We start from the raw sequence: 56559 nt of genomic DNA on the forward strand, positions 1-56559 counted from the left end.
CCATTAGACGACCCCCGAATATTAAATTGTTAGCTTCTCCGCCAAAGGCGGATGCGCCCGCTGGCGCAAAAGGCTGGAGTCCTACCATTAGACGACCCCCGAATATTAAATTGTTAGCTTCTCCGCCAAAGGCGGATGCGCCCGCTGGCGCAAAAGGCTGGAGTCCTACCATTAGACGACCCCCGAATATTATAAATTCCAAATTCCAAGCATCAAATTCCAGACAAATCTCAAATTCCATTTTTAAAACTACGCGCCTGAACTCTTGATTATTGATGAAAAAATCTTTAATAATTCCGTGGATTCGCCAATCAATATATCCTTTATCCTGTTTAAATTCTGGTCTTCAATTCCCAGGAGACTTAACCAAAGACGGCTTTCCTTAACTTCTTTTCTGCAAATCTTCATTCTTAAAAAGAAATCTTTTTTGCTCAATGATTCATTGGCCTCAATATAATTCGCCGCCACCGAACCCGATGATCTTGCCAGCTGTTTCGCGTATTCAATATTGGTTATTGTCCTCGGCAAGGTTTTAATAAGATCCCGACACTGCAGTGCAAATTTGAAAGTGCGTTCTTCCAGACTATACGCTTTGGAATTTGGAGCTTGATCCATTGGAATTTGTTTGGAATTTGGTATTTGGTGCTTGGAATTTATCAAAGATATTCTATCCGGTCAAATATTCTATTTAATGACTATTTCCACCGTCCGATCCGTTACCACATACCCCAATAATCGGCTGATTTCCTGCGTCGCACTTTCATTGGCGCGCGCGAGCATTTCGTCGGTCAGCGCCGCCGCCTCGGCCTGGGCCGTTATCTCGGAGAGGGCCTGATTGTAGCCGTCGTCATTGTCAAAAAGCCGTTTTAAAATCCCTTGGCTGTTTTCCACCTCAATCTGTCCGACCAGCCGCGAATTAAAAAGCTGGGCCTTGGGGACTCTGACCGTCACCTTGTCGGCCGCGACCGCGACATCACCCTCCCCCACCTTGGATAAATCAATGCCCAGATTCACCTCAACCACGCCGTGCGCCTTGATGACCTGGCCCCACAGAATATTTTTCCAAAAATTCTGCTCCGATGCGTCAATGGTCAGCGGTTCGTCAAACACGTAAGTCTGCGTAACTAAAAATCCGCGGTCATGGAGCGCGGTCAATATCAGCTGGCTGGAAACTTTTTTAGCGTCGCCGGAATCGTGCGTCACCCACCATCCGATAACAACGCCAACTATCAGGACAAACGCAATACCGAACAAGTACCATCCCAATTTTTTCATATTATTAAATTTTAAACTTTAAGATATTTGCCGAGCGCCATGCTGGTGCTCAGGATGCAAATTATGGACATGCCGATAAACTGCCCCACGAAAATCAGAACAAAATTCGCGTTGAAATAGTTCAACAGCCCGATTGGACCTTCAAAAAAGCTGCTGAGATACGGTTCCGTGAACAAAACCGAAAGATAAACGATGCCGACGATAATGCCGGTCGCGAAAAGCGAATACATAACGCTCTCCACTAAGAACGGCAAACGCACAAACCAGTTGGACGCGCCCACGAGTTTCATGATGCCAATTTCCTCGCGGTGGGTGTAGATTGCCACGCGGATCGTGTTCATCACGATAAGAATGGCAATCAGCATAAATAAGCCACTCAGGACAAGGGCCGACTTTTGCAATTTGCCGGTGATGGAATCAATGCGGTCGATTATTGTTTTATGATCGTCAAAATTTTTATCTTGTATATATGAGGTAAATTCCGGATTATTGAGCGTCTCAAGTATAAATGGATAATCGTCCGGATTGTTCGCTTTGATTACGAGCGTCGCGCCGAGCGGATTTTGCTCCAGCTCCTCGAGCGAGGCCATTATTTCCGCGTTATCTTCATGCTCGGCGCGGAACTTGGCGATTGCCTCATCGGCGCTGATATATGTCACGTCCTTGATCTGCGAAAGCCCCAGAAGATATGAACGCACATTCTTGACTGCGTCCTCGGATGCCTCAGGATTAAAGTAAACACTCACATCGATTTTCGACTGCACCGCCGAAACCGCGGTCTGAGTCAAAAAATTCATTGTGACAAAAATATTTATTGTAAAAAGCGTCAGCACGAGAATGCTGATGGTGATTATGGAGAGCCAGAAATTTCTCCAAAAATTCTGGAATGCGAATTTGATGATTCTAAAAAATGAAATCATCATATTATAATGAGTATTTTCCCTCTTCGTGGTCCTGGATGATCTGGCCGTCCTCAAGCGTGATGACGCGCTTGCGCAGGGAGTTCACCACCTCGCGGTTGTGGGTCACGAGCATAACCGTGGTGCCGTATTCGTTAATTTTCTTTAGCAGGTCAATAATTTCGCGGGTATTGATTGAATCAAGGTTCCCGGTCGGCTCGTCGGCCACCAGAATCTTGGGCCGGTGCACGAGCGCGCGCGCGATCACCACCCTCTGCTGCTCCCCGCCCGAAAGCTGACGCGGATACCGCCACATCTTTTCCTCAACGCCCACGATTTTAAGCACGTTGGGCACGATTTTTTTAATGCGGGCGCCCGGCACGCCGCAAACCTGAAGCGCGAAAGCCACGTTTTCAAAAACCGTCTTTTTGGGCAGCAATTTAAAATCCTGAAAAACCACGCCGATCTGGCGCCGGAGCATGGGCACCTCGTCCTGCCGGATGCGCGAAATATCCCAACCGCCGATTTCAATCATGCCCTTGGTCGGCCTCTCCTCAGCGATGATGAGCTTGATCAAGGTCGTCTTACCCGTGCCGCTCTGCCCGACTATGGAAACAAACTCTCCGGGCCGGATATGCAGGCTCACGTTCTGCACGCCCACGGTATTGGGTTTATAAATTTTTGATAAACTCTTAAGTCTGATCATGGCGTTGTTGTTAGATTAACAGCTGACGAAGTTGAACTCGCCGCCTGGGGCAGGGCGTAAAAATCAACATTTACTCTCATGGTACCCCGGAGATAATTGCCGATTTTTTGGAAAGCATCTACATCGAGGTCAATCACCCGATCCGGAAAAACCGAACGGTCCGGACCCCAATCGTTGATGGTCACCACGACCGATTTGGTCGAATCGGCTTGGCTTGTCACCAAAAGCTGCGTTCCCTTTGGATAATCAGGGCTTGCGGCGCAGTCGCAATCCTTGAATTCGTACCAGCTCGCCACCCCGCTCGTCATAATTTCATGCTCCCCAAACACCGCGAGCCGCGCGTACGGCAGATGAATCAGAGCCTTGACCGCCGAGCGCCACTGGATATCCTTGCTCGGCAGAGGCTCCCAGTTATTAGAGATCCCATTATAAAAATACAGCCCCTTTTCATAAAGATAGGCCAGGCCGGAATCATAATTTATCTCAAACCAATAATATTTCGTGTTGTCGTACGCCTCTTTGTTTAGGACATCAAAAAGATAAATCGGCGTGAGCAGGGTCTTGCCCGCGGGCAATGTATCGGCCATAATTTCCGGGTCCAGAATCTTAATATCAATCCCAGTCGGGCCTTTGACCGCTTCCGGTAAAATTCCGAGCTTGAGTTTCTGATCCGTGCTCTTTACGGTATATCCCTTGATGATCGTCGGCTCGTCAAGAAAAATATGGGAGACGAGCTCCTTTTCCGCGACATCGGCAAATGGCAAAACGCTCGCCGCCTGCGCCAAATTCAGGGGTATCGCCAATAAAATTGCCAGAACTAGATATCTTGCCATAATTTATATTATTCGGTATTATATTAACCAACCCGCGGGATTAGTACAGTGGCAGTATGCTTGCTTCCCAAGCAAGAGACGCGGGTCCGATTCCCGTATCCCGCTTTTAAAAACGGATTGTTTCGCGAAGCGATCCCGACTTCCGCGAAGCGGAACGTCGGGACGATTCCCGTATCCCGCTAATATTTTACGCTGATTTTTTAAAAAATTCAATCCCGAGTACGCCACCGTAGCTCAGCTGGTAGAGCAATGCTTTCGTAAAGCAGAGGTCGTGGGTTCGATCCCCACCGGTGGCTTTTTGATTTGAGCGGGGCGATTATTCCTAGACCGTTAGCCAATGATTTGCTCGTTATCGGACATCATGCACGATGAATCAGGAATTATGAATCAGGAATCAGGGTCTTTCTAAGCTAGGCTACCAATATCCGTACGATAAGCTTTTAACGGCCACTAATTCTTAATTTTCAGACCCATTGAGTACCATCCGACAAATTATGATTCATAATTCATAATTCCTTATTCATGATTCCTCGTACTAATGCGGCACTAAATACAAAATTTTGGCAGTTTTAATTTCTTCCTGAAGATATTTTTCAAAATCATCCGCGTTGCTGCCGTATATGGCTTCGGTCAATTTTTGCCCCAAAATAAACGGCTTAACCACGTTTTCTTTGTATTCCTCCGCCGTCCAGCCAAAAAGCTTTTTTAAATTCATTTCAAGCTCGTCCTGATCCGTGTCACCGACCGCCCGCTGAAACTCCTTTTCAATTTCATAATCAAAGGCCTTGATCTTCCGTTCCGCGGCCATCTGCTCCAGCACTTGATTCGCGACCAGCCGCTCGGCCGCGCTTTTGCGTATTTGCCCTTCGGTCATTTCCGAGCCACCCTGTTCCCGGGCAATATTGCGCAGGGTATTCACATTGTCCGCGTACTCGCGATAAAGCACGGGATGGTAATTCACGAACATGGCCGGATACGGCAAGGCACGGGTCATAAAACAATAAAACGCGTTTGTGCTCCTGAACCCATAAATTCCGATCGCGGTGAGAGCCTTTATCAGAATAATCGCCGCGATCGCGATAATAATAATTTTTTTTGTATCTTTTGTCATTTTATGTCCCTAAAAAATATTCGAGCCAGCGCTGAGGGTTGCTTTTTTCTTTTACCGGCGCATCTCCGTTCGCCGAATCCTGCCCAACGGCGACCGGGACCGCGGTTTCTGCCGACGGCTCGGGCATTACAGCCACCGATTCTCCGGGTTTCATTAGTCCGAGTTTAACCCTTGCCTCCTCCTCCAGATAATCGCTTGTCTTTAATTGTTCGGCAAGCTGAAGAATATCCTGATTCCGCACTTCCAAAGCCGTGGCCTTGTCCTCCAGGCTCTTAATTTCTTTATCTATCTCGTAATTGCGCACAAATTCGCGCCCGAAACTAAGCGCCACCAGAAAAAGAATGCAGAGGTTAATCGCAAAAAAAGTTTTTAGTCCCAGAATCTGCCTTAATTTTCCCTGCCGCGGCTCTCTCATATATTTTCCTCGTCGCTAAAAAAATCCTTAACCGCTTTTTCTTTTTCCTCGCTTTTAAGTTTCTGCACCAGCGCCTTGATTTCGCCGATTGTCAGCCGGTCAGTGAACTCTTTGAGCGCGTTTATCTTTTCGTCGCCCGGCGCCTGCGTCCGTGCCTCAAGCTTAAGCTCGTTGATGAGCTCCTGCAGCACGTGCGGATGGCGCACCTTGCGCACTTCCAAATTCGCGGTTGTGCTAGCCGTCTGTATCAGCACGTTGCCGTAACGTAAAACCGTCTGGCAGACGCCGTGGATCCGGTATGAAACATCCTGGATGTTTTGGTACGGCGCCACCGAAACCGTACGGTCAAAAAATCCGCGCTGGTCAATGTCAATTACGCGCTGATCGGTCACTACAAATACATTGTAATACCACTGCACCACCTGCCGCAGGGCGTAAAAGACGCCGAAAACAATCGCCAAGACAAAAATCCCAACGCCCCACCAGCCCAGCTCAAAAAGAGGAAACATAAAAAAGAACGGCGCCACCAAAAGCGCGAACGCTATAACCACGCTCGGCCAGTAGGTCAGCGGAAACTGATGCGCCGCGTAAATTACTTTTTCATCGTCTTTTAAATTTAGTGCTTTTTCCAAACTCATAACGCGTGAATAATGAATTATGAATCAGGAATCAGGAATCGCGACTCAACGAGATCCTGATTCATAATTCCTAATTCTTGATTCCTCGTTTTTTTAAAATCTGCCTCACGACTTCTCTATCGTCCCACTTTATCTTGCGTCCGCCTTGCACCACCATGGCCTGCTCGGCTCCCTTGCCGGTAATCAGCACAAAATCTCCGGGCCCGGCAAGACTGATCGCTTTTTCAATTGCCTCCTGGCGATCCATGCGCTTGAACAAATTTTCATCCAGAACCTTGCCGCCGGCCATTGCCCCCTCAGTCACGCGGTTGATAATTTCCATGGGATCTTCGTCGTAGGGATCTTCGTTCGTGACAATTACATAATCCGCGGTTTCGGCGGCCATGCGCCCGAGAATTGGCCGCCGCGCCTTGTCACGGCCGCCGCCGGCCGAACCAAGAACATGAATCAGTTTATTCTTTGGAATTGATTTTAAAAGATGATACAGTTCGGCGAGCGAATTCGGTTCGGGCGCGTAGTCAATCATTACCTTGAAATCCTGGCCCGCGTCAATGTATTCCAGCCGCCCGGGAATTGTTTTGGCCTGCGCGAGCGCGTCCCGCGCGGCCTCGAGCGGCACTCCGAGCCCGGCGGTCACGGCGATTGCCGCGAGAGCGTTGTAAATATTGAATCTCGCCGGCAGAGGCATTTCAAAATCCATGCCCTTAAGGGTAAAACGCGAACCCGCCGGCTCAAGCACCGCGTCCTCGGCGCGGTAGTCGGAAAAATTTTCCATTGAGTAGGTAATCTTTTTATCCGCCAGAAAATCCAGAAAATAACCCGCGTTTTCGTCATCCGCGTTCACCGCGATAATTTTCGGGATGACCGCGCCGCCGATTTTCTTGTTCTTGAATCTTGAAACATGCGCGAATAATTTGCCTTTGGCTTTTTTGTAATTTTCAAATCCGTGGTGCGCCTCCAGATGCTCGGGCGCGAGATTGGTAAAAACCGCGGCATCGTATTCAACGCCCAGATGCCGGTGCTGGTCCAGCCCCTGGGAGGAGGTTTCAATCACTGCGTAGACGCAGCCGGCCTTCACCATGTCGCGCAGCATCTTCTGGAGCCGGAAGCGGCCCGGCATGGTCATCTTAGTGTCATTCAGCCATTCCTTGTCCCCCACCTTGAAATTAATGGTGGTGGTAAACCCGGTTTTCGCGCCCGCCTGCTCCAGAATCCGGCTAATGAGATTCACGGTTGTTGATTTGCCGTTCGTGCCGGTCACGCCGATGACGATAAGCTCGCGCGAAGGATTGCGGTAAATCAAGGCCGCGATACGCGCCAAAATCAAATGGTAGACCCCCAGAATTGGCCGCGGTATTAATTTTCTTAATGTATTTAACATCTGCTTCATTTTACCATGATTTGGCCAATATAAAAACCCCCTTTTTGAACGGGGGCTTTTAAATATTTCTTACTTTTTGGCGCCCATGATCCGGAACATGGTTGTGCCGCATTTCGGGCACTTTCCCTTCATCGCGCGGCGTGTCTTTCCGCCCTTGCCCTTCATCTCAACTTCCTTCGCTTCCGACATATCCTGCTTGGCTTTGCACTTTACGCAATAGCCCTGGACTTTCTCGACTTTGTCTCCGTTTGCCATAGATTTAGCTAAATTATTAATAATTTCTTAGGGTTAAATTAACTTATACACATTATAGCACAAATAAGCTCAACCGCCTATATTTTACGCACAGCCCGGATAAACTGCTCGCCACGGTCAAATTCATTGCGAAATAAACCAAAGCTCGCGGCCGACGGTGAAAGCAGGATAATCTCACCTTTTTTGGCAAGCTTTTTGGCGAGATTTACGGCCGCGTTCATGGAGTCTACCGTGGACTCAATCTCAACCCGGTTTTTTTTGAGTTCGGCGGACATTTTTGGCGTGGCCGTGCCCTGAAGCAGGACGACTTTTTTACAATATTTTTTAAGCGCCTTTGCCCATTCCCCGAAGATGAGCTCTTTGTCCGCCCCGCCGGCAATCAGGATGATATTCTTCTGCACCCCGAGGGTGCGCAGAGCCGCGATTCCGGCATCCGGCGTGGTGGCGGTAGTATCATTATAATATTTGACTCCCCTGATCTCGCGGATGAGCTCCTGCCGGTCCGCCAGGCCATTGAACGCGCGCAGGGTTTTCCGCACCGCGACGCACGGCACGCCCATTATTTTCGCTACCGCGAGCGCGGCCAGACTGTTATAAAGATTATGTTCTCCGCGCATTGCCGCGTCTTTTACTGACGCGACATTACGGACGCGCCCGTCCTCTCGGAAAATCATGCGTCCGTTTTTAACCATGGCGCCGTTTTCTTCAATGAACGGTTTAAGCGAAAACCAGAAACGCCGGCCAATCACCCGCGCGCCAAACTGCCGCGTATATTTATTATCGCGGTTCAGCACTGCGAAATCGCCGACATTCTGATGCGCGAGAATCATTGCCTTGGCTTCGCCGTACTCTTTCATGCCGTTATATGTATTCAGATGATCGCGCATCACGTTGGTGATGACCGCGCCGTGCGGGCTCATCCGCCCTGCGTTGAGATCTTCAAGCATCCATGAAGAAAGTTCAACCACCGCGACATCCCCGGGCCGGAGTTTGTGCAAAAAATTCAACGGAGAAATCTTGATATTGCCGCCCAAAAAAACGCGCCTGTATTTGCGCTTCAGCATCTCGTAGATGAGCGACGTGGTCGTGCTCTTGCCGCGCGTTCCGGTGACCCCGATAATCCGGCACGGGCAATGGCGGAAAAATATGGTCATGTCGGATTCAATGTGCGCGCCGGCTTTTCTCGCCGCCGCAAGGTATTCGGAACTGCGCCGCATGCCCGGATTCTTAACCACAATGTCGGCTTCGCGGAAATCCGATATCCGGTGCTTTCCCAAAACAAACTTAATCTTGAGTCCCCGGAGCGAGCGCACGCTTTTTGCAAGAAGCGCGGCGGACTTCAAATCCGTCACCGTGACCCGCGCGCCGAGTTTGGCAAAAAACCGGGCCGCCGAAATCCCGCTCCCCTTCTCATACGACCCCAAACCGGCGATCAGGATTTTTTTATTTTTATATTCTGAAAATTGATTATGCATAATTTGTAATATTACCTGCTCATCTGCGCGGACGAACAATATCGTCCTCCCCCTTTGTTCAAAAGGGGGAGACAGGGGGGGGATTTTTTTCTCTAATCCCCTATCGCCTCGGCAATTTTGTTGACAACCTCATCTGGGCTTTTTAATACATCGCCGTTTGAAAAACGCAGCACCCTAAGTTTCCAAACATACTCCAGATATTTATTTCTTTCTTCGTCACGTGTTCTCTGCAATTTGTCATAATTATGATGACCGCCATCAACTTCAACCACCAACTTCTTAGACGGACAATAAAAATCAACTATATAATTGCCAATCCTTGTTTGACGAAAAAATTGCGCGCCATAAACTTGTTTGTGGCGCAATCGAATCCAAAGTGTCATTTCCGCTGGCGTCATCGCCTTACGAAGATTGCGCGCCGTGGTTTTTAGTTTTGAGTTGTAAGTAGGCATAAAATCCCTCCCTGACCCTCCCTTTTGAACAAAGGGAGGGAACGTTATATGAATGTCTTAATCAGCTCACCGTCATTCCCGCGAAAGCGGGAATCCAGCCGCTAAGATTAACCAAGACGCGCCGTATTCAAGCGGATTGATTAACGGATGATTTCAAATAATATTAAATCAGATTAATATCAATAAGCAAATCCCTCACTCTTTGAAAAATCTTCTCATGTCCGCGAGCGTTTGGATGCAAGCCATCCTCAAAATCCTCGTGATTCAATAAGCTCTTAATCTCCGCATATTTTACCCCCTCTACGCTACAGATATCTTTCAAGGCATTATCATACTTAATAACATTATCATCATCATAAAACAATTCCGCATCCCAGGTCGTTGGCATGGTCTTTTTCTCATCAACTCCGGCCAACCCCACAATTATTGCCCTGCCCTCAATTTTCTTTGCCTGTTTTATCAATTTAAAAATATTCTTTTTAAATCTCCGTAGCGGGACTTTTGGATTTTTTTTCGCCACGCGATAATAAGAATCATTGATGCCGACGGCAAAAATAATTATGCCGGGGTCTCGCGTCCTAGCCTCTCCCTTGAATCTTTTTAAAAGTTTGTCCGTATTGTCTCCCGAAATACCAAGATTATAGACCGAAACATCTTCGTAATTTTTAGCACAAAAAATCTTCAGTCTCTCCGCCCAGCCGCCCTGTTCATAGTCGCACGCTCCCCAGACGATACTATCGCCAAAAACGCAAATATTTTTATCCATATTTTTAAAATTTACCAACTAGATGCGCCCACCTCACAATTATCATTGCTTTAAAAATCTCATAATACATTCTAATGTATTCCCTCAGCCCATTCGTAAACCCGACCTTCTGCATCTTGCGCCTGATGGTGAGCCCCGGGCACTCGGCCGAACCGTACTTGAGTTTCCTGGACCGGCAGTAATAATTCATGGCGATCTCGGCCATGAATCCGCGCCGGTACGCGTCCGGAATATCTTCAAAAACCTGGCGCCGCATCGCCCTCTCTCCGCCGATCAGCGGCAGGATTCCGGAAAGCTTCATCAAAAATTTTCCACGGTCGCGCAATCCCACGCACATGGCAAGCCGGCCTTGGATAACGGGTTTTAAAATTGCTTCAATATGCGCGTGGCTGAATCCGTACAAATCCGCATCCGCGAAAAAAATAATCGGCGCATCGGTGTGCGCCACGCCGTGCGCCATTGCCGCGCCTTTTCCGCCCTTGATCGGCAGCTGATGCGAGATCGTAATTCCGGCGCGGTTGCCGATTTCATGCGTACGATCGGATGACGCGTCGGAAATCAAAATCACCTCGTCAACAAGCGGCGAGGTTTTCAATGTCTCCAGAATCGGTCCGATTGTCTCTTCTTCATTAAACGCGGGCACGATTGCCGCGACCCTAGGCTTTTGACCATCCATAAATCCTATTTCTTACCAATAAAATAAAGATTATTGAAATCAAGGTGAACATTGAATATATAATGAAGACTGCATGAAAACCTAAGAATTGCGCCACATATCCGCCGACAAACGCGGTTATACCCATGGCAAGCGAGGTAAGCGATCCGTAAATCGCCCAAGTGCGCCCTTCGCTGTATCCGTCGACAAATCTTGTCCAAATCGTGTACCAGCCCGGATAATACAACGCTGCGCCGATGCCGTCCACAATCTGCAAAAGAAAATAATGCTCTATACGGTGAATAAAAATATATCCGATCGGCACTAGGCTCATGATAAAAAGACCCAGGACCAGTGTGATGAACTCGCGCCGATTGCCGCGTTCGCGGTCATTGAATATGCCGAGCGGAACAATCACCGCGGCCTTCACGAAACAAACAATCATGACGGCGAGTCCGGCCGCGAATATCGAACCTCCAACGATTTTATCGTTAATAAAAATTGCGATAACCGGCGACACCAGTGTAACGCCGGATAAAAATATCACGTCCGCAATGATGAGATATTTTAGAACTTTATTCATATCATTTTCTTAAAGAAACTTCGTACATTATTTCTTCGATCTTGCGAAGATTATTTTTGGCCTGATCATACTTGGTGCGCAGATATCCGGCCAGATCCAACTGTATAAGCTGGCTCATGATTTCCGTAATCGCATCCTTGATCTTCCGGACGTCCTCAAAATTCTTTTCCGTGGCCTCTCTGACCGCGCGCCTCACCAGCTCGCCAGTAAAATCCGAAAGCCCGCCGATATAAATTTCCGTATCAACCTGGCGGTCGCGAATTTCACAGACGCAACCGCTGTGCAAAAATTCGCCAAATAATTTGGCCTCGCAGTATTCCTCAAGCGCGGCGCGCCACGAACCCTCGTGCCGGAGCGCGGGCATACCCTTTGCCTCGCGATCCAGACGCGCGAAAATTTTCTCCGCCTGTGCCAAATTCTCCTGCGCCGATTTTACGTCATCGCGGTGGTAGGAAAAAATCGCGCGCTTTGACAAATTCAGCGCCTCATTTGAATTTCGCACGACAATCCTCCTCTTTGTTTCGTGCATCTCGTGCCCGTGCCTTATTTTAGCGAAAAAAGCTTTATTCATAAGATGATTTAGAATTATAGCATTTAAATTAAATTTGTTAAATCGCGCAAGCCGGTTGTTTTCTCTTCCGGGCGGCAATAAAAAAGAGCTTGGTAATTTCAATGGCCAGGATTTCAATCACGCCGATTGCCAGCACCAACAGCCAGTCCTTGAAATAAAGTACCTGCAAACCAAACAAATTTTGAAAAAACGGAACATAAAGCGCAACAAGCTGCAGGGCCAACCCCCCAACCACCGCCGCCAGCAAAAAACGGTTGCTAAACGGATTAAATGTAAATATGGTGTGGCGCAGGCTTCGGCAGCTAAAAACATAAAAAAGCGAATCAACGCCCAGCGCGGCAAACACAATCGTTCGGGCATAATCCACCTCCTTGCCGATGTTCAGCATATATATAAAAAGCAGAAAAAGACCGATATCAGTAAGAATTCCGACGAGAAAAATTAAAAGCTTCATCTCCCGGTTCATAACCGGCTCGGTTCTTGGCCGCGGCGGAATCCGCATCACGTCTTTTTCTCCAGGCTCAACCGTGAGCGCAAAACTCGGCAGGCCATCGGTAATGAGATTAATCCACAAAATCTGCGCCGGCAAAAGTGGCAGCGGCAGTCGGAAAATCAGGCTACCGACAATCAGAATCATTTCGCCAAAACTGTCCGCTAGATGATAAACAATTATTTTTCGGATATTGTCAAAAATTATCCTGCCGCGGTGAACCGCGTTCACGATTGTCCGGTAATTATCATCCAGGAGTACGAGGTCGGAATTTTCCTTAGCCACGTCCGTGCCGCTCCCGAGCGCCACGCCCACATCCGCGGATTTTAATGCCGGCGCGTCATTCACTCCGTCGCCGGTCATTGCCACCACCGCGCCGGCCGCCTGCCAGGCGTCAACAATGCGAACCTTGTGCTGCGGTTCAACCCGCGCGAAAATATCAACCCGTTTAATTACCTTGGCGAGTTCGCGGTCATTCATTCTGTCAATCTCTGCGCCGTTCATGGCGTTATCGTGTTTTATTTCAATGCCCACCTGCTCGGCCACCGCCGTAGCGGTCAAAATATGATCGCCGGTCACTATCACCGGCCGTATGCCCGCTTCGCGGCAGAGCCGGATTGTTTCGCGCGCCTCCGGACGCACCGGATCCTGCAACCCAACCAGGGCGGTAAAAACCATTTCCTTGAGATCGTTCTCCCCCAAATCCGGATCTTCAGGATCGTGCCGGCGGTATGCCGCGGCCAAAATCCGCAGTCCCTTGCCGGCCAGCCTCAAAACATCCTTATGAATTTTATCGCGTTCATCTTTTCCCAGATGATGTATTTCTCCGTCCGCGAGATAATATGAACAGAATGAAAGAACTTGTTCCGGCGCTCCTTTTACGTAAATCACGTCCGCGTCTTTCTTGAACTCGTGTCGCGTCGCCATGTATCGCTTTCCGGCATCAAACGGCAGTTCAAATTTCCGGACATAACTTCGCGCGAGCTCGTGGATATCCAGCCCGGACTCACGCGCCGCCCGGAAAAGCGCCACCTCGGTCGGATCGCCGATAATCGTCGAAGTAACCGGCTGGTCCGGATTTTCGAAATGAGCGTCATTACACAATAAAACGATTTTTAGCGCGATCGCGTGATCGCTTTTGGCAAACATATTTCCCTCAATTTCGGACGGAAGTTCGAGTGCGCCCTTATATGTTTCAACTGTCGTCACTTGCATTACGCCGAGTGTCAGGGTGCCGGTTTTATCCGAGCAGATTACCGAAACCGACCCCAATGTCTCGGCCGTAATCAGCCGACGCGTCAGCGCCTGTTTTTTTAGTATTGACTGCATGCCGATCGCGAGCACCACGGTCATTGCCACGAGCAGGCCCTCCGGAATCGCGGCCACCGAAAGAGCGACACTCGTGAGCAGCATCCCGAACCACGGTTGTCCCAATATCACGCCAAAAATAAAAATCAGCAAGCTGATTATTGAGACTATCCCGCCAAGTGATTTTCCCAAAAAACTAAGCTGGACTTGAAGCGGCGTGGGTTCTTCCGGGATTTCGGAAATCATTTTCGCGATACGACCGAGTTCGGTTTCACGTCCGGTCGCCACGGCGACCGCAACCGCGCGGCCGCGCACCGCAACGGTTGAAAGATATGCCATATTGCGGCGTTCGGCGAGTAGTGTGCCGGCCGAGAGCGGAGTTATAATCTTGTTAATGGGCAGGGATTCGCCGGTAAGCGCGGCTTCATTGGTCGAAAAATCATAGGCCTCGATCAAACGGCAGTCGGCCGGAATGCGCGCCCCGGCTTCGAGAATCAGGATATCGCCGGCCACGACCTCGCGTGACGGAATTATAATCTCGCGCCCGTCGCGCCGGACCGTTGCCTGCGGTTCAATCATCTCTTTCAGCCTTTTCAGCGATTTATTAGCCTTATACTCCTGCACGAACCCGATAACCGTATTCAAAAAAACCGCGGCAATTATCACGCCAAAATCCACAAACTCCCGTATCACCAGGCTTATTCCCGCGGCAACGAGCAGAATGATAATCAGCGGCCCCTTGAACTGGGCGAGGAAAACCTTAAGGCCGGACAGCCCTTTTTCGCGGGGCAATTCATTAAACCCACACCGCTCCAGCCGATGCGCCGCATCGTCTTTTGCGAGTCCGCTTTTCTGCGTCCGCAGCATATTCAATATTTCCTTGGCCGGACAGGCGTGCCAATTGTTGCGAATTTTAGCCATAAAACATTCTTATCATAGCATGAAATGAGATATTGAAATAATTGTCAAACCTACCGGCGATACAGCCCCTCGATGCTCTCCACGATCTTTTCCCAGTTGAAAAATTCTCCGATAAATTTCTTTGCTCGCGCGCCCTTATGCTTTACCATTGCCGGATTCGCGAGCAAATACTCCATCTTCTGCCGCAGGTCCGTGACATTGCCGGACCTAAAAGAAAATCCCGAGTGATCAATTGTTTCAAGATTTTCCGGGATGTCGGAAATCAAAACGCATTTGCCAAAACTCATGGCCTCCAAAATAGTTATTGAAAGCCCTTCTGATTCGGACGGATGGACATACGTATAGCAATGGGCGAAAAGCTGGCGCAGGGTGTCACCGGTGCGGAAACCGGCAAAGATAATATTGCGGTTGCCCTCGGCCAGGGCTTCAAGAAACTTTAAATACTGCGAAGAAAAACTCGGCGCACCGACAATCACCAGTTTCTTCTGGGTCTTCAGCCCCTGATACGCCTGGATTAAATAGTGAATACCCTTGTGCTGGACGAGGCGCGCGACCACCAGAAAATATCCATCCGGCCGGACCCCGAACTGCTCGAGTTCGTCCGAGCGGCGCACGATGCCCGGCTCAACGCCGTTCGGAATATATACCGCTTCTCTCTTAAATCTCCGTGCGCAATAAATCGCAATATTCTGACTTACCGCGATTGTGTAATGTGGAAAATGGCAGGCCGTCCATTCTCCCCAGGCAAGATAAAACCGCGCCGCGAGCCCCCATTTTTTGTGGAAACGATCCTGACTATGAAATGTCACCAAAACTTTTGCGCTTTTTTTAAACAGTCTTGGGATCCACGCCAGAGTGGACGGTCCGACACCGTGATAATGAATAATATCCACGTCTCGTCCTAAAACATCAAGCGTGCAAATAAACGTATGAATAATCGCTTCAAGATTTTTGCTCTGAAAAGTCCACCGCCGCAAAAGCGTGACACCATTATACTTGCGCGTCCGCTCTTTTTGAAACCACGGCCGCACATACACAAAAACCCGGTGCCCGTGCGCCGCGAGCCGTGTCGCAACTGCCTCCACATGAGTCTCAATGCCTCCGCCGAGTTCCCCTGATTTCGGGATACCCTTCTGGCCAATCATGTAGATTTTTAATTTTTTGTTTTGCGCCTTTGCCATAGACACATATATTTTAGCCTAATTTTAATCAAAAAACAACTGTATACCGGTTGAAACAATTTTATAAATTTGATAGAATAATAATATTATGTTATTCAATCTCTTTGTATTAATCGCCGGGCTCGCGATTCTCATAAAAAGTGCCGACTGGCTCGTGGACGGATCGTCTTCAATTGCCAAAAAACTCGGCGTGCCATGCATCGTTATTGGCCTCACCGTAGTTGCATTCGGCACATCTGTCCCCGAATTGGTCGTTAATATTCTTTCCAGTTTCAAGGGCGCCACGGATCTTGCCATCGGCAACATCATCGGCAGTAATATCGCGAATATAATTTTAATTCTTGGGATTACTGCAATATTTTATCCCCTAGCGATAAATTCCGGCACCACCTGGAAAGAAATTCCGTTGAGCCTGCTCGCCGCTATCCTTGTTTTCATTCTCGCGAACGACACTCTGATCGATGGCACCGGAGAGAGCGTACTTTCCCACATTGACGGCCTGGTCCTTCTGTCTTTTTTCTTAATCTTTCTTTATTATACCTACAGCATCAGCCGAAGCCGCACCGATTCTAAGGACAATATAAAAACCTACAGAGGCTGGCTTTCCTTAATTATGATATGCGGCGGCATTGCCGGCCTTGCCCTTGGCGGAAAACTTGCAGTTGATTCAGCTATTAAGCTTGCGGAAATCGCCGGCCTTAGCCAGGCTTTTATCGGTCTCACAATCGTCGCGGTCGGCACCTCACTTCCCGAGCTCGCCGCTTCGGCGGTCGCGGCGTATAAAAAGAATCCCGACATCGCCGTGGGCAACATCGTCGGCTCCAATATATTTAATATATTTTGGATCCTTGGTGTAAGTTCGATAATCCGGCCGCTACCGCTTACTCCGGGTATGAACTCTTCCATCATCGTCGCCGCTCTCGCCACAATCCTGCTTTTTTCCTTTATGTTTATCGGCAAACGGCACATTCTTGAACGCTGGCAGGGCGTCGGATTCCTAATCTGTTATGCCGGATATTTACTCTTTTTAATATCGCGGGGCTGAACCCTTGATTTTATTAATCGAATTTGATAACATATTTTCATTATTTGGGCCGGTAGTCCCGATGTTCCGCCACGGGCGGAAATCGGGATCCCGACATCCCGACGCAGTCGGGATCGTCGGGGCTCAGTCAGAATATTCTTAAAATAAATATAAAAAAATGATAATTTGGGCCGGTAGCTCAGTCTGGTAGAGCAACTGCCTTTTAAGCAGAAGGTCCTGGGTTCAAATCCCAGCCGGCCTACCAATCGAGTAGTCAGTAATCAGTATTCCGTAGTAGATTATTAAGTAAGTCGAAATATATTTGCTGGGATTTGAATCGGGGATGGTAAGGGGGCGCAGCCCCCTTGCTTACCGAGGAAAGCCCACGAAAACCCGAAGGTTTTCGTGAGAGTCCCGAGCTTGTCGAGGGACGATGTGAGAATCCCAGCCGGCCTACCAAATTAGTTAATGAAAATTAGTTTCTACGCGCTCGGCTGTAAAGCCAACCAGGCCGACAGCGATAAAATCCGCGACGCCGCGGCCGCCAACGGATGGACGATTGTCCCCTACGGCGAATCCTGCGACTATTCAGTAATCAGTGGCTGCGCCGTCACCTCCGGCGCCGAACAGCGCACGCGCCAGATGCTCCGCGCCGCGAAAAAATCCGGCAAGCAAGTAATTGCCGCCGGATGTTTTGTTAAAAAAATTTCAGAGATTGATTTATATTTTTCAAATCCCGACCGGGTTATTGAATATCTTAAATCTCGGCACTCCGCAAGACCGCAGTCCGTGCCGCGCCCGTCAACGCGCGCCTTCATCCGCATCCAAGATGGCTGTAATTTTAACTGTTCATACTGCCTGATCCGCAAAATCCGCGGCAAATCGGTTTCCCGGTCGTCCGCGGAGATAATCGCGGAAATCAATCAGGCCGGAGCCGCTGGTGCCAAAGAAATAATACTGACCGGCATCAATATCTGCCAGTACCGCGAAAACAAACTCCGGCTCGCGAACCTTGTCGGATTAGTGCTTTCTCAGACAACCATTCCGCGGATCCGGTTCGGATCAGTTGATCCCCGCCCCATAACCGCCGAATTTATCGCGCTTTTCCGCGAACCCCGCCTCATGCCGCACCTGCATCTCTCTCTCCAAAGCGGCAGCAACCGCATTTTGAAACTCATGAATCGCGCCTATTCGGCGGAAGATTATACGCGCATCGTCCGGGCCGCGCGCCGCGTCAATCCCCTGTTTTCATTTTCCACGGATATCATCGTCGGATTCCCGGGTGAAACCATGAATGATGTTAATCTGACAATTGAATTAATCCGCCGGATTAAATTTATAAATATTCACCTCTTCCCGTACTCCGAACGGCCGGATACCGCTGCCACCCGGCTGAAAAATAATATATCTCCCGCGGAAATAAAATCGCGCATGAATATCCTTTCCCGCGCATCGGAAAATACGCGCAACGAATGGTTGAAAAATTATTCCGGCCGAACACTAGAAGTGCTGTATGAAAATAATAGTAAAAAAAGTAGTAAAAATATCTGGTACGGATATTCTCCGTATTATTTCCGTATGCGCACACGTTCATCGAAAAATCTTCACAATTTAATTTTATCCACACCGGCAACTCTTGACACCATGCCTTGACAAATGTCCAAATATATGGTATAGTAATTACACTAAATATTAAGAAAAAAACTATGGCAGATTGCACATGCGGCAACGATCCGTGCACTTGCGAAGATGTTGCCGAGGGGACTCCGGTCGAGGAAACTCCCGAGGAGACTCCGGTAGAAGAAGGTTCCGCCGAGGAGCCGGCTTCGACTGAAGAAGAAGAAATAATCTAATTGACTGTAAAACTTGTAACAAAATAAAATATCCTCCGAATATCATCGGAGGATATTTTATTGATTAATTATTTTTTCAAAGCCAACCCAATAATCAAATCCGCCATTTTATCGCGTGCGCCGCGCGGCAGAATAATAGATTTTCGCTTTGCTTTTTCCCGCAGTTCGTCCAGATGTTCAAAACTGTGACGAATCGTCTCTACGAATCTTTCCGGCGTGAGAGTCTCTTGCGGCAGATACTGCGCCGCATTGGCGGATTCAAATATTTCAACGTTTTTTTCCTGATGCGAATCCGGCATTGGAATAATTATTGCCGGTTTAGCGAGAGCCGCAAGCTCGGTAAGCGTTCCCATGCCCGCGCGGCTGACGACCAGATCGGCGGCGTCATACGCGCGCGACATTCCTTCAGTCAAGAGCGGATACACGCGATAACCGGACTTATCTTCACTGATATTGCCTTTGCGCGGACCCGCAATGTGCAGCACCTGACAAAATTTTAAAAGTTCGGAAAGCGTCTCTTTTACCAGCTCATTGATGCGCGCCGCGCCGGTTCCGCCTCCCAGCACCAGAAGAACTGGCTTTTCGTTGGTAAAATTAAAATATTCCAACGATTCCCGACGATTGCCGCGCAAGACATCTTCTCTTACCGGATTGCCAATCCACTTGCTTTTATTGCTCGAAAAATCTTTCAGTGACTTCTCAAACGAAACGGTAATTACTTTCGCGAACGGCGCCATGAGGCGGTTTGCGAGACCGGGACGCACATCCTGCTGATGTATGAGTGACGGGATGCCCAGCGCCCACCCGGCGAACACAACCGGCACGCTCACGAATCCACCGGCCGAAACTATGACATCCGGCCGGTTGCCTAAAAGATAAATAAACGACTGCATTAGGCCGACGAAAAAATAAAAAAAATCAACAAGATTATACAAGCTAAAGTAACGCCTGAATTTGGCGGTCACGATTGCCTTGAACGGAATATTGTATTCGGCAATTAGCTCGCGCTCCGGACCGCTCATTGTTCCAATCCAAAAAACATCGGCCAGCGGGTCGCGCCGCCGTATCTCTTCAGAAACCGCGAGAAGGGGCGTAACCGGCCCCAGGGTGAATCCTCCGGTAAATAATACTTTCATATAATTGCGATCACGCACGCGCGTGACGATCAATATTTAACAATATTCCGACTGCGGCGAGTGAAACCATGAGCGCCGATCCGCCGTAAGAAATAAACGGCAGCGGTACGCCGGTCATGGGCATGAGTCCAATCATCGAACCGATATTAATAAGCGCCTGAACCGCGAACCACGCCGAAATTCCGGTGGCCAAGAATCGGCCAAAAACGTCATCTGAACTCGCGGCAATCCGGAATCCCTTGATGAGGAGCGCCACAAAAGCCACGACCACCAAGAGTGAAAATATTAAACCCAGTTCTTCAGCCATCACTGCAAATATTGAATCACCCGCCACCTCGGGAAGGTATTGAAATTTTTGCCGCGAGTGTCCCAGGCCGAGTCCAAGAATTCCGCCAGAACCGATCGCAAGAAGCGCCTGATTAATATGATAACCGATTCCCTGCGGATCGAGCTCCGGATGTAAGAATGTCATAAAGCGCGCCGAACGATACGGAGCCATTTTTATGAGTATGAATAGAAGCGCCGCTCCGGCTCCGCCCAAAAGTCCGATATGGGCCCACGGCGCTCCGGCGGCAAAATAAACTATAAGAGATGACACAACAATGATTGTCATGGTCCCAAGGTCAGGCTGAAGAACCATCGCCAGCATTACCACACCAAGGCTTATCAAAAAAGGCACCAAACCCGAATTGATATCCTTTAATTTATTTTCTCCGCGCGCCTCAAGCCACGCGGCAAGATAAATTAAAAAAGTTAGTTTCAACAACTCGGAGGGTTGGAAAGAAAATCCCCCAATGCTCAGCCAGCTATGCGCGGTTCCATATTCCGCGCCAATGCCCGGAATAAAAACCGCGAGTAGAAGAATGAACGAAATAATAAACAATATCAACGCTTTTTTCTTCCAGAAAGTAAATGGTATTCTCGCGCAAATCAAGAGCATGGCTATTCCCGGCAAAAAGCCGTAAACAATTTGGTGCTTGAGATAATAATAGCTGTCGCCGAATTTCTGATAACCGAGCGGCCCCGAAGCCGACGAAAGCACAATCAACCCAAAAATCACAATCAATCCGACCAGCGCAAGGAAAGAATAGTCAATATTTTTTAAAAACTTCATCGTCATGATTTATCGTATTACTGTCTTGTCCATGAGATAAATGATTACTCCGACGAATGCCATTACTACAGATATAAGCCAGAAGCGCATTACCACCTTCTGCTCCGGCCAGCCGCGCGCCTCAAAGTGATGGTGAATCGGCGAAGATAAAAATACTTTTTTACCGTGGCGCAATTTCTTGGAAATCATCTGAATGATTACCGAAAGCGATTCCGCAACGAACACCAGCCCGATAACCGGAAGCAGTGCGACGCTGTCGGTCAGCATGGCGACGATACCGAGGGTTACGCCAAGCGACATCGCACCCGTATCCCCCATAAAGAACCTCGCCGGATTAATATTGAACCACAGAAACGCGAGCAGGGCACCGATAATCACGGCGCAAAATGCGGCGAGCTCGTATTTCCCCTGCGTGAACGCGATGATTGAATACGCCCCGAAACAGGTTAGCAGGGTTCCGGCCGCGAGTCCGTCCAGTCCGTCAGTTTCGTTGACCGAAAATGAAGTCGCCACGATTATAAACGCGAAAATTGGCATTATCCACCAACCGACCGAGAAATCGCCAAAGAACGGCACGTGTAGCACATCCCAGTTGAGTTTGAAATAAAACCACCATGCACCAATAAGCGCGATGAGCGTGTATATAGCAAGTCGATGACGCATGCGCAAGCCGCCGCCGTGCGGACCGATGCGCCTCACGTTGTAATAATCGTCAATCAGCCCGACAATTGCCGACGCCACAAGCGCACCGAGCGGCAAAAGCGTCTGATTCCGGCTTAAAAAATCAAGCGCGGCAAGCCAATGGTTGTCAACAAAAAGCGCGATATTCGCAAAAATCAGGGCAAGTACGAGCGTCGTCACCCAGACAAGAATTCCACCCATTGTCGGCGTGCCGGCCTTTTTCTCATGCAGTTTTGACATAATCGGAGCGGAACCGGCATCACGAATTCGCTTGCCCATCTTGTACTTATACAAAAAATGGGTTAACCCCGGAGTCCAGAGCATGGCCAGCGCAAATGATATCGCGGTAAGCGCAAAAATTCTTATCACCTGGAAAGAATCCATCATAATCAAATATTTAACAGAATAATTAGTACCAGCGCCACGGCAAGTCCGATGCTCAAGATAAAATTCGCAGCGGCGGCAAAATAACTAAGTACCTTTTCCTTTTTATAAAAAATCGCGGCTAGAACGCAATTTACGATAAAGAAAACCGTTCCCGCACCCGGAATCGCAAAAATCTTATACCAGGCTCCGATTAAATCAATGCCAAAATATATATTGTAGTGAAGTGGCAAAAATGCGCCCTCTCCGGAGAGTGGCGCGATTTTTACGGTTGCCAGAATCCAAAGCGCGAACAGCAAAACCGCGCTGAAAATAGTCACAATCCGGATAAACTGATCCCGCCAAAATATTAATATAATAAGCGATTTCATGTATTTTTTAGTTACCGGGACTTGACGCCCCCGCCGCATTCGTGTATAATATTCGCAAACTTAAATTATCATCCTATTACTTAAATATGGCACATAAAAAAGCGGGTGGTTCCACTCATTTGGGCCGCGATTCGCAGTCCAAACGCCTCGGAGTTAAACTTTACGACGGAGAGTGGGCTAACGCCGGATCAATTCTTGTCCGCCAGCGCGGCACTACCGTGCACCCCGGTAAAAATGTAAAGCGCACCGGTGATGATACCCTCATCGCCCTTCGCGCCGGAAAAGTGAAATTTTCCGCCCGGAAAAAAAGCCGATTCAACGGCGCGCTCAAACTCACAAGATTCATCAGCGTCATCCCAGAAAAAGCGTAAAATATCAGAAATTTCCGGTATGGCCACGGCCAACCGGAAATTTTTTTATTTCTTACGAATTGCCGCGGCGATAAATTCGCGGAAAAGCGGATGTGGCGTGAGCGGGCGCGATTTGAATTCCGGATGAAACTGGACGGCCACAAAAAACGGATGGTTTGGCACTTCGACAATCTCCACAAGGCGACGGTCTGGCGACCGGCCGGCGAGCATCATTCCCTTCTCGGTCAATATATCGCGGTAGGCATTATTAAATTCGTAGCGGTGGCGGTGCCTTTCGGAGATATTCTTTAAACCATATGCCTTGCGGCTCAATGAATCGGGATGAAGCACGCACGGATACGCGCCGAGCCGCATCGTGCCGCCGTAATCGCCTTTTTCAAGTTTGGTCTTCTGTTCATCCATGATGTGAATTACCGGATGTTCGGTCTTGGGATTTATTTCTGTCGTATTCGCGCCGGCAAGTCCCGCGACATTGCGGGCGTACTCAATAACCGCGCACTGCATGCCGTAGCAAAGCCCAAAGTAAGGAATCTTATTCTCGCGCGCGTATTTGATTGCCGCGATTTTCCCCTCCACGCCGCGCGAACCAAATCCCCCCGGAATGATAATGCCGTCAAGATCGGAAAGGGTTTTGAGTTTAGACGGGTCCTGCTCAAACTCTTCGGAATTCATCCAGACGATTTCCGGCTTGCGCGAATGATACCAGGCCGCATGCTTGATTGCTTCAAGAACCGAAATGTAAGCGTCGGTCAGGACAAAATTGCCGGTGCTGAAATATTTTCCAATCACCCCGACTCGCACCGGATTGTCCGCGGTCTTTATGATCTTCACTAGCTTTGTCCAATTTTTCGCCGGCTTCCTCCGCGCCTTAAGACCGAATTTTGAAAGAATGCGCCGCGCCAGGTTCTGCGACTCAAAAATCATGGGAACTTCGTAAACCGTATCCGCGTCCGGAGCGGAGATAATATCCTCTTTCTGGACATTGCAAAAAATTGATATTTTTCTCTTGCGCGGATCGTCAAGCGGCCGCGAACTGCGCGCGATGATAATATCCGGATTGATGCCCGCGGAATTAAGAGTGCGCGCCGCGTACTGTGTTGGTTTCGTTTTCATTTCCCCGATCTTATCCGGAATCGGCAAATAACTCACGAGCACAAAAAGCACATCCTTGGGATTGGCAAGGTGCATCATGCGGGCCGCTTCCAAGAAGAGTATGTTCTGGTATTCTCCGACGGTTCCGCCGATTTCAATCATCGTTATATCCGCACTGGCGCGCCTGGCGGCGCGTTTTATCCGTTTGATAATCTCCTCTGGCACATGCGGTACAACCTCAACGCACCGCCCGCCGTACTCAAGATTCCGTTCTTTCTCAATCACAGTCTTGTAAACGCGGCCGGTGGTCATATAGTTATCCTTGTAGATATTCGTATCTAAAAATCTTTCGTAAGTCCCGATGTCCTGGTCGGTTTCGTCGCCGTCTTCGGTTACGAAAACTTCTCCATGTTCAACCGGATTCATTGTACCAGCATCAACATTTATATACGGATCGATTTTGATTGCCGTAACATTGAATCCCTTGTCCAGGAGAATTTTGCCGATCGAAGCCGAGGCGGTCCCCTTTCCCACGCCCGACATTACGCCGCCGACCACAAAGATAAATTTTGACATATTCAATCTTTGATAATTTTTAATTTTATAATTTCTTTTATGCCGTGGCCGAAATCAACCGTGGCCGTATAATCGCCGGTTTCTTTAATCGGCGCGTCGGTTTCAACCTGCGCCTCTCCAATTTCTGCGCCCGCCTGCCTCAGCGCCTCTTCAATGTCCTTGGGTTTCACGGCCGCATAAAGCTTACTGCTATCGCCAGCGGTTTTTGCCCGGATAGAAATCGTCATACCCTTGATTTTGCGGCTTGCGGTGCCGGCGCGGTCGGACTCGGATTGTTCGTGCCGCTGAACATGCTTCTTTTTCGCTTCAAGAGATGCGAGCGCCGCCGTGGTCGCCTGTTCGGCCAGACCCTTCACGAAAAGAAAATTTCTGGCGTAACCGTCGGCCACGTTTTTCACATCACCGGCCTGAGCCACGCCGGGCACGTTCTTCAAAAAAATTACGTTCATATATTTTTCTGTTGATAAATTAGCTTCATCGCCCTCCGCATTATGGGTGTAAGATTTTTATATGTTTTTATTCCGGCTAATTTTTCAATATCCACCCACTCGCACCCCTGTATTTCGTACTGCGGCGACGGTTCAGCGGTTTCGTCCAGGGACTGAATCAGAAAAAGATGCAAAGTTTTATGTATTTTTTCGCCGTCCTGCGTGAACCAGAATTTTGTCGTGCCTATTTTTTTAATTAATTTCAATTTTTCAAGATTTACCTCTTCCGCGGTTTCACGCAGAGCCGCCTGCTCCACGGTCTCACCCCGCTCCACATGCCCTTTAGGAAAGGCGTAATTCCCGTACGAATCACTTATCAATAAAACCTGGATCTTCCCGTCTTTATTCCGGAAAACAATCCCGCCGGCTGACACTTCGTTCCTCATATTATTTTACGAGAACCTCTTTAATGATTTCCATGGCCTTATCCATCTGCGGATCCTCATCATTGTTGTAATTCTCATCCGTGAGTTCAACCTCATGGTCCGGGACAATGCCCTGCTCGTCGAATGATTCATGGTTTGGCGTCAACCACTCAGCAACAGTTATTTTTACTGCCGATCCGTCCTTCAGATTTTCCATCTCTTGAACCGAACCCTTGCCGAAACTCTGTTTTCCGACAAGCGTTGCCTTGCCATAATCCTTGAGCGCGCCGGCCAAAATTTCCGAACCCGAGGCGGTTCCTTGATTCATTAAAATCACGGTCGGAATATCCGCGAGTGCTCCCTGATTATTTCCATAGAACGGAGTTTCCACGCCCTTGCTGTCGCGTTCAATCGTAATAATTTGCGTTCCAATCCAATGGCTTGCCACATCAACCGCACTCTCGAGGTAACCACCCGAATTCCCGCGTAAATCAAGGATAACGCCTTTTGCACCGGCTCCGGTTACATCGCCAACCGCCCGGTTGAAAAGATCAACCGTATCTTCGGCAAAACTCATAAGCTCAATGTATGCGATGCCATCAGGAAGCATTTTCCACCGCACGCTCACCATATCAATTGCGCCGCGGGTAATCCGCGTTTCAAACGGTTCTTCTGCGCCCTCTCGCCAGATCAAAAGAACCACATCGGTTCCAGCCGGCCCGCGAATTAAACTCACTGCTTTTTCCACCGACATGCCGGTTGTATCCAGGGCGTCAATCGCCAAAATATTGTCGCCAATTTTGAGACCGGCGCGCTCCGCCGGGCTGTCGGGTAACGGCGATATGACTGTCAGCTGGTCGTGCCTTATGCCAATCTCGGCTCCGATTCCCTCAAACTTGCCCTCCAGGTCTTTTGTGAAATTTTCCGCATTTTCCGGAGTAAAAAATACGGTATACGGATTATCGAGTGCTGCCACCATTCCTTCAAGGGCGCCATAAAAAAGCCGGGTCTCGGAGACCGGCTGTTTATAATATTTATCTTTCACCATATTCCAGACCTGCCAGAACATACGGAAATCCGCATTTTTTTCCAAATAAACCGGCTGTTCAACTTCCTTATTTATCACGTCACCGCTCCTCGATCCACCGGAAAAATGAGAGCCCAAAACAATTCCGCCGCTAAAAACAATGATCAGGGCTAATCCCGAAATAATTAACCTGATTTTTTTATTATCGGGTAACATACACTCCAATATTCTAGCAGTTTCTTTAATAAAAGTCAAAATATCCGCTAAACTAATCGGATGCTCTTTTCAAGCCAATTCTTGGCTCAACCCAGCTAAAATAAAATCTACGACTGAAATCAAAAAGCCACCGTATCCCGCTCGCATCGGTGGCATTTTTTATTTTTGAATCTATTCCCTTCGGATATCGGCGCCCAAACCGCGCAGCCGCTCGTCAATTGTCTCATAACCGCGATCAACTACTTCGGCCTCGTCGATAACTGTCTCGCCCTCGGCAATTAGTCCGGCAATAATAAGCGTCGCGCCGGCGCGTAAATCATAGCTTCGGATTTCGCGGCCATAGAGCGGCGTCGGCCCGGTGACGAGCACACGGTGCGGATCGCAGATCGTGGCGTTCGCGCCCATTTTTATAAGTTCATTGATATATCCCATGCGCCCTTCGTACAGCGGGTCATGAATCAATGTAGTGCCCGGGCACCGGGTTGCGAGTACTCCGAACGGCGCCTCGAGATCGGTCGGAAATCCGGGATATGGCAGACTCTGCAGTTTAAATGCCCGAAAATTTGTCGACGGCCTCACTTCAAGTACGTCCCCCTTAATCTCCGCCAAAACTCCCGCCTCTTTCAGCTTCAACATCACGATATCCAAATGCTCGGGAACAACCGGATGAATATTGATCTCTCCGGCCGTTACCGCGGCGGCAACCGCCCAAGTGCAAATTTCAATCTGATCCGGAATCAGCGCGTGCCGCGCTCCGCCAAGCTTCTTAACTCCTTCAATGACAAGGGTATGCGTTCCCCGTCCGGAAATTTTCGCGCCCATGGCGCAGAGAAAATCGATCAAATCCTGGACATGTGGCTCGGCCGCCGCAAGCTTTATCACGGTTTTTCCGTCGGCGAGCGACGCGGCCATTAGCGCATTCTCGGTCGCAGTAACTGAAAATTCGGGTAAAACAATTTCCGCACCGTGCAAGCCGCTGGCCCGAATCGTGAACTCGTCCCCGGCTGGTTCAACGCTCGCACCCAGCGCCGAGAGCGCATAAAAATGCGTATCCAACGGACGCTTGCCCAAAATACAGCCGCCCGGTTCAGAGATCGTTACTTCATTAAAACGCGCAAGCAGCGGTCCGAGTAATAGCACCGACGACCGCATACTTTTTACTTTTTTCTGATCAATCTTGCCGATACACGCATCTTTCCCGCAAATCGTAAGCTGGCGCCCGCTGGTCCACTCAGCGCGCGCACCCAGACTCTTCAAAATCTCAACCATCTTTATCACATCCGTAATCTGTGGTACATTGTCTATAATGCATTCTTCGCTCGTAAGAAGCGTTGCTGCAAGTATTGGCGTCGCGGCATTTTTCATGCCATGCACCTCAATATCGCCGCGCAATCGCTCCCCCCCGCGAATTACAAATTTACTCATATTACATATACTTTATCTCAAATACCCAATTTTCGCAAGACTATGAAGATATCCGCCAGATTATCAATTAAGATCATATTCGTACTTATTTTTTTGACTGTCGCCCCGCTGATTATCGCCTACACCATGGGCTATCGTTATAATTTCACCTCCGGTCAGATGCAGCATACCGGCGTACTCGTAATAAATTCTAACCCGACGGATGCGGAAATATTTATCAACGGCCAGCCCGAAAAACAGCGGACCCCGGCAATAATAAAAAAAATAAACCCCAACGAGTATACCGTTGAAATCAAAAAAACGAATTTTATTCCGTGGTCAAAAAAACTTACCGTAAACAGCGGCGAATCAACATTTGCCGACATGGTGACGCTTTTTATGGATAGCGATCCGAGCCTGCTCATTGAAAGAAAAATTGCTAGTTCGTCGTTCTCGCCGGATCGTTCGAGCCTCATTTATGTAATTAAGGAATCGAGCTGGGCGGAAATCTGGATTTTTACGACAAAGCGGCGGGAATTCAGTCTGATTGAACGCCGCAATCTCGACGACTTCAATGACGCGTCAATTGTATGGGCCCCGGGGTCGTCGAAAATATTTTTTGAAATACAGAAGCCTGGCGGCAAAGAACAACTAATCTACGATGTTAGTGACGGCAGCATCGTCAACCTTTTACAATATCTTGAAAAACCGGCGGAAAGATTCTTCTGGTCCAAAACAAGCGATGACGTTTTTTACGTCGTGAATGACACGAATTTATCGGCTATAAATCTGCCCACCGGCCAGATAACCCCGCTCTTCTCCGGCTCGACTGAGTATTTTGTCCGCGGCGACAAAATATTTTCGATTATCAAAAATAACGGGAAAATAATTCTAAGCGTATCCGATATTAATAACCCGCTCGCCGGCAGTACCATCCTCTACGAACTGCCGCACGGAAACTACACGTTTGAGGACTCCGGTTTTCCCTACCTCATGCTCAAAAGAGACAACCGCGAACTTTTACTTTTCGACACCTCGGCTCCGTTTACCGAACCAATTTTGCAGGAGGAAGCCAGCGGTTATTCCTGGTACACCTCCAACCAGGGAGAGAAAAAACTTCTGTATTTTAAAGACTTTGAAATCTGGATTTTTTACCCCAAGAGTAAATATAATGAGTTGATAACGCGTTTTGCCAGTCAGATTAAAAACGCCAGCTGGCACCGCAATGGCGAATATATTTTCTTTGATTTCGGAGATGGGATAAAAGTTATTGAGCTGGATTCCCGCGAAAAAAGAAATATATTTGATTTGGTTAACGAGGCAACCATTGCCGATTTTGCAGTTGATTACAATTCCGAAAATCTATATTTCATCGGAATCTGGCAAAATTCCCTGGGCCTACACTACCTGCCTTTAATATAAAAAAATCGCCCTGAGTTTAGCAAAGGACGATTTTTTTTATTTTCCTGCACCGTTTTCTTTCTCTCGGAGAAAATTACCCGCGTCCAGTAGTGAATCAAATGTTCCGGCATCGAACCACTTACCCTCCACTCGCCGCACATCCAATTCACCAAGATCCAGATACCGCCGGTGAAGGTCCACTATTTCAATTTCGCCGCGCGCCGACGGCTTTACTCCTTTGGCAAAATCGACTACTCGGTTATCGAAAATATACAAACCCGGAATCGCAAACCGGCTCTTGGGTACTTTTGGTTTTTCCTCGATGGAAATTACTTTATTATTCTCATCGAATTCAACCACGCCGAAACGTTCCGGATCCGGGACTTCAATAGCAAAGATTCTCCCACCCCTCTCAAATGTTCTGATATCCTCCGAAAAATCATGTTCAAAAATATTGTCGCCTAAAATCATGGCCACACTCTCATCGCCGATAAAATTCTCACCCACGATAAACGCGTCCGCCAAACCGCGCGGCGAATCCTGAATTTCGTAGCTGAATTTCACGTCCGGACCGAATTCCCGGCCCGAGCCGAGCAGATGAAGAAAATGTCCGGCGTACTCCGGCGCGATGATGAGCAAAATTTCCTTAATGCCGGCGTTCAAAAGAGTCGTAAGCGGATAATAAATCATGGGCTTGTTATAAACCGGCAATAATTGCTTTGATGTCATTTTCGTGAGCGGCCGCAACCTGGTCGCGTGTCCGCCCGCCAAGATTATTCCCTTCATAGCTTGTAGCTTTTAGCTTGTAGCTTGTGGGCGATAAAATAATTCCTACAAGCTACAAGCTAATTCCTAAAAGCTCGCCAGATATTCCCACAATGCCTCCTGCCATGTCCGCGCTTCCGGCAGTTTGGTATTCAGGAGCACGGAAAACGCCGGACGCGCCGCCGGCCGGGGAAACTTTCCGGCGGGCACGGGATTTAATTTTATATCAATCCCTTTTGTTTTAAAAATCGCTTCCGCGAAACCATACCAGGTGCAACTGCCGCGGTTCGCGCCGTGATAAATGCCAAACCCTTTTTTTCCGTCAATGATTTCCCGGGTTCGCTTTGCCAAATCCGGCGCATAGGTCGGCGATGACACTTCTTCGTCAATCAAATCCAGTTCACTCTTAGTTTGCGCGAGTTCAAGCATTTTGTCAACAAAACTTTTTTTGGCGCCTTCGCCCGCCGCCGCCCTGCCAAAAAGCCGCGAAAGGCGGATAAGATAAAATTTGGTGCAATATTTCGCGAGCTCCAGCTCGCCCAGATATTTGCTCGTCGCGTAGACCGACTGCGGATCCGGCCGATCGTCTTCGCCATACCCCTCTTTATTGTCGCCGCGGAAAACATAATCCGTGGAGTAATGAACCATGATCGCGCCCAGTGCCTCGGCCGCTTCAGCTAAATAACACGGCGCCCGTCCGTTGATTAAATCCGCGATTTCCTTATTCTTTTCCGCTCCGTCCACGTCATTATAAGCCGCGGCATTAATAATTACATCCGGTTTGGCGCCGCGTATCTTTGCCTGAATTTCATCTTTATTTGCAATATCGCAATCCTCCCGGTCCCAGGCGATTACTTCATGATCGCCAAAAATCTGAACCAATTCCTGCCCAAGCATGCCCTTGGCGCCGATAATTAATACTTTCATATAACGAAATTTTAATCGAATTTTGCTTAATTGTCAATAAAAAAAAAGACGGCGCGCTAGGTGCGTGCCGCCAGGGTCGCTCTCACGGGATGTGAGAGTAGCTTACGATCTCGTCGTCGCCGTCGGTCCCGTCATCCGGAGCAGTCCACGACTCGTGCGGCGAAAGAATATCATCGATATTTCCGATGCCCGGAAGCTCGAGATAATCGGGGAAGTGCATATCCAGCGCGCCCAGAGTCATTTCGGACCAGATCAGGTAGCGCTGCTCCATGCACCAGAAAGCGTTCAGCCACTTCCCTCGCGTCTGGCTGTCGAGCTCCATGAACCGCTTTCCGAGCAGTGCTGCCGCTTGCCGGCCGAGCTCGGTCGGCTCGATGTTGTGGCCAAGGAAGTCCGCGAATCTTCCGTACGCCATTTCGTCCATGCAGTCATCGGCGCGAACGGCGGTTCTTGTGAACGTGCTCTCGATGATGTCATTGAGGTCGCGGGCCATGGCATCGCGCCGGCTCACCATCGCGAGGTTTGTCTGTAAATCCGCGAACATCTTGAGATGCTCGAGCATGGTCCGCGCTCCGCCGGCCGCCTTGATCTCCTCGGCCGTACGGATAATTGGCCGCATGTGGTCCGCGAAATTCACCCCGTAGAAACTCTTGCCGTCAAAGTCCTCGTGATCGTGGCTGAGCGTCAGGAAATGCCGGGCCGGAAAGCACGGACCGCTGCAATCCAGCCGGTCGATCCAAATCGGAATCCAGACCGCGAGAATCGGCTTGCCGTTCTCGTAGAGATCCACGTATGGCTCGAGCACGCGCGGCCGGCCGTCCTGGCCCTTGACCTCGAACGGCTTGAGATAGTGGGTGTGCGCCGCTACGGCGTACTGGACCAGGATCTGCTCGGCGTCGTTGAGGTCAACGCGGTTGTCCGCGAAAACCTCGTGCAGCAGAATGGCGATGGCTTCGGCGTGCCGGATGACGCGCTTGCTCTCGCTGTAGCGCGGAACCACGGCGCATCCCGCGTCGTGCAATACGCCGGCGATGAAGCCGATGAAGATGTCCCGGGGATCAGCTGCGAGATCCTTGAGCATGACCAGGCCGTTCGCGTAATCGCGCACGATGTGGCCGATGCCGTGGCCCGGCTCAATCTGCCGTAGATCCAGTCCGGCGTCCGCGAGCGCCCACAGAATTGCCTTGACTACGTAGATGCCGCGCTCGAGCGCCAGGTCGCGGCTCTTTACCACCACGCTCCCAAAGAGAGCCGGAGAAAATTCCCGCCGCATTTCACGAATAATTTCCTCGGCCGCGATTTCATCATCCAAAAGCGCCCCTGTCCTGGAAAGATCCATCTTATCCTCCTTTACTGCCTCTTGGCAGTTAGAATAACCTACCACCCTAAATTCCCGCTGTCAAGATGTTGGATTAACAAAAATCAGCCGGATGGCTGAAATCAGAAAAACTCTCCCTTGCCGCCCTTGCGGTATCCTCTACCTTCTGTCTGAGTATTGTTCTTCGTAATACTTCTGATAATTTCCGCTCATCACATTGCGCCACCACGGCTCGTTCTCCAGATTCAAATCTACCGTACTTTTACAAAAATCCGACTTCTGTGGCGCAACCTCTTACCCTCGCTTGTAATACGGACTCTCTTTTTTAAATTCTTCGTAATCCTCAATATAATCGCTCCTGGATGGATTGTAATTAGTTGAACTTATTGCCAACAAAATCGCGTCCGACGAAAAATCTTTAAAATGATGCCAAACATAATCGGGAACATAAAGACCGCTTGTCGGCGAAGTTAGGCGAATTTCTTCCAAACCCTGGCCCTTGTCAATGACCGCTGTGGCCGTGCCCTGCACCAAAATAAAAAATTCTTCTTCAACTTTGTGACAGTGCGCGCCGGTTGGAGATTGGGGCTTGGTGATAAAATAAACCCGTTTTACGTCAAAATCAATATAATCCTTGAGTTCCACCGGACTCATGACGAACTTTGGCGTATCAACTTTTTTTAATGTAAAAATTTTAAATTCCTTTAGCATATCTCTTATTCAAAAAACGTACCACACGAATAGGCTTCTAGCTTGGTTTGATGTGCGAATTCAATTCTGTCTGTCGTTTTCTCAATTTTTCCACCCACTCCATATTTTGCCGATACCACTCTACTGTCAGGCTCAGACCTTGCTCAAATTTATCGACCGTGTACTCTGGTTTCCATTTCAGTTCACGCTGAATTTTTGTCGCGTCGACCGCGTAACGCCGATCATGGCCGGGCCGATCTTGAACGGTTACGGTTAAATCTTCCGGCTTATTCAACATCCGCAAAATCATTTTTACCACATCGACATTGTGCCGTTCATTATCTGCGCCGATATTATAAACTTCTCCCGGCACGCCTTCATGAAGCATCCAATCAATAGCTCTACAGTGGTCCATGACAAAAATCCAATCACGAACATAGAGTCCATCGCCGTATATCGGCACCGGCTCATTATTCATGGCTTTAAAAATAGCAAATGGAATCAATTTTTCCGGAAATTGATAGGGACCGTAATTATTTGAACAATGACTAACAATTACCGGCACTTTAAAAGTTTTAAAATAAGCTCGGCACATTAAATCACCACCGGCCTTGGCCGCAGCATATGGAACATTTGGTGTAAAGGCCGTGTCCTCAAAAAATTTTTTTCCATCACCTAAGTCAAGAGTTCCATAAACTTCGTCAGTGGAAATATTGACCATTTTTTGCAAATTGTGCCGGCGGGCCGCATCAAGTAAAGTTTGCACACCTATAACATTTGTCATGACGAAATCACGCGAGCCAATGTGAATTGAGCGATCAACGTGCGTCTCGGCAGCGAAATTTATCAGGGTATCAATACCGTGCTCGGAAATTACTTTATCAACACATTCAACATCGCAAATGTCGCCTTGGACAAAGGTGTAATTCGAATTACTTTCGACATCACGCAGATTATCAAGATTGCCTGCATAAGTGAGCTTATCGTAATTGACCACTTTGTAGTCGGGATAATTTTCGAGGATGTGCCGAACAAAGTTCGAACCAATAAAACCGGCACCTCCAGCCACGAGAATTTTCATATTGTCCAATTATATAATAAAACCCTGAATTTGTAAATAAAGAGGGCGACCCAAGGGAGCCGCCCGGAGATAGGGCTACTTCGCGACAAAAACCGCGGACTCGCTGAAGATGCGCGAGAACATAACCGTAGAAAAATGCCCGTCTTCCGTCACCCGTTCAATCTGGGCAAAACGGCTGTCTTTGGCCACCATGAGATCATAATGACACACCGGACAGAACAATTTTGCCGCCTCCTGCGACTTCAAAAAACCCGCCGACATGACGACCCGGTAATCGGTTTCCTGCGGAATCAGGAGAATAAGTTCTTCCCGTTTGTTTGTATTCTGGGCGATCAGAATAATCTTGGTGCCCGGATTTAGGACCACTTCACAGCCCGGACAGCAATACTTGTTTTTCGGCATCTGCTCCTCCTCAACGCCTTGATTAATTTCTGATTTTGATGCAGGCATAATATGCCCAAAAACAATCCTCGTCAAGCCAGCGGCCATAAAAAAAACGCGACACTTTTGATGTCGCGCCAAGAATCCAATGACCAAAGGTCCGAGAACCAAGGCACTACCCGAGGAGAAGGAGACCGGACGAGCAGAGGCCGTCCACACCATCCAGGTTCACCCTGGAGTCGAAGTTGAGGTCGTCGTCAGAGGCCTCGAAGTAGAGCGAGGAATCGACGAACTGCCACGACAGAGCGGCCATGTTCAAGCCAGGCGTCGTGTAATCCCGAGCTAACACATCCGGGTACAGGGCCATAATAACCGCAGTGTCGATGCCGCCGCCGAGGTGAAGCGAGCCGGGAAGAGTCGCCATCTGCTCACGATCGGCATGGATGCTGAAACTCTGGAGCGGGTTGGGGAAGAAGAGCGCGACCCGGGGGCCAACCCTGAGCTCGGCAACGAGCCGCTCGTGGCTTGAGTGGACAATCTCCACCTTGCTGACAAGCTCGCCCTGACGATGATGCACGAACTCGCGGTCCGAGAACTCGCTCACGTAGGCCTTAGCCACGGCCGAAAGGAACCGCTTCTCCAGGAGCTCGCCGTAGTCAAAACTCTCGGGAAGCTGGGGCAGGATGACGGGAAGGTGAACTCCCTTCAAGAGATTGACGAGCGATTCGTCGGCCTTGAGCTTGGCCATGAGCGCCTCGCTCCGCGCATAGAACTCATCGGCGATCATGCCCGGGTCGCCGAAGAGCTCGAAGTAGCGACGGTGACGCTCGGCGTAGTCCAGCTTCGGCTGGATAAGATGGAATTTGCGGTTCGGGTTGCAAACCGCGGCGCTCATGTCGCGCGGTGGAATGCGCCGACCGTTCTTATCGAAGAGCTTCAGCGCCGCTTTCGCGAGCTCGGCCGTGGCGCCGTCTTCGCTCACCTTGAGCTTGAGCTCGCCGCGCAGGAGCCGAAGGGCGTTCTTCTCGCCCAGGAGCTTGACCAGGGCGTTGAGTTGACCCGTAGTCCAGTCATGCGTCGTCCACTTGCTCTTCATGTCTTTCTCCTTCCAGGCTAACTTGCCCGAAATTTTTGGGTGCCCCTCACCCGGGGCCCGGGTGCCTCTCAGATGAGAGAACAATTCATTTTTACTTTATCTACAAAAAAAGTCAAGGAATCTAAATCCCTGACTTTATATTTTTCCCCGATTTACTAATTCACTGATTCACCGGTTCACTGATTCACCGGTTCCCTGCTCTAAAACGCGGCTTTAATCTTTTCCGCCACGATTACCGCCTCGCCTTGGGGATAGGAATTTCCCGGCCAGAGCTTGATTCCATCGTCCGGATAACGCGGCACGATGTGCCAGTGGAGATGCGACACTACCTGACCGGCGGTCCGGCCGTTGTTTTGCATCAGATTAAACGCGTCCGTGCCCATGCCGCGGCAAACCGCCTGTCCGATCTTCTTTAAAACCTTTCCCATATCGCACAAAACATCTTCATCCGTATCCAGGATATTTTCAAAATGTTTTTTCGGAACAACCAGCGTATGTCCCGGATTCACGGGGTTGATATCCAGAAACGCCAAAAATTTTTCATCTTCATAAACTCTGACGCCCGGTATCTCACCGCTGATGATTTTGCAAAAAATACAATCTTGCATAATTTATTTATTATTCTTGAACAATGCATAGAACGTACCGCTCGCCAGCACGACGGCAAGCAGCCACGTCATATTAAAATGGTAGCTGACAAATCCCCGCTTGGCAAGCTCCAGGGCCGCGAGCAGCAAAAAAGTAATCAGGCTCGAATAAAATATGGTGCCCGAGAGCTTAGAGAGAAAAACATTTTCCTGATGAAATTCAATCATGCTAATCGCTAAAAATATTATTTTTCAATTTTTCAAAATACATCCTGGCGGTGCTTGCCCAATTCTCCCAGGTGATGGGCTCGCGCTCAAGAATCAAATCGATTCCCCCAATTGCCGGCGCGGCCTGCGTTCTTGCCACCCCGGGCGCGGAGATTGAAAATTTGATGGTTCCGCCCGGCGACGGCACGCGCGACAAATCAAAAGTCTGTTCCGCAAAATACCAGTCGCCATCGCGAACCGCATTTTTATAATTTGTCAGTACGAAATTGATGCCCTGCGCGTCCAAATCCGTATTGGCATCCAATTTGACGGGGAAAGGATTAAAAAATAAATCCCGGTTCCAGGCGAAAAGCCCGTTGCCGGTTATTTTGATGTCCCCCTGCGGCGAATATACTCTCTTAAGCCCGGCTGAATTCCCCAGCTCCTTATAGTACTCGCGGAAGCTCTCCGCCACCCGGAGCGTCTCATCTCCGGCGCCAAGCTCCTGCGTGCCGTCGGCATGCAGAGTCTGCGCCACGATATAGCTTGAATTTGTCCAAAGCTCGGCCGGGAGTTCGGGTTCCGCGTATCCGACTTCGTCGCCCAGAAACGCGGTATTCACGATCACGCATTTCTGCTGGGGCGTGATAATCTTGCGGATGAAAATATCGGACGGCGCCTTAAACTCAATTTTATAAACCCCTTCGCTAAGATTATCTTTTTTTAATTCCACGGTCCGCAGGGCCGAACCCTGCTGCGCCGGCCGCCAGAGCTCGCCGTCCGGTATGACGAGCGAATCCGCCAGCGCGCCGTCTTTGTAAAGATTAACCACCACCGGATCCGCTCCCTCGCCGCGGTTCATGTCCTGGATCAAAAATGAAAAATCAAGTTTCTCCCCGTTCCCGATATAAGTCAGGAACTGGTGATAGCCGCGGAGATATATTTCATACTCGCGCTCTGCGGCCCACGGCTCGTAATCCGGAATGCGGTAGCTTGTCGGCAGGCTGTAATTATAAACCGCGACCTCGTCCATGGACGGCGGATTGTCTAGAAACTCCTGAACTGATCTATATTTATCCTGGCGCTCATAAAGCCTCAGCCCGCCGGCTTCAAGGGTGATCCAGTTTATTTCCTCCAAAATCTTATTCCAGAGCGGCCGGAGGTCGTACTGCCACGCCGCCTCGGTAATCATGGGGCCGAATTCCAGAAACGGCTGGGTATCGGGCTTGAATTTTACGCCGACCGTCAGTTTATCAAACGCGGACGGCAGATGAACATGGAAATAAACCGGCTCGTCAAGAATCTGCTGGAAATTCACGCTGTCCTCGTTCATCACGCCGGTCACTCTTTGCGCCGGCACGAGAAAATCCGCGTACGGGCTCGCGTCGGAAAAATTAAAACTCCTCGCCAGCACGCCGCTCGGCACAAAATTAAGATTAAAAAGCCAGGCCACGAGCCCCAAGGGCGCGAGGATGATGATCGCCTGCAATATCCTAAGAATTGGTTTCATCGCTGAAAAGATAATCAAAAATATAAAGCGCCTCGTTATCAAAATATTCAAGTTCGCGCAGGCGCAATTTCAGCGGCAGGAGCACGCGCGCGTTGATGTCGGCGAGTTCATCTTCGGAGAATGCCACGCCGTAATAATACAACGGCACGGCAAAATACATTTTGGAAAAAATCTCGTAGCTGTCGCGGCCGCGAAAAGGATAAACGATTTTTCTTTCCGGAAAAAATATCTTGTCCGAACGGTCGGTGACGATCAGGGCGTCATCCGGAGTAATCTGCATCACCCGCTCCGCAACCGCCTCATAGCGCCAAAGATTTTTTCGCACGTAAACCAGGCCCTCGTCCTCGCCCCACATTGCCGTCGACGCGCCCAGAACGACAAACGCAATCACAATCGCCACGAACGCGGTTGTTTTAATAACGCGGCTTTTTATCCTTCCGATTGTCTCGCGCATGAACCAGACCGCGAGCGGAATGCCCAAAACAAAGCTCGGCAACCAATACCGGAGATACGAATTGCCGATTGTAGTTTTGAATGGATTAATATTATCCGAAAACTCCCAACTGCCATATACCGCGATAAGACAAGTGGTCACAAGTCCAAAAATAATAATATATTGCCAAAAACCGCGATATAATTTTCGTCTGAAGCCGCGCACCACTGCAAGCGCTATACCGGCAAGACAGAAAGCCGAATAAGCCCAGGTGAATAACAGCATATAATCCACAAAATTATTCAGAATATTCCGCGGCTCGAAACCGAACGGAAGAATCATGGATTTTAAAGCCGTAAATGCAACACCTTCCGAAGTTGTCTCCCTGACCGCCGCGTCAACGGCGCTTACGGACGCCTGAATGGCTGCAGCGTTATATCCGGTTCGCAACGCTCCGCCGTAAAGATAGTTATTAAGAATAAGCGTCGGACTGAATATCAAAAATGCAGCCGCGGCAAACGCCGCAACTCTGACCCATTTAATTTTTTTATAATTCATCACGATGAGCGCCGCACCGGCAAGCCATATCCAGGGCGCTTCGGCCGGCCGCACAAAGAGCGCGAGCCCCAGAAATAATCCCGCGCTAATCCAGTCAAGATTACCAATAATCAATCCGCCCGCGTCCAATCCCGCTCTGCGCCGGCGCTCGGCAAAAGGCAGAATAATTATAAAATAAACCGAAATAATCAAAAGGCTCAAAAAAAGCACGTTCGGCAACAATCCACGGCTCGTGTAATACCACCACGCCGGATGCACCAAGAGCAAAAGCCAGGCCAAGAGCCCATACCGTTCGCCTAGATATTTTTTTACCATCGCGAAAAATGCCCAACTCGCAATTACCGCAAAGAGCGGCGTCAGATAAACCGTCAGCGCCGGCGTAATCAGCTTTGCCGCGATTCCGTAAATAAAAATCATTCCCAGAAAACCCCCGGGAACCAAAAAATCATTAATCACCTGAATACTCCGAGGATGAACAATGCCGTCCAATAAAAAATTCGTTGGTTCAAATGTCCAGATGCGGCTCTGCTCGCTGAACAGATTTATAAAAAAATAATTCGCCGTTTCATCCGGTGAATTAAATCTCAATGGCGCGAAAAAATTAAGATATGAATACAATATAAAAAATGCCAATCCCCCCATCCCGAGGATTAGCACAATATGATGTGTTTTCATCCAATTCCACATATAAATATGCGGTAATTATAGATAAAATTGTTCTTTTTGTAAATAAGGTACTACATATGCAAATCCTTTTTATTATTTCTGTCGATTTCCCAATTTTTTGGGTTATTAATAATATATTCGGAAATGCCATGCAATGATTCTTCGCCCATGATAATACAATCGTAATATCGGGGCTGCCAGACGAAATTATTGCCAACGCACAATCGATGTATTTGTTTTGTCGTTGCCAATTTATAGGAACCGACTATAACCGGCAATGAACCCGATTTTAACGGTCCCGGTAGAGACGCGGCATGCCGCGTCTCTACGTTCGCATGCCGCGTCTCTACCGGACACGTATTTTGCGTCTCTGCGCCACCGTCAACGCCACGAAAAATTATTCCATGAACATGATTCGGCATAATTATGAATTCGCCTAATTCAACAAACGGAAAATGCCGCGGAATAGCCAGCCAACAATCTCGTGCAATCTTACCCAGATCATTTAAAACCATCCGGCCTTTCTTAATGTCCCCAAAACAAATCTTTCGATCCTTTGTGCATATCGTAACAAAATAATACCCGGCGGATGAATAATCCCAGCCGGGCAATCTTGCAGACGGTATTCGATATTTATTTTGAAATAATATATCCGACATCTACTCCATCTCCCCCAATTGTTCAATTAATTTTTTTTGTTCGCGGGACAAATGCTTCGGGACCTTCACTAAAACCTCTACCAACTGATCCCCCCTTCCGCCGCCGTGCAGCGCCGGGATTCCTTTATCATTTAATTTAAAAATTTGGCCGCCTTGGGTTCCGGCCGGTATCTTTAAACTGACACGCCCTTCAATTGTCTCGATGTCAGTGCTCCCGCCCAGTGCGGCAAGCGTAAACGAAATATGCTCGTGCGAAATAATGTTCAGCCCGTCGCGCTTAAACCGCGCGTCCGGCCGCACGCGCACATGCACATACAGGTCGCCGGCACGTCCGCCCCAGGCGCCTCGTTCGCCCTGGCCGGAAAGCTTGATTACTTCGCCGTTATCAATGCCGGCCGGTATTTTTATTTTCAGCTGCCGGCTCTGTTTGGTCGCGCCGATTCCGCCGCATTCGCGACACGGTTTTTCCGGACGCTTGCCTTCGCCGTGGCATTCACGGCAGACCGCGGTGGATTGGAAGCTCCCGAACACCGTGCGTTGCACCGTCTGTACCTGGCCGCTCCCCCCGCACGTCGCGCAGGAAATAATCTTTGTGCCCGGCTCGGCGCCGTTGCCCTGGCAATGCCGGCAACTATCGCTCTTGTATAAATTCAAAATCTTCTCGGCTCCGAAAACCGTTTCCGAAAAATCAATGTCTGCATCAACTTCGATATCCGCGCCGCGCGCCCGGCCCGACCGGCGCCTTGTTCCGCCGCCCATGCCGCCGAACAAATCTCCCAGAATATCGCCGAGGTCGCCGACATTGCCGAAATCAAAACCCGCGCCGCCTCCGAACGGTCCGCCAAAACCCTGCCCGAATCCCGGACCGGCCTGGTCAAAAGTCGTGCCGAACTGATCATACTGGCGCCGTTTTTCCGGGTTGCCGAGCACCTGAAAGGCTTCGTTAAGCTCCTTGAATTTGGCTTCATCCCCGCCCGCCTTGTCCGGATGGAATTTATGCGCCAGTTTGCGGAAAGCCTTTTTAATTTCTTCCGGCGACGCGCTTCTGTCCACGTCCAATATTTTGTAATAATCTTTTGCCATTGAATTATTCAATCATCATTTCTTTATATTTTTTTGAATCAATCAGTTTTCTGATTTGATTCGCGATATACTCATCCGTGCTGTCCGCAAGCGTGAGATACATTTCCCGAACTTCGTGGTTCCAGCGCGGCAGTTTATATTTGTTCGGCGTCAGCGGCCATGAACGCACATTATCAAGCACGTCCGCGCACTTCACCATGCGCGTCCGGTAATCGGTCCCCATGGTCTTTCGGAACTTTTGCATTTTGGACTCGCGATCTTTGACGCGCGTCACGCCGGCGACCAACCTCTTCACCTCGCGGCCGTACCGCATGCCGATTTCCGCGATCTTAACCGGCGTGTCTTCCACCACGTCATGCAAAAGCGCGGCCTGTATCATTTCCGGGTCATAGATACCGCGCTCGCCCATCAGGATGTTTGCCGCGCGGACCGGATGGATAATATACGGAATCTTTTCATCGCGCTCCTGGCCGCGGTGCATTTTTTTCGCGAATTCAAATGCCTCAATCACCCGTTTCCGGTCGCTGTCCGAAAATTTTTTAATCAATTTTTTGAATTTTTGATAATTCGCGTTCAGGCTGATGAATTGTGAGAGTATCACATTCCTCCTTTTTTATTTATTTTTTATCGTTGTCGTCTTTTTTAACATCCTCAAATTCGCCTTCAATCGGGCCCTTTTTCTCTTCGGCCGGTCCGGCTTGCGGTGCGGCCTGCTGATTTTGGTACATTGCCGCTCCGACTTTCTGCGCCGCGGCTGAGAGCTCTTCGGCGGCTTTCTTGATTGCCTCAAGATCATCGCCGTCTTTTACTTTTTTCAAAGCCTCAATTTTTGCCTCAACATCCTTGCGGTCTGCCTCGGAAACCTTGTCGCCCGCGTCTTTGAGCATCTTCTCGGCCGTGTACGCCATGGTATCGGCCATATTCTTGGTTTCAATAATGTCTTTTTTCTTTTTATCCTCATCGGCATGCGACTCGGCATCCTTTTTCATTTTCTCAACCTCGTCCTTGGATAATCCGGACGATGCCGTGATGGTAATTTTCTGCTCTTTTCCGGTCGCCTTATCCTTGGCCGAAACATTGAGAATGCCGTTCGCGTCAATATCAAATTTCACCTCAACCTGCGGCACGCCCCGGGGCGCCGGCGGAATGCCGGATAATATAAATCTTCCGAGCGTCTTACTGTCAGCCGCCATTTCGCGTTCGCCCTGGAGCACGTGTATTTCAACTGAAGTCTGGCTGTCCGCCGCGGTTGAAAAAATCTGCGACTTTGAAGTCGGAATAGTGGTATTGCGCTCAATGAGCCGCGTCATCACTCCGCCGAGCGTCTCAATGCCGAGCGAAAGCGGCGTCACGTCCAGGAGCAGAACATCCTTAACCTCGCCCTGGAGAACGCCGGCCTGCACCCCTGCGCCGACGGCCACAACCTCGTCCGGATTAACGCTGATGTTCGCCTTCTTGCCGAAAAATTCCTCTACCCTTTTAAGCACGAGCGGCATGCGCGTCATGCCCCCCACGAGCACCACTTCTTCAATCTCGCTGGTTTTAAGGCCCGCGTCCGCAAGCGCCCGTCGGCAGGGTTCAAGAGTTTTTTCCACCAGATCCCCGACCAGCTCCTCGAGCTTGGCGCGGTTCATTTTCATAACCAGATGCTTGGGGCCGGATGCGTCGGAGGTAATAAACGGCTGGTTGATTTCCGTATCCTGCGCGGATGAAAGTTCAATCTTGGCTTTTTCCGCGGCTTCTTTGATGCGCTGAAGCGCGAGCGGATCCTTGCCCAGATCAATTCCGGATTCTTTTTTGAATTCCGCGAGTATCCACTCAATAATCACCTGGTCAAAATCATCGCCGCCGAGATGCGTGTCGCCGTTGGTTGATTTTACCTCAACCGTGTCCTCGGCCACGTCCAGAACCGAAATATCAAAAGTACCGCCGCCCAGATCATAAACCGCGATCTGCTGGCCCTTTTTCTGGTCAAATCCGTAAGCCAGGGCCGCGGCCGTCGGTTCGTTGATGATACGGCGGACTTTAAGCCCGGCGATTTCACCGGCATCCTTGGTCGCCTGGCGCTGGGAATCGTCAAAATAAGCCGGCACCGTAATAACCGCTTCTTCAATCTTTTCCCCGATCCTGGCTTCGGCGTCGGCTTTGAGTTTCTGCAAAATCATTGCCGAGACTTCCTGCGGCGTGTATTCCTTTCCGTTCATTTCCACCTTCACGCCCTCGCCGGATTTTACTATTTTAAACGGCATATGCTTCAGGTCGCGCTGGACTTCCGCGTCGTCAAAACGCCGGCCGATCAGCCGTTTCACCGAGTAGATCGTATTTTGCGGATTGGTCACCGCCTGCCGCTTCGCGAGCTGGCCGACAATGCGCTCGCCGCTTTTTGAAATCGCGACGACCGACGGCGTGGTGCGGTTGCCTTCCGCGTTTTCCAGCACTTTTGGTTTTCCCCCTTCAATGATTGACATGCACGAATTGGTCGTGCCAAGATCGATTCCTAAAATTTTTGGCATAATTTCTGTAAATTATTATTTTTTTACTTGAATTTTAACGGCCTTGGATTTTACCTTGACGGTTTTCGGGACAGATATCATGAGCATGCCGTTTGCCATTTGCGCGCTCGCCTTCTCTCCGATCACCGCGGTGGGCAGAGGCAGTGAGCGGTAGAACGAACCGGTCCGAATTTCTTTGCGATAATAATCTTTTTCTTCTACCTCGGTTTTTTTATCCATTTTTCCCTGAACAGTGAGCACGTTCCCTTTTACCGAAATATCAACCTTTTGCGGACTGACCCCGGCCAGCGGAATCTTGATCTCAACCGTGGTATTTGTTTCATAAATATCAGCCGGAGGAACAATCGGAGAGACGGCCATTTTTTCTACATCCTCCATCGGCCATAACGGCGACCATGGAATTAATGACATATTGTTACTTTTTATTAATAATTACTTTTGCGGCGCGAATTAATACTCCGCGCAGTTTATAGGCGCAAACGATTGTCTCCAGCACCTCGTCCTCTTCCCGGCCGTCTTCGCTTCTCTGCCCGACCGCCTCCATAAACGCGGGATCGAACTTGCCGGTAATTTCAACCTTTTCGAGCCCGGCCTGGTAGAGCGCGTCCCGCATCTGGCGGTAAATGCCGTCAATCCCCTCAACCCATTTGCCGGCTTCGGAATCCGCCGCGGGCTGGTGTTCTTTGGCTTTTTCAAAATTATCCAGCACCGGCAGGAGCGACAGAATTATTTCCTTATTCGCATATTTAAAAATCTCAATGCGCTCTTTGGCGGTTTCCTTCTGCAGATTGTCATAATCCGCGCGCGCCCGCTTCCAGCCGGCAAGATATTCTTCCGCCTGTTTCCGGAGCGCCTCGCAGTCGCATTTATTTTTTTCTTCCATATATTATATCTAGATAAATTTATCCTAATTTACTGCCATTGGGTACACTTTTGTCCGGGACAGCCAGGACAACGGACCCATCTTCTCTATAAAATCCCGAGCAAAGAAATTCTGAATTAAACGGTCCGATCTGTTTTGCCGGAAAATTAACCACGCCAATTATTTGTTTATTCATTAAATCTTCTTTGCGATACAGATCCGTAATTCTGGCGCTTGATTGCCTGATGCCGATTTCTGAACCAAAATCAGCCGTTAATTTATAGGCCGGTTTTTTTGCTTCGGGAAAATCCTGCACATCAATTATCGTGCCCACCCGCAACTCCACTTTTTCGAATTCATTCCATGTTATTGGTTCCATAGTGTTCGCTATAATGTATTTTTTCTATATAATGCCCTTCTAAGCTAACTTCTCATTCCAACCAATTTTTCGACAATTGAAACATTCGTCTCCTAGAGAATTAAATATACTAGATGTAGATATTGGCGAATCGAGATAGTATGTTCCGCATGCACTACAGGGCTTAATCAAAGATTGACTAGCTGTCAAAGTATATTTATCAGTCGAACAGATATCGTCGAATATGCCTGATATAGACGGACAATGCAAGCGATTGTTGGAATATACTATTTCCCCAGATTCGTTAATATGTATATGCGGGGCAAGGACTCCCCTAGCTACACCGACGCTTCTTTCTTCTTCGAGGGCCCGCTTCTTTACTACCCGCTTATTAGTAAAATTATTTATGAATTTACCCAATGTAGTAAAAAATGTTAATTCCTTTTTGGTTTTTTCGCTCCATTCACGGATCAAAAACTCATTAATTTTTTCATTCTCAATCTCGCTCGCAAAATCTCTATCACCTGAAATAATTGTTAAATCTTGATCAGTGAGATATTCTAGGACGGTTTCCCATATTATTGCATCGCCAAAAGATTTATTATTTTTCCTAGGTGGATTTCCTTTTAAAGTTCTATAATATGCTCGTTCAGTGACTCTATTATTATCGAGTAATATCGTTGCTTTGGAAAAAATTTTTTTAATTTTACGATTTATCAAGCTCCTTGGATTGGAAATCCTTGTGTTATATTCTTTTAAAATCTCCTCCTGTATTTTATGCAATTTTTTTAAAGTTTTTATCCAAACATCAATTTTTTTATATGATTTCAGAAATTGAGGAGCTTTCGTATTTATACTAAATTTTTTTAATTTTTCAGAAAAATCTTTCGTAACGGCAATCTTATCGCGATAAAATTCATCTACGACCTGCGCGGGGATACAAAGTTCAATCTTTCTTGAAATTATAAGATCTAAGAGCTTTTCTAGGCCCACTAGAGATTGCTCAGACATTCGATAATAATTTAAAAAAATGTTCGTGTCGATTAATACTCTTTTCATAAATATAAATTGAAGGTTTACAATTATGCACAACTATATGCTGTCAATCACTTCTTTGGTCTGCCGGACCAAAGAATAGTTTTTATTATAATCCATGCGCAGCGGCCCGAGCAATGCCAGCACCCCGGGCTCGCGGTCCGCGTATTTGTATTTGGCGATGACCAGGCTGGTCTGCGGACCGAACGGATTATTCGTCCCGACCAGAATCTGCGCCTCCTCGTTTACATTATCAAAAATCATGGAAAGCGTATCATCCAGCCGGTCAAGCATGGCCGTCAGGTTGAACGCCTGCGAATATTCCTGAAATTCCGGGTGGCGGAAAAGGTTGGAAAGCCCGGTGTAATACGCGTGATTGAATTTGAAACCCACGATCATCGCTTCTCCGGAAATTTGGGCCAGGAGCTTGGCGACCTGCTTGATCGCCTGTTCGTAAATTGAGCTTTTGAGCATCTCCTGAACCACATTCTGGAATTTGACGCTTTTTTCGTATTGTAAAAATTCCTTAACAAAAAAATCATACGCTTTTTCACTGGGCACGCGGCCGGCCGAGGTGTGCGGCTTGATGAGATAGCCGCTCTTCTCCAGCTCCGACATTTCGGCGCGCGCCGTGGCTGAACTCATTTTCAGCTTGTATTTATCAACCAGATTGCCCGAACCGACCGGTTCGGCGCTCTCAATGAAATCGCGTATAATTAAGCCCAATAATTGTTTTTGTCTTGCGGTGAGCATACCATTGGCAGTCACATTAAACGACTGCTAATGGCATTATAATAAAAATAAAAATCATTGTCAACAGCCGGCGGCCTACTCAAACCGTAATGCCGCGATGGGCTCAAGACGGCTCGCGCGCCGGGCCGGATAAATGCCGAATATCAAACCAACGGCCGCGGAAAAACCCACGGCCAGCAGAATTCCGCCGGCTGACAGCTGAAAATCCCACCCGAATCCCTGGCTCGAGGCCGCAAGCGCGATTGCAAATGAAATAAGATTTCCCACGATTATGCCGACTGCCCCGGCGATCAGGCTGATAATCAGCGACTCCCACAAAAATTGCGCCATTATATCCGAACCGCGCGCGCCCATTGCCTTGCGCAGGCCGATTTCACCGGTGCGCTCGGTTACCGACACGTACATAATATTCATAATTCCCACTCCGCCGACAATAAGAGAAATTGAAACCAGGGCAAGCAAAAGAATGGTTAAGCCGTTGAACACGACGTCCATCATCTCCGTCGCCTGCTCCATGCTCATCACCGCAAAATCATCATCCATATCGTTTGTCGTGCCGTGGCGCTCGCGCATGACCGCCCGCATCTCCTCCACCGTGCGGTCGCCCTGCGAGGGGTCATTCATCTGCGCGAAAATAAAAACTACGTGGTCGATGCCCATAATTTTTTTCTGCAGCGTGCGCACCGGGAGATAAACCATCTTATCCCAGTTAAAAAACATAATCGAGCCCCGCGGCTTCATCACTCCGACCACCCGATAATTAGTCTTGCTGATTTTGATTGATTGCCCGATCGCGTCTCCCTGGCCGAACAGTTTATCCTTGACCTCGCTCCCCAGCACTACCACGCGCGCCAGTGATTTGTCTTCTTCATCGGTAAAGAACCGCCCCTCGGAAATTTCACCCTTGTCAATCGCGTCAAAAGAAGCCGATACTCCGAAAAGCATGGATTTGGTAATTTCCCCGCGATACGACAGCAGCTCCTGGGACATCAGGCCGGAATACGCATCCTTGATATTCGGCAATTTTAAAATCTCTTCCGCGTCTTCAAGCGTCAGCGTGGTAACGCTCACGCCGCCGACAAAACCCGAGGCGTTTTCCGCCGAGGTATGCCCGGTATTCGGAGTTTTTACCTCAATCTCAATGGTATTGCTGCCAAAAACCGCAACCTGATCCATCACATACTGTTTGAGCCCGTTGCCCGCGGAAATAACCACAATCACTGCCGTAATTCCGATGACAACTCCAAGAAGCGTCAGGACGGTCCTTGACTTGTTTGACTTCAGATTGCGGATAGCGATGCCGATTGATGCGCCCCTTGAGAGCATAGGGAAATATTATTTATTCGTAGCGCAGGGCGACGATGGGATCAAATTTAGCCGCCTTGCGCGCCGGATATATGCCGAAAACCAAACCGATTACAATGGAAACGCCGCAGGCAACCGCGACGGATAACGGCGACACGAGCAAATCCCAGTCGTATCCGAGCGCCCGGACAATCACCGCGACAAGGACCGAGACTGCCGCTCCGGCCACGGTTCCGGCAAGCCCGCCGATCAGGGTAAAAAACACCGACTCAAGCAAAAACTGCATCATGATATCGTGATTCTTCGCGCCCATTGCCTTACGGATGCCAATTTCATGAATGCGCTCGCGCACCGCGACAAGCATGGTATTCATAATTCCGATTCCGCCGACCAATAGAGCGATTCCAGCAATCGCTGCCAAGAAAAATTTCAATGAATCAGTGACGCCGCTGAGCGCATCCAGCCCCTGCTTCAAGGAACTCACTGTAAAATCATCCTGTTTTGGATCCGTAATATCGTGGCGTTCGCGCAGAATGGACTTAATATCCTCAACCGACTGGTCTAAATTCGCTTCGTCATCAACCTTGGCGCGCAAAAGTGAAATATGGTTAATGCCAAGCACGTTTTTCTGCACCGTGGTTACCGGAAGATAAACCCGGGTATCGTAGTTCGTAAATCCGCTTACCCCTCTTTTTTCCATCACGCCAATGACCCGGAATGTCTTTTTTTTGAACTTTATTTTTTCTCCGATGGGATCCGTGTCGCCAAAAAGCTGGGTTTTTACTTCGCTCCCGAGCACCGCGACCTGGGCCAGCGATTTCTCATCGCCCTCGGAGAACCATTGGCCTTCGGCTACTGAATAGTCCTCCACATCGAGATACTGGTATGAAACGCCCATAAAATTTCCGTCATACTTATCACCCTCCCAAGTAAATGTCGCGACTCCCTGAACGATCGGGGTTATGGCCGTAATATGCGGCGCCCGCACCGGATCAAGGAGGGCAAAAGCGTCATCGTACGTAAGCGTGGTAATCATAATACCCATAACCGCGACCGGTGGACCCTCTTCTTCCGTGCCGCCCGGCAAGATGCCGATGAGATTCGTACCCGCGCTTTTTATCTGGTTTAAAATCAGGCTCTGCGCACCGGCGCCGACCGAGATAACCAAGATTACCGCGGCAACGCCGATGATTATTCCAAGCATAGTCAAAAAAGCCCGCATCTTGCTTTGGCGGACTATGTTCAGCACAATTTTTACCGGTCCGGTAATGAACATATCCTATTTTTGTAACTCACCGTCGTGCGCGCTGTGGCGGACTTCCACCCGAGTATCCGACGTCACCTGCCCGTCGCGCAAATAAATAATTCTTTCCGCGTGTTCGGCCGTGTATTTTTCGTGCGTCACCAGAATAATCGTCTTTCCCTGATTATTAAAATTTTCCAGAATCTCCATAATCTGCTGGCCGGATTTTGAATCAAGGTTGCCGGTCGGCTCATCGGCAAATACCACCGAGGGCTGATTGACAATCGCGCGCGCGATCGCCACCCTTTGCTTTTCGCCGCCGGAAAGCTGGCTCGAAAGATGATCGATGCGGTGCTCAAGGCCGACCGCTTTTATCGCTTCGCGCACCATGGTGTCTTTTTCTTTCGCCGAAAAACGCGTGTAAATCATGGGCAGCATCACGTTGTCATAAACGCTCGTACGCGGCAGAAGAAAAAATGCCTGAAAGATAAAACCTACTTCGTTGTTTCTCATTTCCGCAAGCTCGTCATTCGAAAGTTTGCTCACGTCACGCCCGTTGAACGTATAGGTACCAACGGTCGGACGATCAAGAAATCCCAGTATATGCATTAGTGTGGATTTGCCCGAACCGGACGGCCCCATTATAGCAACAAATTCGCCTTTCTTAATATCAAAAGTGATCCCGTGCAAAACGCTGGTGATCACTTCTTCATTGACGTAATCTTTCGCAATTTTTTCTACGCGTATAAGCGGAAAATCTTCCATAGGCAAATTTTTTTACTCCTTCACGGCTATAATGATCTCATCGCTCTCCGCGGCGCCGCTCAAGAGCTCCACGAGTCCACCGTCGCCGCGCAATCCGATTACCGGCTCGCGCTCTTCGAAGGAATCGCCTTTCTTGACGCGGATAATTTTACGACCGTCTTTTGTAATCACGCTTCTCTGGGGGATAATCAAAACTCCGGTCCTTTCGTCGGTCTTTATCACCACGTCCGCCGTCATTCCGTTCTTCACCGCCTGCTCGGCTGTAAAATGAATATTTATTTTCACGCGGTAATAAACCACGTCCTGAATTACGGTTTCGGCCGGATCAATCTCCGAGACCTCGCCGCTGAACACGGTTTCGTCGCCGTAAGCATCAAGCGTGATCTCCGCCGAATCGTTGACATTAATTTTGACGATATCGGTTTCCGAAATGTCTACATTGACTTCAAAAATATCGGTTGAAAGCATTTCAATAACCCCGCCCACCGCTGCGGCCGATACTTGTTCGCCGACTTCGAAATTTATTTTAGTGATGAGGCCCCTGGATGGCGCGACGATACGCGACTTTTCGAAACGATTAAGGCTTAGATTATAAGCCGCCTCGGCATTCTTAACCTGCGCCTGAAGCGGGGCCAAATCAACCGCGCGCGGATCCGCTGTCTTGAGGGACAGTGCCGCTTTGGCCGCATCTAAGGCCGCCTTCTGGATATCGCGCGACGCCGAAGCCGAGTCCACCGCGCTTTCGTAAGCGTCTATTGAGGTGCTAGCCGAATTCTGCGACGATTCCAGGTCCTTGACCGCCTGATCATACGCGTCACGCGCTGCGGTCAAATAAAGCTCCGCGCTCTTTAGTGACGCCGTATTTGAAGTTTCAAGATTCTGAATCGTCTGTTTCTGCGTCAGTAAACTGGTAAGCTGGGCGTTTACAGCCGATAGATCCGTATCTATGGTGGTTTTTTTAGTATTAAGCGCTGTTAATGTCAAATCCGATCCAGTGATCGTATTATCCAGCACCAACCGCGTTGCCGAGAGCGCCTGATGCACCTCGTTAAGCGCGTCCTCGGTTACGCTAACCGCATCCCAGATCGCCGCCTGCTCCGAGGAGGTCGTAAGGGGGTTAACTGCGTTATACGCGGCTAGCTTCTCCACCTTCGCATCGCGGTAATCATTTTGCGCTGTGGTTAGTGCCTCGGAATTTAAAACCGAGAGATACCTCTTAAAAAGCTCATTCGCCGAAGTGTCATCTACGGCGAGGGTGTTGTCCATGTCCGAAAGCGATGTCGCCATGGACGAAAGCGCGTCCTTTAAAATAACGACCGTATCCTCATACGCGTCGTTCTCGTTTTCCACACTCTGCGCGAGTGTATTGTCATAAGTTGCCTGGCGTATGGCAAGAGTATTTTCCGCGGCCGCGAGAGTGAGCCCGGACGTATCAACCGAATCGCCGGTCGTTGTCTTTGCGTTAGTTAAATCCTGCCGAGCCTTGCTCAAAGCCACTTCCGCGCTCCGAAGCGATGCCTCGGCCTTTGCCACATCCGCGCTTGAAACCTGGACCGACTGTGAAGACTCGCCGACAATCTTGAGATTCAAATTTGCCTGCGCCAGATCAAGCGTTGCCTTGGCCTGATCCAGCTGATACTGAAGCTCTTTGTTATCCAGCTCGGCTAGAACCTGTCCTTTTTCCACCGTATCACCAACCTCCACCGTGGTACTCGCAAGCGTGCCGCTGGATTCAAATGAAAGCTGCACCTCGGCAAGCGCCTTCACGGTTCCGGTCGCGTCCACGGTCTGTATCAAATTACCGCGATAAACCCTCACGGTATCGTATTCCGCTGCCTTCTCACTAAACCAAAATACGCGCGCCAAACCGGCGGCCGCAATTAACAAAACAATGGCAATCCCAATAATATATCGCTTTTTTATCTTTCCCGATGCCATATTATGATAATTGTACAGTAAATCTTTGCATATGTAAATCGTAATTGAACATAAATAAAAAATGACCCGCCGTCGGGTCATTTTAAATAAAAATTAATAGGAAAGCAGGGGTATGAGCACTCCGTAGATAATGCCAAAAATCAAATTCAAACTAATTTTTTCAATTACCATTCCTCTCTTGCGCGTCAGAACCGCGAGAAATGTAAAAAGCAGAACAAACGCGCCGGCCACGGCCATAAAATGAGTTTTAGCGTCCGCGCCGTACTGCGAAATCATATATCTAAAAACCAGCGCCGCGCCGAGTGCGAAAACAATATTCGCGCCTACCGCAAATATTACGCCCCAGATGCGCACGCGCTCCGACGTCGCGGCCTGCATACCTGCCACCTGGCCCCGGAAAAAATCCGATATCCGGACCGACCGAATCAAAACCAGCGCCACGCACAGAAGCGTGGCCACAAGAAACGCGATCGCTGATGCGAAAAATGGATTCATAGCACGAATAATATATCAAATAATCGCATATTTGGCAACCGATCAGGAACGTCCGCACATTGACAAAAATTCGCAAATATGCTACCGTTGTCAATGACAGGGCGCTCCTCGTCGTGTCGCTCCGGTGGGGCACGGGAATGCTTCGCTTCCGCCCTTCACCAATCCCCCGAGGGCTCGGGCGGATGAAGTGAAACGGAACATTAATGTCTTCTTTCGCCTTCCCCTAACTAGCTCACCGTTTGAACGGTCGAGCAAAGCACAGGGATAGTGTTCGACGAACCTACCCTAAAGAGGTGCGGGCGTCCGGACATGAAAAGCGAGAGCTGACGTTCAAGCGTTCCCGTGTTCCCACCGTGTTAAAATGATCTCTCCCTGGTCTCCCCAGAGACTGGAAAAACAGTGAATGACGATACCGGCTTGGGAGTGCCCGTACTCGCGCATGTGGCTTGCAGCCCAGTCGCGATCTCTCAGTCTCCTACTGAGTGCGCGGGCGCTTAGTGTATCGGCTTAACCATCAGGCTTTCTTCGCGCATGTGGCTTGCAGCCCAGTCGCGATCTCTCAGTCCTACTGAGTGCGCCTGATCCGATACGCCTAACTCATATCACTTCGTCTTTCGCTCTTATGACCACCCCTTGGTGGTCCTTTTTTATATTAAAATATCAAAAATAAAACCGGCCTTTGAGCAAGGACCGGCGAGAAATCTATCGCGACCGCCATTCAATGAGCTTAAAGACGACCAGGTGCGCCAAAGGAGCTGAAAGGACTACGATCACCACCTGCTGCCATTCGGAAATCTGAAGATACGCCTCCATGCTACCTCCTTGCGTTACTTGCTGCAATGATAAGGCCGGTGAGAAAAAGCGCTATGTAGGTATCTCGTCCGGCGGCTGGTATTTGAAGGCCGTACCTGCCTTTTCGCATCTCGCGGCCTCCTCCCAAATCGCGTCGAAGTTCATGGGAATATCCCTTAATTTCTCAGTTGTACCGACCGGACTCCCATCGTATTCGACGACGAGTCCATTCTCCTCGGCGAACTTCGCCAAATCAAGGTTGTTTCGTTTTATCTTATCTCCCACGTGGCATCTCCTTTTCTTGATTAAAAGACCTAAATTAATATTATCATAATGTATAAAAAAATAAAACCGGCCCCAAGATGAGACCGGCAGTCAACATTAAATAATTAATATCAACTCTATTTGACTCCCTGCCATATCGGAATGTATAATTTTCACAAAGGAGGATGCGCAATGACAGAAGAACTTTTAACAATCGCCGCTATTTATGTTTCCTTAATCTCGCTACTGCTGATGGCATGCAAAATATACCCTGGGAGAAAGCGGAAGAATTTTTATCGGCAGTTGTTTCAACCGCTTCATGCCGAATCGAGCGACCGTCAGCCGGAACCGGTTGATTACGAGGCAATTCGCCGAGAAAGGCTTGAAGCCGGCTGGCAAGAAATCGAACCTGGATATTTCATATATCCTCATATAATTGCGTTCTGTAATGATGGCACAACGATGGAGCTAGCTCTCAACCAATTACCACCAATTCGGAAATTATCCGAACGGGAGGAAAACTATGCCTAACCGCAAACCGCTGTCCAGGGAGGAAGCTGATAACATGACTCAACGGGGCCGCTTTTCCTGCGATCCCTACGACTCACAGCCAACCCTGGAACAGCTGGCAAAGGCAAGGGCAACCGTCTCCCTGGCGCTTCAAGGCAAACTAACGCCGGGCAAGGGCTTCATCGGCAGTCCGATCGAAGAGACAGGGCTAGCACATCTACGAAAAATGCATCGCACTTCCCGCTGACCGCGGCCCATCTCGCTTGAGGTGGGCCCATTTTTATTTTACTCGCATTAAACAAAAAACGGGCATTACGCCCGTTTTTAAGATTGGCAATTTGAATTAAAACTTGAACACATCGGCAAACTTGCCAACGATTGGCAATGGCTCTTGTTTCCCATTGACGGCATTAATAATACCGAGGATCAATAAAACCAAGGTGCCTAAGCTCAGAATCCAACTAACGGTAAACCAGAAATAAAACGGGATTATCCAGCCAATCACATTGATTAAAACTACAAGCAGAAACAATACCAAACCCTGTTTAACATGATACTTCACGAACGGATCTTTGCGAGCATCGCCGGTTAGGAGTGGAACAAAAAATAAAATATACGCGATGGCAGCCATTGTAGTATTTTTATTTCCGCCACTCATTGGGGCATCCTGCGCCATATAGATGAAATTAAAAAATTAAAACTATTGAGCAATCTTCGTGATATTGACACTCACATCCTGCCCATCAACCTCAAAGCCAACGGAATATGAATAAGTCTCCATATCGCCAGCCATTATCATGGCAGTTTTGTCATCAATACTGCTTTGAATAATCTCCAGACCCTTGTCTTTAATTACCTCATTGAGCGCACTCAAATCAGCCCCAGTCGCCAAGCGTGAGATTTTAAATTCCATTATGGAAAAAACTGCGCCTTCGGAATCATACACGCTCGAAGAAACGGCAGTTAATTTAACATCCCCAAAAACTTTCTCCAAATCTTTTTTGGCTTCTTCAGCCGCAGATCGTGAATTATCATCGTAAATCTCGGCTTCCTCTGCCTCGTTATACCTGTCTTTCGGCGTTTTGGCTGCCTCTCGGGCCTCTTCGGCCGCTTGCTCCGCTTCACTCTCAGCCTCTTCTTTGGCAATTTCCTGCGCTATTTGTTCGGATAAATCGCCTCCGCCAGTAATTTTGCCCAGCAATCCGCCCATGCCCGTATTCACCCCATATATCTCTTGTAGGATTTGATTTGCCATCCTCTGTTGGCGCCAGCGATTATAACCGTAATATAAACCGCCCGCTACCACCAGCACCGCCAATACAATAATAATAACTGTAATTGTTTTTTTATTGCTCGTAGTTGTTTTTGTAGTGGTTTTAGTATCCATAGATTTAATATTTAGTAAAATAATAAAATTCTTTTCTCCGACCTTTATTATTCCTTCGCCGAAAATTTAATATAAGTTAATCCTATCAATTAAACCATTGATAATAATTTTTAAAAGGCTTTGAAAAAAAACGGGATTCATGATGTAAACCGCGGTTAAGGATCCGATACAGATGACTACCGATAGCCACTTGGTATAAACACCGGCCGTGCGAAAAAACAAAACCACTGATAAAATCGCGGTTAAAATCGGACCAAAGATTTTAATATCACCCAGGGGCAAATAATATCCACCAATATACTTACTCTCTTCACCGAAAAAATTAGCCAAATCAAAATTTACCCTAAAAATTATTAAAATTGCCTCCAGGACTAAAATAATCAACAGGGCAATTGCAGAATATCTGGTAGTTGCGCCCTCTTGCGTACGATAAATTTCATAAATGACAACCGGCATGAGACCGATTATGATCCACAAAGGATTGAAGTAAAAGAAAGCCATAATTGCCATCACGACGGTAACTATGGTTAGGATCGTGCAATATAGGGGAGCATTTTTTGTAGGTTTGGCCATAAAATTATTATTAGTATTATAACATTTTACGCAAACCGATGCAAAATACTAAAAGCGGCCTCTCTGGCCGCCTATTTATAAACTAAAAAATGAATTTCATATTTCTTGGTAGCCTCAAGGGGAATCGAACCCCTGTTCCATCCTTGAGAGGGATGTGTCCTAACCGTTAGACGATGAGGCCGTTGATAAACCATCCTACTGCAAAATACTATTTTTTTCAATACTGCCTGACTTCTATCTTATTTCAGCCAGGTTTCGTCCTGACGACAAAGCAGGTCCGCGGCCCGCAAGGGTTCGGCCATAAGCTCTTTCACCACATGCTCCATGCGCATGCCCTGCGAACCCTTCATGAGCAGCAGGTCGTTTTCATGAATTTGGTCCTGCAAA

The 56559-nt window shown here is 48.8% G+C and carries 64 protein-coding genes and 4 tRNA genes (1 of these 68 only partly in view); 10 read left to right on the plus strand and 58 right to left on the minus strand.

Annotated elements, in window-relative coordinates; genetic code table 11:
- Window positions 1-249 precede the first annotated feature (249 nt).
- From PHW53_04150 to PHW53_04170, 5 genes are all read right to left on the minus strand, one after another.
- Window positions 250-615: a four helix bundle protein gene (locus tag PHW53_04150; GenBank protein MDD4995625.1), complete on the minus strand. Its 366-nt coding sequence runs from the start codon at window positions 613-615 to the stop codon at window positions 250-252.
- Window positions 616-684: 69 nt separating this feature from the next.
- Window positions 685-1275 (minus strand): DUF4230 domain-containing protein, encoded by a 591-nt coding sequence (locus tag PHW53_04155; protein ID MDD4995626.1) that lies wholly within the window; start codon window positions 1273-1275, stop codon window positions 685-687.
- An 11-nt stretch (window positions 1276-1286) separates the two neighbouring features.
- The gene (locus tag PHW53_04160) at window positions 1287-2198 is read right to left on the minus strand and encodes a permease-like cell division protein FtsX (GenBank protein MDD4995627.1); all 912 of its coding nucleotides are present in this window, start codon (window positions 2196-2198) and stop codon (window positions 1287-1289) included.
- 1 nt (window position 2199) lies between these two features.
- Entirely contained in the window at window positions 2200-2880 is a 681-nt protein-coding gene (gene ftsE, locus PHW53_04165; GenBank protein MDD4995628.1) for a cell division ATP-binding protein FtsE, read from the minus strand.
- Window positions 2877-3713 carry a septal ring lytic transglycosylase RlpA family protein gene (locus PHW53_04170; protein ID MDD4995629.1) on the minus strand — a complete coding sequence of 279 codons (837 nt, stop codon included), beginning with the start codon at window positions 3711-3713 and terminating at the stop codon, window positions 2877-2879. The genes ftsE and PHW53_04170 overlap by 4 nt, the downstream gene beginning before the upstream one ends.
- Before the next feature lie 34 nt (window positions 3714-3747).
- On the opposite strand from PHW53_04170, the gene PHW53_04175 reads away from it, so the two are divergent.
- Together PHW53_04175 and PHW53_04180 are read left to right on the plus strand one after the other, a co-directional pair.
- A tRNA-Gly gene (locus PHW53_04175) sits at window positions 3748-3818 on the plus strand.
- 118 nt (window positions 3819-3936) lie between these two features.
- Window positions 3937-4009, plus strand: a tRNA-Thr gene (locus tag PHW53_04180).
- Between the two features lie 239 nt (window positions 4010-4248).
- On the opposite strand, the gene PHW53_04185 is transcribed toward PHW53_04180, so the two are convergent.
- The 13 genes from PHW53_04185 to PHW53_04245 form a co-directional block, all read right to left on the minus strand.
- On the minus strand, window positions 4249-4824 hold the full coding sequence (locus PHW53_04185) for a SurA N-terminal domain-containing protein (GenBank protein ID MDD4995630.1): 576 nt from the start codon (window positions 4822-4824) through the stop codon (window positions 4249-4251).
- 1 nt (window position 4825) lies between these two features.
- Complete coding sequence (locus PHW53_04190) at window positions 4826-5239, minus strand: septum formation initiator family protein (protein ID MDD4995631.1); 414 nt, start codon at window positions 5237-5239, stop codon at window positions 4826-4828.
- Window positions 5236-5877: a PH domain-containing protein gene (locus tag PHW53_04195; GenBank protein MDD4995632.1), complete on the minus strand. Its 642-nt coding sequence runs from the start codon at window positions 5875-5877 to the stop codon at window positions 5236-5238. The genes PHW53_04190 and PHW53_04195 overlap by 4 nt, the downstream gene beginning before the upstream one ends.
- 70 nt (window positions 5878-5947) lie before the next feature.
- Window positions 5948-7267 carry a UDP-N-acetylmuramoyl-L-alanyl-D-glutamate--2,6-diaminopimelate ligase gene (locus PHW53_04200; protein ID MDD4995633.1) on the minus strand — a complete coding sequence of 440 codons (1320 nt, stop codon included), beginning with the start codon at window positions 7265-7267 and terminating at the stop codon, window positions 5948-5950.
- A 60-nt stretch (window positions 7268-7327) separates the two neighbouring features.
- Window positions 7328-7513 (minus strand): DUF5679 domain-containing protein, encoded by a 186-nt coding sequence (locus PHW53_04205; protein MDD4995634.1) that lies wholly within the window; start codon window positions 7511-7513, stop codon window positions 7328-7330.
- Between the two features lie 77 nt (window positions 7514-7590).
- On the minus strand, window positions 7591-8988 hold the full coding sequence (gene murD / locus PHW53_04210; protein MDD4995635.1) for a UDP-N-acetylmuramoyl-L-alanine--D-glutamate ligase: 1398 nt from the start codon (window positions 8986-8988) through the stop codon (window positions 7591-7593).
- A gap of 92 nt (window positions 8989-9080) precedes the next feature.
- Window positions 9081-9440 (minus strand): endonuclease domain-containing protein, encoded by a 360-nt coding sequence (locus PHW53_04215; protein MDD4995636.1) that lies wholly within the window; start codon window positions 9438-9440, stop codon window positions 9081-9083.
- 163 nt (window positions 9441-9603) lie between these two features.
- The gene (locus PHW53_04220) at window positions 9604-10206 is read right to left on the minus strand and encodes a GDSL-type esterase/lipase family protein (protein MDD4995637.1); all 603 of its coding nucleotides are present in this window, start codon (window positions 10204-10206) and stop codon (window positions 9604-9606) included.
- A gap of 4 nt (window positions 10207-10210) precedes the next feature.
- A complete protein-coding gene (locus tag PHW53_04225) occupies window positions 10211-10882 on the minus strand; it encodes a glycosyltransferase family 2 protein (protein ID MDD4995638.1) in 672 nt (223 codons plus the stop codon).
- Complete coding sequence (locus PHW53_04230; GenBank protein MDD4995639.1) at window positions 10863-11444, minus strand: MFS transporter; 582 nt, start codon at window positions 11442-11444, stop codon at window positions 10863-10865. The genes PHW53_04225 and PHW53_04230 overlap by 20 nt, the downstream gene beginning before the upstream one ends.
- A gap of 1 nt (window position 11445) precedes the next feature.
- A complete protein-coding gene (locus tag PHW53_04235; protein ID MDD4995640.1) occupies window positions 11446-12015 on the minus strand; it encodes a hypothetical protein in 570 nt (189 codons plus the stop codon).
- Window positions 12016-12052: 37 nt separating this feature from the next.
- Window positions 12053-14734, minus strand: coding sequence for an HAD-IC family P-type ATPase (locus tag PHW53_04240; protein ID MDD4995641.1), 2682 nt, complete (start codon window positions 14732-14734; stop codon window positions 12053-12055).
- 50 nt (window positions 14735-14784) lie between these two features.
- A complete protein-coding gene (locus PHW53_04245; GenBank protein MDD4995642.1) occupies window positions 14785-15915 on the minus strand; it encodes a glycosyltransferase family 4 protein in 1131 nt (376 codons plus the stop codon).
- 88 nt (window positions 15916-16003) lie between these two features.
- Here PHW53_04245 and PHW53_04250 point away from each other — a divergent pair, with 88 nt between their 5' ends.
- From PHW53_04250 to PHW53_04265, 4 genes are all read left to right on the plus strand, one after another.
- Window positions 16004-16960 carry a calcium/sodium antiporter gene (locus PHW53_04250; protein MDD4995643.1) on the plus strand — a complete coding sequence of 319 codons (957 nt, stop codon included), beginning with the start codon at window positions 16004-16006 and terminating at the stop codon, window positions 16958-16960.
- 167 nt (window positions 16961-17127) lie between these two features.
- Window positions 17128-17204: transfer RNA gene (locus tag PHW53_04255), tRNA-Lys, on the plus strand.
- Window positions 17205-17407: 203 nt separating this feature from the next.
- Window positions 17408-18592, plus strand: coding sequence for a MiaB/RimO family radical SAM methylthiotransferase (locus PHW53_04260; GenBank protein MDD4995644.1), 1185 nt, complete (start codon window positions 17408-17410; stop codon window positions 18590-18592).
- 53 nt (window positions 18593-18645) lie between these two features.
- Complete coding sequence (locus PHW53_04265) at window positions 18646-18792, plus strand: hypothetical protein (GenBank protein ID MDD4995645.1); 147 nt, start codon at window positions 18646-18648, stop codon at window positions 18790-18792.
- A 68-nt stretch (window positions 18793-18860) separates the two neighbouring features.
- Here PHW53_04265 and PHW53_04270 read toward each other — a convergent pair whose 3' ends face one another.
- From PHW53_04270 to PHW53_04285, 4 genes are read right to left on the minus strand one after another with little or no spacing between them, the layout of a single operon-like run.
- Window positions 18861-19928 carry a UDP-N-acetylglucosamine--N-acetylmuramyl-(pentapeptide) pyrophosphoryl-undecaprenol N-acetylglucosamine transferase gene (locus tag PHW53_04270; protein ID MDD4995646.1) on the minus strand — a complete coding sequence of 356 codons (1068 nt, stop codon included), beginning with the start codon at window positions 19926-19928 and terminating at the stop codon, window positions 18861-18863.
- A 10-nt stretch (window positions 19929-19938) separates the two neighbouring features.
- Window positions 19939-21048, minus strand: a complete 1110-nt coding sequence (ftsW, locus tag PHW53_04275) for a putative lipid II flippase FtsW (protein MDD4995647.1) — start codon at window positions 21046-21048, stop codon at window positions 19939-19941.
- Between the two features lie 3 nt (window positions 21049-21051).
- Window positions 21052-22110: a phospho-N-acetylmuramoyl-pentapeptide-transferase gene (mraY, locus tag PHW53_04280; GenBank protein ID MDD4995648.1), complete on the minus strand. Its 1059-nt coding sequence runs from the start codon at window positions 22108-22110 to the stop codon at window positions 21052-21054.
- A gap of 2 nt (window positions 22111-22112) precedes the next feature.
- A complete protein-coding gene (locus PHW53_04285) occupies window positions 22113-22427 on the minus strand; it encodes a hypothetical protein (protein ID MDD4995649.1) in 315 nt (104 codons plus the stop codon).
- A 137-nt stretch (window positions 22428-22564) separates the two neighbouring features.
- Between PHW53_04285 and rpmA the strand changes: the two genes are divergently transcribed.
- Window positions 22565-22849, plus strand: a complete 285-nt coding sequence (gene rpmA, locus PHW53_04290; protein ID MDD4995650.1) for a 50S ribosomal protein L27 — start codon at window positions 22565-22567, stop codon at window positions 22847-22849.
- Between the two features lie 45 nt (window positions 22850-22894).
- Here rpmA and PHW53_04295 read toward each other — a convergent pair whose 3' ends face one another.
- The 5 genes from PHW53_04295 to murA all read right to left on the minus strand — a co-directional run bounded on the left by PHW53_04295 (window position 22895) and on the right by murA (window position 28038).
- A complete protein-coding gene (locus PHW53_04295) occupies window positions 22895-24517 on the minus strand; it encodes a CTP synthase (GenBank protein ID MDD4995651.1) in 1623 nt (540 codons plus the stop codon).
- Between the two features lie 2 nt (window positions 24518-24519).
- Window positions 24520-24966: a 50S ribosomal protein L9 gene (gene rplI, locus PHW53_04300; GenBank protein ID MDD4995652.1), complete on the minus strand. Its 447-nt coding sequence runs from the start codon at window positions 24964-24966 to the stop codon at window positions 24520-24522.
- Window positions 24963-25391: an NUDIX domain-containing protein gene (locus tag PHW53_04305; protein MDD4995653.1), complete on the minus strand. Its 429-nt coding sequence runs from the start codon at window positions 25389-25391 to the stop codon at window positions 24963-24965. The genes rplI and PHW53_04305 overlap by 4 nt, the downstream gene beginning before the upstream one ends.
- Window position 25392: 1 nt before the next feature.
- Window positions 25393-26613: a S41 family peptidase gene (locus tag PHW53_04310; GenBank protein MDD4995654.1), complete on the minus strand. Its 1221-nt coding sequence runs from the start codon at window positions 26611-26613 to the stop codon at window positions 25393-25395.
- A gap of 171 nt (window positions 26614-26784) precedes the next feature.
- Entirely contained in the window at window positions 26785-28038 is a 1254-nt protein-coding gene (gene murA / locus PHW53_04315; protein ID MDD4995655.1) for a UDP-N-acetylglucosamine 1-carboxyvinyltransferase, read from the minus strand.
- 42 nt (window positions 28039-28080) lie between these two features.
- Between murA and PHW53_04320 the strand changes: the two genes are divergently transcribed.
- A complete protein-coding gene (locus tag PHW53_04320) occupies window positions 28081-29439 on the plus strand; it encodes a PEGA domain-containing protein (protein ID MDD4995656.1) in 1359 nt (452 codons plus the stop codon).
- A 36-nt stretch (window positions 29440-29475) separates the two neighbouring features.
- On the opposite strand, the gene PHW53_04325 is transcribed toward PHW53_04320, so the two are convergent.
- From PHW53_04325 to PHW53_04450, 26 genes are all read right to left on the minus strand, one after another.
- Complete coding sequence (locus tag PHW53_04325) at window positions 29476-30204, minus strand: sugar phosphate nucleotidyltransferase (GenBank protein MDD4995657.1); 729 nt, start codon at window positions 30202-30204, stop codon at window positions 29476-29478.
- A gap of 66 nt (window positions 30205-30270) precedes the next feature.
- A complete protein-coding gene (gene rfbD, locus PHW53_04330; GenBank protein ID MDD4995658.1) occupies window positions 30271-31110 on the minus strand; it encodes a dTDP-4-dehydrorhamnose reductase in 840 nt (279 codons plus the stop codon).
- A gap of 82 nt (window positions 31111-31192) precedes the next feature.
- Window positions 31193-32449 (minus strand): hypothetical protein, encoded by a 1257-nt coding sequence (locus PHW53_04335; GenBank protein MDD4995659.1) that lies wholly within the window; start codon window positions 32447-32449, stop codon window positions 31193-31195.
- Window positions 32450-32722: 273 nt separating this feature from the next.
- Complete coding sequence (locus PHW53_04340; GenBank protein MDD4995660.1) at window positions 32723-33139, minus strand: FdtA/QdtA family cupin domain-containing protein; 417 nt, start codon at window positions 33137-33139, stop codon at window positions 32723-32725.
- 37 nt (window positions 33140-33176) lie between these two features.
- Window positions 33177-34199: a dTDP-glucose 4,6-dehydratase gene (gene rfbB / locus PHW53_04345; protein ID MDD4995661.1), complete on the minus strand. Its 1023-nt coding sequence runs from the start codon at window positions 34197-34199 to the stop codon at window positions 33177-33179.
- Window positions 34200-34274: 75 nt separating this feature from the next.
- Window positions 34275-34649, minus strand: a complete 375-nt coding sequence (locus PHW53_04350) for a hypothetical protein (GenBank protein ID MDD4995662.1) — start codon at window positions 34647-34649, stop codon at window positions 34275-34277.
- Between the two features lie 106 nt (window positions 34650-34755).
- Entirely contained in the window at window positions 34756-35676 is a 921-nt protein-coding gene (locus PHW53_04355) for a hypothetical protein (protein ID MDD4995663.1), read from the minus strand.
- Window positions 35677-35876: 200 nt separating this feature from the next.
- Window positions 35877-36284: an HIT family protein gene (locus PHW53_04360; GenBank protein MDD4995664.1), complete on the minus strand. Its 408-nt coding sequence runs from the start codon at window positions 36282-36284 to the stop codon at window positions 35877-35879.
- Window positions 36285-36287: 3 nt separating this feature from the next.
- Window positions 36288-36491 carry a hypothetical protein gene (locus PHW53_04365; protein MDD4995665.1) on the minus strand — a complete coding sequence of 68 codons (204 nt, stop codon included), beginning with the start codon at window positions 36489-36491 and terminating at the stop codon, window positions 36288-36290.
- A gap of 1 nt (window position 36492) precedes the next feature.
- Complete coding sequence (locus tag PHW53_04370; GenBank protein MDD4995666.1) at window positions 36493-37980, minus strand: hypothetical protein; 1488 nt, start codon at window positions 37978-37980, stop codon at window positions 36493-36495.
- Complete coding sequence (locus PHW53_04375; GenBank protein MDD4995667.1) at window positions 37964-39646, minus strand: hypothetical protein; 1683 nt, start codon at window positions 39644-39646, stop codon at window positions 37964-37966. The genes PHW53_04370 and PHW53_04375 overlap by 17 nt, the downstream gene beginning before the upstream one ends.
- Before the next feature lie 62 nt (window positions 39647-39708).
- The gene (locus tag PHW53_04380; GenBank protein ID MDD4995668.1) at window positions 39709-40059 is read right to left on the minus strand and encodes a hypothetical protein; all 351 of its coding nucleotides are present in this window, start codon (window positions 40057-40059) and stop codon (window positions 39709-39711) included.
- A gap of 237 nt (window positions 40060-40296) precedes the next feature.
- Entirely contained in the window at window positions 40297-41379 is a 1083-nt protein-coding gene (dnaJ, locus tag PHW53_04385) for a molecular chaperone DnaJ (GenBank protein ID MDD4995669.1), read from the minus strand.
- A gap of 4 nt (window positions 41380-41383) precedes the next feature.
- Complete coding sequence (locus tag PHW53_04390; protein MDD4995670.1) at window positions 41384-41980, minus strand: HD domain-containing protein; 597 nt, start codon at window positions 41978-41980, stop codon at window positions 41384-41386.
- A gap of 16 nt (window positions 41981-41996) precedes the next feature.
- Window positions 41997-43892, minus strand: a complete 1896-nt coding sequence (gene dnaK, locus PHW53_04395) for a molecular chaperone DnaK (protein ID MDD4995671.1) — start codon at window positions 43890-43892, stop codon at window positions 41997-41999.
- 15 nt (window positions 43893-43907) lie between these two features.
- On the minus strand, window positions 43908-44303 hold the full coding sequence (locus PHW53_04400) for an Hsp20/alpha crystallin family protein (GenBank protein ID MDD4995672.1): 396 nt from the start codon (window positions 44301-44303) through the stop codon (window positions 43908-43910).
- A 4-nt stretch (window positions 44304-44307) separates the two neighbouring features.
- The gene (locus tag PHW53_04405) at window positions 44308-44775 is read right to left on the minus strand and encodes a nucleotide exchange factor GrpE (GenBank protein MDD4995673.1); all 468 of its coding nucleotides are present in this window, start codon (window positions 44773-44775) and stop codon (window positions 44308-44310) included.
- A 19-nt stretch (window positions 44776-44794) separates the two neighbouring features.
- Entirely contained in the window at window positions 44795-45133 is a 339-nt protein-coding gene (locus PHW53_04410; protein MDD4995674.1) for a tRNA-binding protein, read from the minus strand.
- A 39-nt stretch (window positions 45134-45172) separates the two neighbouring features.
- The gene (locus PHW53_04415; protein ID MDD4995675.1) at window positions 45173-46171 is read right to left on the minus strand and encodes a PIN domain-containing protein; all 999 of its coding nucleotides are present in this window, start codon (window positions 46169-46171) and stop codon (window positions 45173-45175) included.
- A 33-nt stretch (window positions 46172-46204) separates the two neighbouring features.
- Complete coding sequence (locus tag PHW53_04420) at window positions 46205-46900, minus strand: hypothetical protein (GenBank protein MDD4995676.1); 696 nt, start codon at window positions 46898-46900, stop codon at window positions 46205-46207.
- A 75-nt stretch (window positions 46901-46975) separates the two neighbouring features.
- Window positions 46976-48226, minus strand: coding sequence for an ABC transporter permease (locus tag PHW53_04425; GenBank protein ID MDD4995677.1), 1251 nt, complete (start codon window positions 48224-48226; stop codon window positions 46976-46978).
- Between the two features lie 13 nt (window positions 48227-48239).
- On the minus strand, window positions 48240-49481 hold the full coding sequence (locus tag PHW53_04430; protein ID MDD4995678.1) for an ABC transporter permease: 1242 nt from the start codon (window positions 49479-49481) through the stop codon (window positions 48240-48242).
- Window positions 49482-49484: 3 nt separating this feature from the next.
- A complete protein-coding gene (locus PHW53_04435; GenBank protein MDD4995679.1) occupies window positions 49485-50213 on the minus strand; it encodes an ABC transporter ATP-binding protein in 729 nt (242 codons plus the stop codon).
- Between the two features lie 12 nt (window positions 50214-50225).
- Window positions 50226-52151, minus strand: a complete 1926-nt coding sequence (locus tag PHW53_04440; protein ID MDD4995680.1) for a biotin/lipoyl-binding protein — start codon at window positions 52149-52151, stop codon at window positions 50226-50228.
- A 93-nt stretch (window positions 52152-52244) separates the two neighbouring features.
- A complete protein-coding gene (locus PHW53_04445; GenBank protein ID MDD4995681.1) occupies window positions 52245-52646 on the minus strand; it encodes a hypothetical protein in 402 nt (133 codons plus the stop codon).
- Window positions 52647-53510: 864 nt separating this feature from the next.
- Window positions 53511-53723 (minus strand): hypothetical protein, encoded by a 213-nt coding sequence (locus PHW53_04450; GenBank protein ID MDD4995682.1) that lies wholly within the window; start codon window positions 53721-53723, stop codon window positions 53511-53513.
- A 171-nt stretch (window positions 53724-53894) separates the two neighbouring features.
- Here PHW53_04450 and PHW53_04455 point away from each other — a divergent pair, with 171 nt between their 5' ends.
- Window positions 53895-54233, plus strand: coding sequence for a hypothetical protein (locus tag PHW53_04455; GenBank protein MDD4995683.1), 339 nt, complete (start codon window positions 53895-53897; stop codon window positions 54231-54233).
- Between the two features lie 34 nt (window positions 54234-54267).
- Window positions 54268-54459, plus strand: coding sequence for a hypothetical protein (locus PHW53_04460; protein MDD4995684.1), 192 nt, complete (start codon window positions 54268-54270; stop codon window positions 54457-54459).
- 96 nt (window positions 54460-54555) lie between these two features.
- On the opposite strand, the gene PHW53_04465 is transcribed toward PHW53_04460, so the two are convergent.
- From PHW53_04465 to PHW53_04485, 5 genes are all read right to left on the minus strand, one after another.
- Window positions 54556-54888, minus strand: coding sequence for a hypothetical protein (locus PHW53_04465; GenBank protein ID MDD4995685.1), 333 nt, complete (start codon window positions 54886-54888; stop codon window positions 54556-54558).
- A 24-nt stretch (window positions 54889-54912) separates the two neighbouring features.
- The gene (locus PHW53_04470) at window positions 54913-55599 is read right to left on the minus strand and encodes a hypothetical protein (GenBank protein MDD4995686.1); all 687 of its coding nucleotides are present in this window, start codon (window positions 55597-55599) and stop codon (window positions 54913-54915) included.
- 66 nt (window positions 55600-55665) lie between these two features.
- On the minus strand, window positions 55666-56100 hold the full coding sequence (locus PHW53_04475) for a hypothetical protein (GenBank protein MDD4995687.1): 435 nt from the start codon (window positions 56098-56100) through the stop codon (window positions 55666-55668).
- A 178-nt stretch (window positions 56101-56278) separates the two neighbouring features.
- Window positions 56279-56353: transfer RNA gene (locus PHW53_04480), tRNA-Glu, on the minus strand.
- Between the two features lie 58 nt (window positions 56354-56411).
- On the minus strand, window positions 56412-56559 hold the 3' end of the coding sequence (locus PHW53_04485) for a UDP-N-acetylmuramoyl-tripeptide--D-alanyl-D-alanine ligase (GenBank protein MDD4995688.1). 1118 nt of this gene lie beyond the right edge of the window; only the last 148 of its 1266 coding nucleotides appear in the window; its start codon lies beyond the right edge, outside the window; the stop codon is at window positions 56412-56414.

The organism is Patescibacteria group bacterium, from assembly GCA_028710985.1.
Classification (GTDB): Bacteria; Patescibacteriota; Patescibacteriia; order JAHJFT01; family JAHJFT01; genus JAQTTB01.

Coding starts and splice junctions, on each gene's coding strand:
- PHW53_04200 (MDD4995633.1), bottom strand. CDS start 7,267: ATGAAGCAGATGTTAAATACATTAAGAAAATTAATACCGCGGCCAATT.
- PHW53_04440 (MDD4995680.1), bottom strand. CDS start 52,151: ATGGCATCGGGAAAGATAAAAAAGCGATATATTATTGGGATTGCCATT.
- PHW53_04405 (MDD4995673.1), bottom strand. CDS start 44,775: ATGGAAGAAAAAAATAAATGCGACTGCGAGGCGCTCCGGAAACAGGCG.
- PHW53_04245 (MDD4995642.1), bottom strand. CDS start 15,915: ATGGCAAAGGCGCAAAACAAAAAATTAAAAATCTACATGATTGGCCAG.
- rplI (MDD4995652.1), bottom strand. CDS start 24,966: ATGAACGTAATTTTTTTGAAGAACGTGCCCGGCGTGGCTCAGGCCGGT.
- PHW53_04340 (MDD4995660.1), bottom strand. CDS start 33,139: ATGCTAAAGGAATTTAAAATTTTTACATTAAAAAAAGTTGATACGCCA.
- PHW53_04270 (MDD4995646.1), bottom strand. CDS start 19,928: ATGAAAGTATTATTTACCGGAGGATTCACCCTGGGGCCGGTTACGCCC.
- PHW53_04380 (MDD4995668.1), bottom strand. CDS start 40,059: ATGCCGAATCATGTTCATGGAATAATTTTTCGTGGCGTTGACGGTGGC.
- PHW53_04430 (MDD4995678.1), bottom strand. CDS start 49,481: ATGTTCATTACCGGACCGGTAAAAATTGTGCTGAACATAGTCCGCCAA.
- ftsW (MDD4995647.1), bottom strand. CDS start 21,048: ATGACGATGAAGTTTTTAAAAAATATTGACTATTCTTTCCTTGCGCTG.
- rfbD (MDD4995658.1), bottom strand. CDS start 31,110: ATGAAAGTATTAATTATCGGCGCCAAGGGCATGCTTGGGCAGGAATTG.
- PHW53_04225 (MDD4995638.1), bottom strand. CDS start 10,882: ATGGATGGTCAAAAGCCTAGGGTCGCGGCAATCGTGCCCGCGTTTAAT.
- PHW53_04220 (MDD4995637.1), bottom strand. CDS start 10,206: ATGGATAAAAATATTTGCGTTTTTGGCGATAGTATCGTCTGGGGAGCG.
- rpmA (MDD4995650.1), top strand. CDS start 22,565: ATGGCACATAAAAAAGCGGGTGGTTCCACTCATTTGGGCCGCGATTCG.
- PHW53_04265 (MDD4995645.1), top strand. CDS start 18,646: ATGGCAGATTGCACATGCGGCAACGATCCGTGCACTTGCGAAGATGTT.
- PHW53_04375 (MDD4995667.1), bottom strand. CDS start 39,646: ATGAAAACACATCATATTGTGCTAATCCTCGGGATGGGGGGATTGGCA.
- PHW53_04360 (MDD4995664.1), bottom strand. CDS start 36,284: ATGCAAGATTGTATTTTTTGCAAAATCATCAGCGGTGAGATACCGGGC.
- PHW53_04435 (MDD4995679.1), bottom strand. CDS start 50,213: ATGGAAGATTTTCCGCTTATACGCGTAGAAAAAATTGCGAAAGATTAC.
- murA (MDD4995655.1), bottom strand. CDS start 28,038: ATGAGTAAATTTGTAATTCGCGGGGGGGAGCGATTGCGCGGCGATATT.
- PHW53_04240 (MDD4995641.1), bottom strand. CDS start 14,734: ATGGCTAAAATTCGCAACAATTGGCACGCCTGTCCGGCCAAGGAAATA.
- PHW53_04350 (MDD4995662.1), bottom strand. CDS start 34,649: ATGCCTGCATCAAAATCAGAAATTAATCAAGGCGTTGAGGAGGAGCAG.
- PHW53_04475 (MDD4995687.1), bottom strand. CDS start 56,100: ATGGCTTTCTTTTACTTCAATCCTTTGTGGATCATAATCGGTCTCATG.
- PHW53_04250 (MDD4995643.1), top strand. CDS start 16,004: ATGTTATTCAATCTCTTTGTATTAATCGCCGGGCTCGCGATTCTCATA.
- PHW53_04425 (MDD4995677.1), bottom strand. CDS start 48,226: ATGCTCTCAAGGGGCGCATCAATCGGCATCGCTATCCGCAATCTGAAG.
- PHW53_04260 (MDD4995644.1), top strand. CDS start 17,408: ATGAAAATTAGTTTCTACGCGCTCGGCTGTAAAGCCAACCAGGCCGAC.
- PHW53_04235 (MDD4995640.1), bottom strand. CDS start 12,015: ATGAATAAAGCTTTTTTCGCTAAAATAAGGCACGGGCACGAGATGCAC.
- rfbB (MDD4995661.1), bottom strand. CDS start 34,199: ATGAAAATTCTCGTGGCTGGAGGTGCCGGTTTTATTGGTTCGAACTTT.
- PHW53_04410 (MDD4995674.1), bottom strand. CDS start 45,133: ATGGAACCAATAACATGGAATGAATTCGAAAAAGTGGAGTTGCGGGTG.
- PHW53_04215 (MDD4995636.1), bottom strand. CDS start 9,440: ATGCCTACTTACAACTCAAAACTAAAAACCACGGCGCGCAATCTTCGT.
- PHW53_04230 (MDD4995639.1), bottom strand. CDS start 11,444: ATGAATAAAGTTCTAAAATATCTCATCATTGCGGACGTGATATTTTTA.
- PHW53_04400 (MDD4995672.1), bottom strand. CDS start 44,303: ATGTCATTAATTCCATGGTCGCCGTTATGGCCGATGGAGGATGTAGAA.
- dnaJ (MDD4995669.1), bottom strand. CDS start 41,379: ATGGCAAAAGATTATTACAAAATATTGGACGTGGACAGAAGCGCGTCG.
- PHW53_04365 (MDD4995665.1), bottom strand. CDS start 36,491: ATGATTGAATTTCATCAGGAAAATGTTTTTCTCTCTAAGCTCTCGGGC.
- PHW53_04160 (MDD4995627.1), bottom strand. CDS start 2,198: ATGATGATTTCATTTTTTAGAATCATCAAATTCGCATTCCAGAATTTT.
- PHW53_04415 (MDD4995675.1), bottom strand. CDS start 46,171: ATGAAAAGAGTATTAATCGACACGAACATTTTTTTAAATTATTATCGA.
- PHW53_04335 (MDD4995659.1), bottom strand. CDS start 32,449: ATGGATCTTTCCAGGACAGGGGCGCTTTTGGATGATGAAATCGCGGCC.
- PHW53_04320 (MDD4995656.1), top strand. CDS start 28,081: ATGAAGATATCCGCCAGATTATCAATTAAGATCATATTCGTACTTATT.
- PHW53_04420 (MDD4995676.1), bottom strand. CDS start 46,900: ATGCTCACCGCAAGACAAAAACAATTATTGGGCTTAATTATACGCGAT.
- murD (MDD4995635.1), bottom strand. CDS start 8,988: ATGCATAATCAATTTTCAGAATATAAAAATAAAAAAATCCTGATCGCC.
- PHW53_04355 (MDD4995663.1), bottom strand. CDS start 35,676: ATGAAGAGCAAGTGGACGACGCATGACTGGACTACGGGTCAACTCAAC.
- PHW53_04325 (MDD4995657.1), bottom strand. CDS start 30,204: ATGAAGGGAATAATCTTGGCGGGCGGACACGCGACCAGGTTGCGGCCG.
- mraY (MDD4995648.1), bottom strand. CDS start 22,110: ATGATGGATTCTTTCCAGGTGATAAGAATTTTTGCGCTTACCGCGATA.
- PHW53_04455 (MDD4995683.1), top strand. CDS start 53,895: ATGACAGAAGAACTTTTAACAATCGCCGCTATTTATGTTTCCTTAATC.
- PHW53_04370 (MDD4995666.1), bottom strand. CDS start 37,980: ATGAAACCAATTCTTAGGATATTGCAGGCGATCATCATCCTCGCGCCC.
- dnaK (MDD4995671.1), bottom strand. CDS start 43,892: ATGCCAAAAATTTTAGGAATCGATCTTGGCACGACCAATTCGTGCATG.
- PHW53_04305 (MDD4995653.1), bottom strand. CDS start 25,391: ATGAGGAACGAAGTGTCAGCCGGCGGGATTGTTTTCCGGAATAAAGAC.
- ftsE (MDD4995628.1), bottom strand. CDS start 2,880: ATGATCAGACTTAAGAGTTTATCAAAAATTTATAAACCCAATACCGTG.
- PHW53_04460 (MDD4995684.1), top strand. CDS start 54,268: ATGACTCAACGGGGCCGCTTTTCCTGCGATCCCTACGACTCACAGCCA.
- PHW53_04470 (MDD4995686.1), bottom strand. CDS start 55,599: ATGGATACTAAAACCACTACAAAAACAACTACGAGCAATAAAAAAACA.
- PHW53_04155 (MDD4995626.1), bottom strand. CDS start 1,275: ATGAAAAAATTGGGATGGTACTTGTTCGGTATTGCGTTTGTCCTGATA.
- PHW53_04310 (MDD4995654.1), bottom strand. CDS start 26,613: ATGTTACCCGATAATAAAAAAATCAGGTTAATTATTTCGGGATTAGCC.
- PHW53_04205 (MDD4995634.1), bottom strand. CDS start 7,513: ATGGCAAACGGAGACAAAGTCGAGAAAGTCCAGGGCTATTGCGTAAAG.
- PHW53_04150 (MDD4995625.1), bottom strand. CDS start 615: ATGGATCAAGCTCCAAATTCCAAAGCGTATAGTCTGGAAGAACGCACT.
- PHW53_04195 (MDD4995632.1), bottom strand. CDS start 5,877: ATGAGTTTGGAAAAAGCACTAAATTTAAAAGACGATGAAAAAGTAATT.
- PHW53_04465 (MDD4995685.1), bottom strand. CDS start 54,888: ATGGCGCAGGATGCCCCAATGAGTGGCGGAAATAAAAATACTACAATG.
- PHW53_04170 (MDD4995629.1), bottom strand. CDS start 3,713: ATGGCAAGATATCTAGTTCTGGCAATTTTATTGGCGATACCCCTGAAT.
- PHW53_04445 (MDD4995681.1), bottom strand. CDS start 52,646: ATGAATCCATTTTTCGCATCAGCGATCGCGTTTCTTGTGGCCACGCTT.
- PHW53_04190 (MDD4995631.1), bottom strand. CDS start 5,239: ATGAGAGAGCCGCGGCAGGGAAAATTAAGGCAGATTCTGGGACTAAAA.
- PHW53_04295 (MDD4995651.1), bottom strand. CDS start 24,517: ATGTCAAAATTTATCTTTGTGGTCGGCGGCGTAATGTCGGGCGTGGGA.
- PHW53_04185 (MDD4995630.1), bottom strand. CDS start 4,824: ATGACAAAAGATACAAAAAAAATTATTATTATCGCGATCGCGGCGATT.